Genomic DNA, 57,671 nt, shown 5'->3' with positions numbered 1-57,671 from the left:
GATTATCTCAAAGTGATCCGCAAGGCGAGGGAAGATAAAAATGTAAAGGCGATCGTTTTCCGCGTGAACTCCGGCGGTGGCAGTGCGCTGGCTTCCGAAGTGATCTGGCGGGAGTTGTCGCTTGCTAAAAAAGTGAAGCCGGTGGTAGTATCGATGGGCGATTATGCCGCTTCCGGCGGTTATTACATCTCCTGCATGGCTGATAGCATCTTCGCAGAACCCAATACCCTCACGGGTTCTATCGGGGTATTCGGGGTGATGTTCAATATGCAGGACTTCTTCAAAAATAAGCTGGGCGTTACGTTCGATGGCGTGAAGACTGCGCAGTATGCCGACCTTGGCAGTATGGGCCGCCCGCTCACCGATATGGAAAAGAAACTGATCCAGAACGGGGTGGACAGCACCTACGCTTCTTTCAAATCCCGCGTGGTGGCCGGCCGTAAGCTGTCGCCCGAAGTGGTGGACAGCATCGCACAAGGCCACGTGTGGAGCGGTGTACAGGCCCGCAAACTCGGACTGGTAGACCGTATCGGCGGTGTCAACGAAGCACTGGCCAGCGCTGCGGCCCTCGCCAAACTGGACAAATACCGCCTCTCCGAATACCCGGGAGTGAAAGATCCGCTATCGCGCTTCATGAAAAATGTGGGCAACAACATCAGCATACGCCTGGTGAAAAAGGAACTGGGCGCCAACTACGATATCTATCGCCAGGTGAAAGAAATACAGGAAATACGCGGCATACAGGCGAGATTACCGTTTGATTACCGCTTCTGAGCGCGAAGCTTGTCTTACTCAGGATTATACTGATTGAAAGGATTAACAGGATTTTTCTAAAAGGATTAAAAAAGGATTCGCGAAGATCAAATCGAGATGATCTTCGCGAATCCTTTTTTAATCCTTTTAGAAAAATCCTGTTAATCCTTTCAATCAGTATAATCCTGAGTAAGACAAGCTCCGCGAAAATCCGCATAAAATCTTCCAAATCTTATGTAGTTTTACGCGATTTTTTAAAAAGCAGGTCAGATGAATGGAACTAAGTACAGTCAATGGAGGGCGATGTTTGCCATTACCAAAGGGAGCCTGAGAGCTATTTTCCGTAGCCCTTCCGCAGTGGTATTCAGCCTGGGATTTCCATTGGTGTTTATATTGGTGTTCGGTTTTATTGGCAATAGCAGTGTGTCTGTGAAGGTAGGGGTAGACCGTCATACCGATATTAACAGTCCCTATTACCAGGCGCTGTCGAAGGTACCTACCTTGCGGCTGGTGACCGACCAGGCGGCAGATGTGATGGAAGACGACCTGCGCAAAGGCAGACTGGTGGCTATTCTGAATATTGTGCCAACATCATCGGCGGCGGGTGCGCCTTCCTACGATGTGCATATACGTACTTCTACAGCGTCGGATGTCAGCAAGAAAGGTATCCTGATGTCGGTATTGAAAGAGGTGGCGGCGCGGATAGACAATCAACTGTACAAACGCCCTTCTGTGGCTACTTTCATACCGGAAGAAGTGCCGGGGCGTATGTTCCGTACCATTGATTTCATTCTTCCGGGCCAGCTGGGCTTTGCTTTGATGAGTGCGGCCGTTTTCGGTACGGCGTTCCTGTTTTATAGTCTGCGGCAAACATTGGTGCTCAAACGTTTCTTTGCAACGCCTATCAAACGTACGTATATCGTGCTGGCAGAGGCATTGAGCCGTATGATCTTCCAGTTGATCAGCTCTGTGGTCATTATCGCGCTGGGGCACTTTGCCTTCGGATTCACGCTGGTACACGGTTTTGCTACTTTCGCAGAGATGCTGGTGTTGTCGGTGTTCGGGCTGCTGGTATTCATGGGCTTCGGTTTTGTGGTGAGCAGCATTGCGAAGAATGAGAGCACGATCCCTCCTTTGGCCAATATTGTTACGCTGCCGCAGTTTTTGCTGGCGGGTACTTTTTTCCCGATAGAGTCTTTCCCGAATTGGTTGCAGCCTGTTTGCCGGGTGATGCCGCTGACCTACCTGATCGATGCCTTGCGCAAGGTGGCCTTTGAAGGCCTGCACCTGTGGCATGTAGGCTGGGATATTGCGATCCTCACCCTGTGGGGCGTAGTGGTGTATGCTGTGGCAGTAAAAGTATTCCGCTGGGAGTAAGCGGTTTTAGTTAGATTTGTCGGACATAAATACTGCCAGATGCAAGCCTTTTTTATTATCCTGGGGGCCTTGATCGTCCTTATACTGGGGCTTTTCATTTTCAGTTTCCTTGTTTCTTCCCGTGTGAAGGTAGAGCGTTCCCTGCTGATACCCGCGCCTGTAACAACTGTTTTTCCTTTTGTAAATGTATTGCGTAACTGGGAGCTGTGGTCGCCCTGGAAGGAGCTGGATCCTGCGTTGAAGATCACTTATGGAGAGAAAGAAAGCGGCGCCGGCGCCGGCTACAGCTGGGAAAGCCGCAACCGCAATGTGGGCCGTGGCAGCCTGGTGATCACCGAATCCAGGGAGAACCAGTACATCGCTACCGATACCGACTTCATGAGCATGGGCATCGCCCGCGGCTATTTCCGTTTTGAGCCCGCAAAAGGGGGCACCCTGCTCACCTGGGGCATGGTGGCTGAAATGGGCCACCACCCGCTGCGTAAGCTCATGGGCCTGATGATGGACAAATGGGTAGGCCGCGATTTTGAAAAAGGATTAAGTAATATTGCGCGTTTAGCAGCTAAATAAATATCTATGCGTTTTGTAAAGTTGGCAGTGATCAGTGTGGTGGTGTTTGGTTCCCTGATTTTCCTTGGTTCTCTGCTGTTGCCCTCAACCGCTGTGGTAGAGCGTTCCGGCGTTATCAATGCCCCGATCGATACAGTGTATGCACATATCAGCGACCTCAAAGACTGGGAAAGCTGGAACCCCTGGACCCGCCCGGACCCTACGGCCAAGCTGACTTTCTCTGAACCCGCCAGCGGCGCCGGCGCCTGGTACACCTGGACCGGCGAGAAAAGCAGTGGCAAGGTGAGGGTGCAAGACAGCGATCCCCGCAAAGGCGTTCATTATACCATGGATGTAAAAAACATGCGCAGCGTAAAAGCGGGCATCGAGCTGAAACTCGCTGCCGACGGCAAAAGCACGGCCATCTTCTGGCACCTGCAAACAGACCTGGGCCTGCTGCCCTGGTGGAAACTGCGCGGCTTCATGGCCGACAAGATCTTCGGACCCGCCATGGATGCCGGTCTTACAAAGCTTAGTAATATTTGCGAACACAAATGATCCTTTCCTGTGTAGCTATTTTGCCATTGGTCCTATTCATCATTTGTTGATTTATTTTAATTGGATAACTTGACACCTTACTCATCTTATCACCAATAAATCCATCATCAACATGAAACAAATCATCATGGCCGCTCTCTTTGTAGCCGCAGCCACCACTGTGTCTTTCGCACAGGAGAAACAAAGAAAAAGCGAACACGTTACCGCAGAAGGAAATGGTATTAAAGTAGTGTATGGCCAACCACAGAAAAAAGGCCGCGAAATCTTTGGCAAACTGGAACCCTGGGATAAAGTATGGCGTACTGGCGCCGACGAAGCTACTGAAATCACCTTCAGCAAAGACGTGACCTTTGGTGGTAAACCCGTGAAAGCTGGTACCTACACGCTTTTCTCCATTCCGGGTAAAAAAGAATGGACCGTGATCCTCAACTCCAAACTGGGACAATGGGGCGCATACGATTATGAAAAAGTAAAAGACCAGGATGTTGCACAGGTGAAAGTACCACGCCAGATACTGAAAACACCAGTGGAAAAACTGACCTTCACACTGCCCGCCAACGCAGTGGTTTTTGAATGGGATGATACCAAAGTATCTGTGCCGGTAAAGTAATTGTTTTGTATCTATAAATAGCAAAGGCACGCCCCGCGTGCCTTTGCTATTTTATTTTATGGAAGGGAGGCCACCATCTCCCGGATACATTCGTATACCCTGTCCAGTTGTTCATCGGTGATACAATACGGTGGCAGCACATAAAGCGTGTTGCCAAGCGGCCGCAACATCACGCGACGGTCCCTGAAAAATTGATGCAAGTGATCCGCCAGCTTATTCGTATACCCGTCGGCGTTAGGGGTCGCTACTTCAAAGGCGAGCACGGTGCCCAGCAGTCTCGGGTTTTTAATTGCCTTCATCTCTTGCAGCTCCTGCAAAAATACCCGGTGTTTTTCGTTGATGCGTTGCCGTTGTTCCGCGCAATCCTTTGCGGTGAACAGTTCCAGGCTGGCCAGCGCTACGGCGCATGCCAGCGGATTGGCCGTAAAAGAGTGGCCATGGAACAATGTTTTCAATTTATCATTGGAGAGGAAAGCCTCATAGATCGCTGCCGTGCAGGTAGTGATACCCAGTGCCATGCTGCCGCCGGTAAGACCTTTGGAGAGGCAGATCATATCGGGTTTCGTTTGTACATGCTCCATAGCGAAGTTCTTACCGGTTCTGCCGAAGCCGGTCATCACTTCATCGGCGATGAGGAGGATATCTTTTGAAACGCAGTGCTGTAGCAGCTCTTCAAAGGGCGCCGCTTCGTACATGAGCATGCCGCCGGCGCCTTGCAGGAGCGGTTCAAAGATAAAAGCCGCCACGCCTGATGCGAGCAGGGCATTAACTTCTTCTTTTAAACGGGAGATATTTTCCGGTGTAGGGAGATCGATGAACTGCACCTCAAAAAGCAGTTCATCGAAAACGCGGGTGAAGGCGCTTCTGCCGCTCACGCTCATAGCGCCGAAAGTATCGCCGTGGTAGGCGTTTTTGAAGGCGAGGAAAGTATGTTTGCGGCTACCTTTATTATCCCAGTACTGGATGGCCATTTTGAGCGCTACTTCCACGGCGGTGGAGCCATTGTCGGAGTAGAATACACGGCGTTGGTTGTCTGGCAATATTTCCAGCAGCTGTTCTGCAAGATGAACGGCGGGGGGATGGGTGTAGCCGGAGAAGATCACATGTTGCAGTTGCAGCGCCTGTGCGGCGAGCCGCTGCGCGATATGCGGGTGCGCATGCCCGTGGATATTGACCCACCAGCTGGAGGTGGCGTCGATGTAGCTGTTGTCCTCTTCATCAAACAGCAGTGCGCCTGCTCCGCGTACAATGGCTACCGGCGCAGGTGCGGTGTGCATCTGCGTGTAGGGATGCCAGATGACTTGCTGGTCGCGGGCCGACAAAGACCTTGTTTGCATGTTCGTTCCTTTTGAAGGGCCGAAGGTACGACATCATCTATTTACGCTACTCATAATACTGGATAAGCGTTTTGTAAAGATCTTCCGCCGCATATGGTTTGGGGAGCAGGTCTTTTACGTGGAGCAGTGTAAGACGCTCTGCCACTTCAGGCATGATGTCGGCGGTAAGCACGATGATAAAGGCTTCCGGCTGTATCATACGGATGTGCGGGATGGTTTCGTAGCCATTCATTTCCGGCATGTGGAGGTCGAGGATTACGCCGTCGAAGGTTTGCTCCTGCAGCTTTTGCAGTGCTTGCCGGCCATTGGAGGCGGTGGTGAGCAGTGCGCCCGACTTTTTCAGTTGCAGTTCTATTACGCGGATGTTGATGGCATTGTCTTCCACCACGAGGAGGCGCATGCCTTCCAGGAATCCGGGCGGGCGGCTGCCTTTGTGTTTATGTTTGCCACTATTGTTTTCCGGCAGATCGAAGCAGAGGGTGAAGCGGAAGGTGGCGCCTTGTCCGGGCGTGCTTTCCAGCTGGATATGGCCTTTCTGTAATTCTACCAGTTTGCGCGTGATGGCGAGGCCCAGCCCGGTGCCGCCATGGCGGCGGGTGGTGGCGGCATCGGCCTGAACAAAAGTATCGAAGATGCGATCGTGCATATCGGCGGGAATGCCTATGCCGGTATCTTTCACCACAAAGCTGATCTTGCATCTGCCCCCATGATGTTCTTCCTGGTGGGCTTCTATGCTCACTGATCCGCGGTAGGTGAATTTGATCGCATTGTTCACGAGGTTATTGAGTATCTGTCCGAGCCGTACAGGATCGCCGGTGATATTTTTAGGGAGATCATGATCGATGGCGGTGAACAGTTTAACGCCTCTGGCTTTGGCGAGTGGCTGATAATTGTTGGCGATGCTGTGCAGCAGATCGGGGAGATCGAATGGGATGTGTTCCAGTTCTATCTTTCCAGCTTCTATCTTGCTGAAGTCGAGGATATCATTGATGAGGCCCAGCAGGTGGTTGGCCGAAAACTGAAGGCTGTGCAGTACTTCCGCATTTTCCGGCAGGTGATTTTCTTCCAGCAGTCCGGCGATGCCGATGATGGCATTGAGCGGCGTGCGTATTTCATGGCTCATGACGGAGAGAAATTCACTGCGTGCCTGTGCGGCTTTTTCGGCGCAGTCTTTCGCTTTCATGAGTTCCAGTTCTGTTACTTTCTGATGGGTGATATCCATGATGATGCCGCGGAAGTGGCTTACCTGGCCGTTGATGAAAACGGGGATGCCTACTGTTTTTACCCAGGAGGGCGTGCCTTTGGCGGAGATCTGGCGGATCTCGAGGCAATAGGGTTTGTGTTGTTCTACCAGCAGGCGGCGCGCCTCTTCAAACAGGGGCCTGTCTTCCGGATGGTAGAATGCCGCGGAGGATTCAAAGTTAACGGGATAGTCGAAAGGTACTTCGCGCAGTTCATATACTTGCCTGGTCCAGAACAATTCGCCGGTAACCGTATTAAATTCCCAGCCGCCGATGCGGCCCATTTCCTGGCTGATGTTGAGCAGCTGGTTACTTCTGAGGAGGTCGGCTTCTGTTTGCAGGAGTGCGAGCTCGTCTTTTTTGCGGCGGGTGATATTTTTGATGAGCAGCAATAGCCGTTTTTGTTTCGTGCTGGCTGATCCGATCAAACTTATTTTGATACTGTACCACTCTTGCAGGTGACTGCGGATATCGGGGTATTCGTATTCTACGGGTTCGCCGGTGAGCAGCACGGATTCTACGAGGGGAGTGAAGATGGAAGCATGTTCGCCGAGCACTTCCTCGAAAGATTTTCCGATCACTTCGTCTTTAGGCCGGAACAGGAGGCTTTCCTGGCGGCACCATATTTTGGTGAATATTTTTTCTTCGTTCATTTCGAACACGATGTCGTCGAGTGCGGCTACGAGTGCGTCGAGGTCGGCGGCGAGTTGCTGGTTGTTCTTTTCGATCCTGCATCTTTCCTTTTCTTTGTTGTTGGCATAGAGCAGGGTGCCGTAGGCTTGCACCAGTGGTTGCAGCAGTTCTATGATGGCGGTTTTGTAGCCGCCGGATTTGTTAGCGATGCCGATGATGCCGATCAGTTGCTGGTCGTGGATCACTGGCAGGCCAAGGAAGGACCTGACGGGCGGATGCACTGGCGGGATGTCCTGGCGGCGTTCGTCTGCTGCGGGGCTGTTGCTGATATAAGGTAATGCGGTGCGCATCACCTGTGTGGCGAACTGCGCTACAAGCGGCAGCTGCAGCGCAGCCTGCATGTTGGCGGCGTAACAGGCTTTTGTTTCTTCGCTCCAGCCGGTGGCGGTGATGGCGTGTGCGAGCAGGTGTGGCGGCTCATGATCTTCATAAATGATCTCCCCGATAAATCCATATTCGCTGCCGGTAATAGAAAGGATGCCGTCGAGGAAGTTCTCGAATGTTTGCCGTGGATGACGGTGGAGGGCCACCGTATTGTTGATACGGCCGAGCATCTCCATGATCTTGTTGAGATAAAGTAATCTGTCCTGCATTTGCAGGGAATCGGGTACATCTTCCGCTGTAGCAGTTGTTGCCTGAGGAGAGGGTAAAGTTGATGCGAGCATAAGCGGTCAGTTTAAGTGTACTTGCCTGGTTATTTATCAGTTAAAACAAAGTCTGTTCCGACAGCCTTTTCAGGCGGCCGCACAACAATCTTTCAGCAACTAACAACGTCGGAAATGCTTGATCCAAGCGGGCACGGGTTATGATTTTGGAGTTCCTTGTAATAATTTTACCCGGGGAGATAAATTTACTAAAATTAAGCACATAGCCAAGTTTATTTTCTGCACATGCGATGTGAATTTCGGGTGAAAAAATATTTTCGGATTTATTGATTTACGGATTTACGGATTTGTGGCAGGCTTCAGACATACCTCAAATCCGTAAATCCGTAAATCAATAAATCCGAAAATAATCAGGATTCCTGACAATATTTAGAGGTCAAACTTCACAGAAAAGTTAATCGTGCGGCCATCGATCGGGCCCCATAGCGGTGCGAAGCTGGGGTTGCTCACGGGGCCGGTGAACAGTGGTTCGTGCTTGCCCTGGCGTGCATCGAAGATATTTTCTCCGTTCAATACCAGCGTTACGTGTTCGCCGATCTTACGGGAAACCATCAGGGCCCAGAACCAATAGCTGGGCGCCTTTTCGTTATTGTAAAGGTATTGATTGCCCATCCAGCTGTTTTCGATACCGAAGCGCCATTTCTCTTCTATCTCGTATGCCAGCGTGCTGGCAAACTTATCCTGCGGCGCAAAGGCGATGTTGGTATGTGCGTCGTCTGTATAGCGGGAAGTAGTATGGTTGTAGCCGAGATACAGTTCCAGGTGGTTGTACGCTAAACGTATATACGTGTCCGTGCCAAAGCTGTTCACGCCGTATGAGGCGTTCTGCAACAGCACTTTGCTGCTGTCTTTGGCAGAAGGTACCGGCAGGATAGGATCCTTGATATGCGTATAGTAGAAAGCCTGGTTAAGGGTAACGTCCACCTTGCCCCAGCTGGTGTGATAGTTGGCGTCAAAGTTAAGCCCCTGGCTTCTTTCCGACTTCACATTGGCGGCCAGTGGCAACAGGTTGCGGTAGCCGATCGTTTGTGTTTGCGAGGTGAAGATAGCCGGTGTTTTGTAACCGGTACCGCCGCTCAGCCGGATGGAGAGGCCTTCTACCGGTTTGTATACAAATGCGAGGCGCGGCAGTACGTACCAGCCGAATACATTGTGATAATCTGCCCGTACGCCGGCTTCAGCCATCAGTTCATCGGTGATATGAAAGCCGTCCTGTGCAAAAGCGCCCATCGTGTTATATGTGTAATTGCCGAGCAGGGAGCTGTCGCCAGTGGCGCGGCGATAGATTTCGCCGGTATTGTTCAATCCTACTACCCAGTCGTGGCGGCCGCTCTTCTTGTTATAGTTTACTTCTGCATAGGTGCTGGTTTGGTTGCCCACCAGTGCGAAGCTGCCTTCTGTATTTTCCAGGTGATAGAAGCTACCTGCGCCTTTAGCGCTGAGGGTGCCGCCGCCGGGGTTTTTGAGGGTGTATTGCAGGTCTACGCTGTTACGGGTGGAGTTGTTCGCCTCCGTATAGGTGTGCACGTTATCCGGGTGTTTGTCGAGCGCCTGCATATCGCCGCCTTCACGTTTTTCGAAGGTGCCGGTATAGCCTACCACCAGTGTGCTCTTTTCGTTGGGATACCAGAAGAAGCGCGGGTGAACGGTGTATTGGCGAACGCGCGGCACGTCGGAGAAGCCGTCGTTGTTCACATCCACAGGGTTTTGCGTGGTAGCGCCGGCGAAGAGGGTAAGCCCTGTTTTGCCATAGCGTTGTGAATAGAAGGCATTGAAATTATTTTCCTTGAGCGTGGTGCGGTTGGCCAGTATGGTGAGTTCCGGTTTGTTGGAAGGCGTTTTGGCGATGAAGTTGATCATGCCGGCGATAGCGCCGCCGCCGTAGAGGGTGGATACGGAGCCTTTGATGATCTCGATCTGTTTGAGGTCCAGCGGCGGAATGGCCAGTACGCCAAAGTTGCCGCTGAGGCCTTCGTAAACGGGAAGCCCGTCGCGCAGCAACTGGGTATATTTACCATCGAGGCCCTGCATGCGGATCGCGTTGTTGCCGCTTACGGCGGAGGTGTTCTGGATATGGATAACGGAAAGATCGCCGAGGATGCCGGCTACGTTGCCGGGTTTGATACCGCTTTCTTCTATCATCTCTTCCTTACCCAGCACTTCCACTTTCATGGGAAGGTCTTCGATGCGGCTATTGGTGCGGGTGGAGGAGATCACGACTTCTCCGATATCGGTGCCGCCGCTGCGCATGATCACGGGGATGGTATCGGGACCGTTGTAGGGAAAACGTATCAGGAGGTCGGTGGCCTGGTAGCCCACGAAGGTGAAGTGCAGCTCGGCCTCGCCTTTGTCTTGCCTGGCGATGCTGATGGTACCGTCGTTGCCGGTGGCTTGTCCTTTCTTGGTGGTTTCGTTGAGTACAGAAACGCCGGGGAGCGGTTGCCCGGTGGTATTATCTTTCACGAGAACAGTGATGCGCTGTGCATGGGCCATGAGGCCGAAACATAGCAGGATACCGCTTAACAGGATGATTCGCATAGTCAATGATAGATTAAATCCGATGCAAAGGAACGGAGGGAATCTGGAGTAAATCTGTTTTATTTAAATTGTTTTACAACAAAGCTGTGGGTGTTATCCTGGTGTTGATACTGGATATCCAGCCCATTGCTTTCCACGATCTTTTTCACGATGGCAAGGCCGAGGCCATTGGCATGACTATGTTCCGGCGCATGTTTTTTGAAGCGCTGAAACAGGCTGGCAGCGGGTATTTCCGGCAGTGTGCTGGTATTGGATATAGTAAGCGTACTTTCTGTGAGATGGATGGTGATGGCGCCATCGGTATGATTGTATTTGATCGCGTTGCCGAGCAGGTTGCTCACCAGTATGTCTGCCAGGGCCGGGTGCAGCGGCCATAGCGATGGGCTGGTGATGGCGGTGCTGACGCTGATCTGTTTCTCTTTTATCAGCTCTTCAAACAATTGCAGGTATTTTTCTGCGACGGCGGAGAGGTCGGTTAATTCTTTGACGGGATATTGCTGGTTCTCGATCTTGGCCAGCAGCAGCAGGCTGTGATTGAGGCGCGACAAGCGTTGCAGCTCATCGCTGCTTTGTGCGATGGCTTTGAGTTGTTCTTCCGACAGGTTATCATCCTGCAATAATAATTCGAGCTTGCTCTGTGCGATGGCCAGTGGCGTCTGCATCTCATGGGCGGCATCTTCCGTCAGCTCTTTCATGCTCACATAGTCGGTATGGATGCGGGCGGCCATATTGTTAAGGGCGGCATTCAGCTCATTGAATTCGTGTGTGCGTGTACGTGGGAACTGCTGCGCTTCCATGCGATTGAGTTGCAGGTGACGTATCCTGTCGAGCGATTGGTAAAACGGTTTCCACACTCTTCTGCTGATCAGCCAGTTGGATACCAGCACAAATATGAGCAGGCCACAAACGGCCAGCAGCATCACTTTGATGATATTGTCCAGCAGGTCGTCTTTCTCGATCGTTGATTTACGCAAGATCAATTTATAGTTGCGGTTATGCACTGTGATCACCTGTGTGAGCTGGCGGAAGGGCGCGTAGGCATCTTCCGGCTCCTGGTAAATGGTGACGCCTTTGAGTTTATGTTTGGGTTGCGCAGGCTCGATGGTGGGGATGAGGTTGAACTCCGGTGTGGAGATGCCATATACCGGGCTGTTGACGCTGGCGGTATCGAGGTAGCGCATCCATTGCAGTTTATCGTTGACCAGCTCTTCATCTATCTCATGCCTGATCTCTTTATTAAATTTATGGAAGAGATAGAATGCGCCTGCCGTGAAGAAGGGCAGCATGATCAGAAGGAAATAGACGGTAGTTTTTGTGAGCAGTTTCATGAGCGGTCATTTATCCGAAGCGGTAGCCGGTGCCATAAACGGTTTTGATATAATCTTCGCCGCCGGCTTCCAGTAGTTTCTTGCGCAGGTTTTTGATGTGGGTGTAGATAAAATCGTAGGAGCCGGCCTGGTCGTAGGCATCGCCCCAGAGATGGCCTGCCAGTGCGGATTTGGTGACCACGCGGTGTTGGTTGGCGATGAAGTAGAGCAGGAGTTGGTATTCCTTGCCGGTAAGGGTGATGGATTTATCGTGCACCAGTACTGTTTTGGAGGCGGGCTTCACTGTGATCTCATAAAAGGAGATGGTGGTGTTGCCTTCGAACTTTTTCCTGCGGAGGATGGCGTTGATGCGGGCATTGAGTTCCGAGAGATGGAAAGGCTTGGTGAGATAATCGTCGGCGCCGAGTTCGAGGCCGCTGAGTTTATCTTCCAGCGAGTCTTTCGCGGAGATGATGATGATGCCGGCTTTGGACTCCATATGTTTCAGTTCTTTGACGATATCAAGGCCATTGCCCATGGGCAGCCCGATATCCGCCACGATGCAGTCGTAGTCAAATTCATTCACTTTGTCCATAGCCTGATGGAAGTCTGCGGCGATTTCGCAGATGAAGCCCTGATGTTCCAGGTATTGCTGGATAGTGGCTCTGAGCGCGGGCTCGTCTTCAATGATCAGCACTTTCATGGGGTAAAAGTACAGATAATTCCTAAAGGAAATCTGTAGCTGGGGGCAGCTGCCTTACTTCCGCACATTCAGCATCTTCCTGAAAGTGGCAGCTAAAAGAAGCTTAACCACGGAAAAATCTTATGAAAAGCGGCATTTGTAACATTTCCTGCCATAATCTGCAACATTTGAGAACCATGCTTCAAAGAACATCGGGTAGTTTTATAGCAGAAACGATAAGAAAGAGCACTGTTATGAAAATACGTCTGCTGCCACTTTTCGTTTACCGGATTTCTGCGCATTAATGGAAAGTTTTTCATAAATAATTTTATGTATTTAAATTCACGTTTTAAAGCGAGAATGCGTCACTCACTTTTAATTGTCCTTTGGAAAGCGTTACGCGAAAAAAAATGATTGGTGGCTCGTGTCAAAAAAACAATGACAATAAACGGGAACCTCGATCGTTAAAGGGAATAAAAAAATAAATTATGCGCTTAAAAGTAGCAATTGTTGCTAGTAAAATCCTGTTGTTGTTATTAATCATTTCGCTTCAGCCTTCCTGTAAAAAAAGCGTTGATAGTGGCGGTGGCGCCCCTGCTGATTCAACTATCTCCGTAGTTACGCCATCAGATCCTGAAATTGCCAAAACAATCGGCTTCTTTTTAAACGATTGGAAGCCTAAAACCTTTACTGCGCCTGCTTCGGTTGATGGCTCGGTTCCTGCAACAGGTGCTGCAATAATTACTGTGGATGCTTCAACGGTTGTCACTAAAATTCCCCCCACCTTGTTTGGCAATAATTCCAATACATGGACGGGCAATTTCACAGACGCCACCTTACTAACTCATATTACCAATCAACACCCTGATTTTATTCGTTGTCCTGGTGGCAGTATCAGTGATGCATTTTTCTGGAACACACCAAGAGATGTAAAGCCTGCAGATGTTCCGGATAGTTTAGTAAATGCAGATGGAGGAAGATACGCAGAAAATTACTGGCATGGAATGAATACAGATAGTTGGACATGTTCAGTAGATAACTATTACAACATGCTTCAGCAAACAGGCAATAAAGGAATCATAACAGTGAACTATGCCTATGCACGTTATGGTACAAGTGCAGACCCTGTAGCAGCCGCTGCGCATCTTGCAGCAGACTGGGTTCGGTATGATAAAGGCAGAACGAAATACTGGGAAATTGGTAATGAAAATTCAGGAAGCTGGGAGCCAGGTTATAGAATAGACAAAAGCAAAAATAAGGACAATCAGCCGGAATTCATTACCGGCGATTTATACGGCAGGCATGTAAAAGTTTTTGTTGACTCCATGCAAAAAGCTGCAAAGGAAACAGGAGTCAGCATTTATATCGGAGCACAGCTTGTAGAGCATTCGCCTGCATCGTGGGAACCAACGACTACAAAAACATGGAATGCAGGCGTGCTTCCCCAGGTAAATAATGTCGCTGATTTTTTTATTGTACATAATTACTATACAAATTTCAACGCCAATGACCCGGCAGGTGTAATACTTGCAACAGCTGCTACGGTTACTTCAGATATGACCAATATTATTTCACAATCGGTAACGGCAGCGGGTGCAACTGCAAAGCCAATAGCGCTGACAGAATATAATATTTCTTCCATTGGTTCCATGCAAATGGTGTCGCAGGTATCAGGTATGCATGCAGTGCTTGTGATAAATGAGCTGATGAAAAATAAGTTTGGCTTTGCCTCCCGCTGGGATCTTGCCAATGGATGGAGCAATGGTAACGATATGGGATTATACAACGTTGGTGATGAACCTGGTGCCTCTAAATGGAATCCAAGACCTGCATTTTATTACCTGTATTTCTTTCAAAAAATGTTGGGAGACAGACTTATCAATACTTCCGTAACGGGCGGGAATAACCTTTCTACCTATGCATATTCCTTTAGCTCCGGACAGGTTGGGCTTACAATAGTTAATCAGTCTACAACGGCACAAACCGCACAATTGAAATTTAAAAATTTTAATGCCGGTGCAAAGTTCTATTGGTATTCGTTGGTGGGCGGAACAGACGGCGGTGAGTTTTCTAGAAAAGTGTATGTAAACGGCAATGGACCTTCCGGCATTTCCGGTGGACCGGCAGATTATACAACATTAAAAGCTTATGCTGCTTCAACCTCGGGTGGAATTAAAGTAGATATTCCTGCGCGTGCTGTAATATTCATGGTAGTTGATAAAAAATAAAAGATATAATTTTTGAATGCCGGATATGTTTTCTTCAATACACAGCGCCAGGTATCGATCCAATATTATACTTTAATCTTTTGATTGCTTTGTTTCCACCACGAACATAAACTTGATTAATGTATCCCTGAAGTATTTCTTTATCTGGTCCGGCTCTTTAATAAGCGTCATCCGGCTGATCTTATTTTCTGGTATTTGCTTCAGCTGATCAAGTCCATCAGTTTCATATTTCTTTCCGTTGATCACTACACCAGTTATTTTTTTCAACTGCTCTGAAGCAAGATAATTATTCCATATCTGCTTTGATTGTTGCATACTGGGGTTGGAATAATCATAGATCAAGGTGTCAGATTTCATCGTGGTCGGGTCTATTTTCTTCTGAGCAAATGACTGCATGGCAGCGGTGACAAAAAGAGTTATAAAGAAGATCGTTTTCATGGGTCTACAATATTAGATAACGTAGGCTGTACAGTATTGTGCAGCCTACTAAATATAATGTTTTATTCAGAGAAATAAAGTGTCACGTCCTTTTGTCTTCTGGTGTACATCGGGCTTTATTGCCCATGTCTATATTGTATTTTTAATCTTCTGATTGTTTTGTCTTAGGCTTGTCCATGATTTTAAGATTACCTGGTGGTAGTGGCGATCAATACGAACCGGATAGATTTACGTGTGAAATATCTACGCACCAATGCAAGACTGTTGGGCGTGATCAGCGTTTTAATTCTTCCACTGGGAATATCCTCTAACTTAGAGAGACCGCCCTGCTCATATCTGACCCCATCGATAATTACCCCGGTCATGCTCCTGATTTCGCCTGGGACATCTTTATTCCACCATGCTGAGAGGGGGCCACCTGCGCAGTTCCATATAATCGTGTCATAGGGGGCAGTATGGTAACGATGTTGTGCGTAAAGAAAGATTGGAACAAAAGGCAGCAAAAAAGTACAGACTGTTTTCATGGGTTGACGGGTTTTTGACAGCTACGAAAATAACGGCATCGCACAAATGAAGTTGTTAAGCATTTATTAATTCAAAAAATAAAGAGGCGCTGTAATGATTGCCTGTCGCTCATTCTGGAGGTTTTACTTACAGGTATAGATCATAAGGCTGTAGGCTGCAAGGTCTGATATATAGAAGGTCGGCATTGCCCATGGGCAACCCGATATCCGCCACGATGCAGTCGTAGTCAAATTCATTCACTTTGTCCATAGCCTGATGGAAGTCTGCGGCGATTTCGCAGATGAAGCTCTGATGTGCCAGGTATTGCTGGATAGTGGCTCTGAGGGCGGGCTCGTCTTCAATGATCAGCACTTTCATGGGGTAAGAGTACAGATAATTCCTAAAGGAAATCTGTAGCTGGGGGCATCCGCCTTCCTCCGTACTTGTGATCTGCCGGAGTGTATGCTTGCCCGTAGTTTTCCCTCCGGCGATACCGGCAGGCACATGGCTGAAGGAAAGAAAAAAATTTGGCAATAATTCAAAAAGGTTGTTAAATTTGCCCTCTCCCGATCGGGATGTAGCGCAGCCCGGTAGCGCGCTTCGTTCGGGACGAAGAGGCCGCTGGTTCGAATCCAGTCATCCCGACAAAAAAGGACAGGATGGTTTTAAAACCATCCTGTCCTTTTTATAGGATACCCCCTTCAGGAAACACCAGTTTTTGCAAAGATTCTTTTTTAGAGATATTGCCACAATCCCATGCTGTAGCCAGTTCCCGCGAAATCATGACCTTTTCATACAGGTAGACGAACAGGAAGCTCGCGATCAGCGAGAGCAGGAGCAAGAGACGTATGTAAACCTGGTAGGTTAATCATCGGGCAGATTTTCCATATCCTCTATATAGAAAACCTTGCACGAGGTCTGTTAATATCATGCCGCCCCGCGTGTTCAGGTGCACCCCGTCTATATGAAATTTCCATCCGTTTATGCGAGCGATCTTATCAAAGCTGTATCCAAGTATAAATTCGCGGAAAAGATAATCGCGGTAGAAGGGCAGGAATCTGAATTTTGTAAAAGCTTGTCCAGGCGAAGCAATAATCTGTTCGTGAAACCTTTCGTAAAATGGAATGTAGGCGACGTTTTCGGCCTGCGCCGTTTTCTTGATGATCTCTGAGAAGCGCCTGAAAAGGTCATTTAGCTGTTTCTGCACAGGGTGAATGGGATATGGGTCTTCACCAACCTGAGCGAGCGATGCTATGGCAATGCGAGCAGGTGTCTCCTGTTTTAATCGTTGAATGATGATCTGAAGGTTGTGCTGAAACCATTCGGGAGATGGCTCCTGCGGCAGATGTTTCCAGCGCTTGTATAAACGCCGGACATTATCAAAGACAATCGACAGTATGTCGTTGCTGCCGATAATGATAATGACGTAGTCCGGATTGCTATTAACTACTTGCCTTAACCTCTGGCATGTATTATAAGCAAGGTCGCCGCCGACGCCAAAATTGATGAAATGAAACGGTTTATTCCGCGGTCTGCTTTCCAGCGCGGCTATCCAGTTAAATGTCCCTTTGGCCGCCGTCGTACTGGAACCGAGGCAGGCTACGGTTATTTTGTCTATGCCCGGCTGCTTTGTATCCGGCCTTTTCATACAGGCTATTTGTTCAAAAATAATATTTAGATTCTGAACGGAAATCCTTGATTTTTTCCAGTTTTTCATCCGACTAAACAGCACCTACGATCATTTCGCAGGTGCTGTTTTATTTTACGGACTTTTCAGGACAATAACTTTGGACTTTTCAGGAAAGCCGGTTTACGATTTCACGCTGACCTTTGTGCTATAAAGTTTATAGCAATGAAAACAGCAAAAGCGTATGTAATCACAGGCCCCACATCCGGGATAGGCTATGCCACTACATTAGAGCTAGCCAAATATGGCGCGGTAATTCTTGTAGGCAGAAACCGCGATAAGCTTGGTCAGGTACAAAAAACAATCGAAGGACTTGGACAAAAGGCAGTAAGCATAATATGTGACATATCAGACATTACAAAAGCCAGAAGCGCAGCAGAACAAATAGATGCCCTAAAGCTTCCTGTGGCTGGCGTAGTTAACAACGCAGGTATCATGCCATCAAAAGCCAGCAAAAATGCACAAGGCTGGGACATGACTTTTGCCACCAATTATCTTGGCGCTTTCGCTTTTACAGAAGCATTATCACCCTGCCTGCCTGATGGGGCGAACGTGGTGTCTATAGCTTCTGCCATTGAAGATCCGGAACGCAAGCCCGCAAAAATCATGGGCATGCGTGGCGGACGTTACATTTCAGTTGAGGCAAGCGCCCGTGGCGAGTGGAAAGAAGGCGGATCAAAAATAGCGGGCATAGATGCTTATGCCACATCGAAGCAATGTATACTCGCCGCTACCATGGCCCTTGCGCGTGAAAATAAAAGACTACATTTTAATGCCGTAGAACCAGGAATAACCCGTGGCACAGGTCTGGGTAGTGAAAGCACAAATTCAATTGTGCGCGCTGTATTTGGCCACCTTATGGCTATCATACCACCTTTCTCGCACTACAGCAGCACACCTGAAAAATCAGCAAAAGTTATCGCAAAGGTACTAATGAATGAAACGGGACAGACGGGCATTTACTTTGATGAAAAAGGTGAGCCCATGCAAGGTTCAGCATTATCGTGCGACCCCCAATTTCAGGATCGCGTTGTTACAGAAACAAGAGCGTTCTTGCAGAAAATAGAGTAATTTCATTTACTATGAGGAACGCTATGAGTGTAAATTCAACATATGTGATGGATGAAATTTCATCTCAGCATTTTATTGACGAACACTATTTCGTGTATGTGGTGAAGGGAGTTGTGGTGCTTTATGACGGAAGTAAATACCTGGAGCTCCGTTCCGGGCAAAGCTGCATCGCCCATAAGAACAGGTTGGGACGCTATTATAAGATGAGAGAGGATGGTGAACTGGATAAGGTAATTCTTACTCTTGATGAGTCATTCCTTAAAACGTTTTATAACAAACACAAACCAACGATAATAAAATTCGATTCTACTGAAACCTGCATTCCGGTAACCGGCAGCGAGTTATTGAATAATTATATTGTATCGTTACGTCAAATATATAGCCAGGGAAAAATAAGCGAACCTTTTGGGGACCTGAAACGTGAAGAATTAATATTGATCCTGTTGCAGCAACAACCCGAACTTGCAGGCCTGTTTTTTGATTTTGGTATCCCCGCAAAAATCAACCTGGAGGAGTTTATGGTTCGTAATTATGCGTTTAATGTCAGCATAGCACGTTTTGCTTTTCTTACAGGAAGAAGCTTATCCGCATTTAAACGGGATTTCGGACAAATATTCCATGAAACGCCAAGCCGATGGCTGATATCGAGGCGCTTGCAGGAAGCATATTTCCTCATTGACAAGAAAAGTATGAAACCATCAGATATTTATCTGGATCTCGGCTTTGAAACGTTATCTCATTTTTCATTTTCATTCAAAAAGCGGTTCGGGCTGACGCCAACAGATTTATCTGGCAAAAGACAAAAAATCAGGCTGAAATAGATTTTCTTTAATAAATACTGTATAATTGTAAAATACATGATTGTTGATGTAGCTCATTCCTATGGAGAAAATTTTTTTTGTACTGATTGCCCTTGTGTTTAATATGAACCCGTATGCCCCAAATTAAATATCCTCCACAGCGCCTGGCGCCTATATCTGGAACCTTTAAAAATTCACCGCGTTAAAATAAATCTTTAAGCAATATCCAACTACTGACATACTGTTGTCACTCACCATTTCGAGCTTTGTATTCAATCAGAAAAAAATAAATAACTATGCAAAAGATGACACCTTTCCAGATTAATGTGGCACAAAACGTATTGGATGATCTTAAAGCACGGCTGGCTCAGACACGCTGGACGGATGAACCGGATAATGCCGGCTGGAATTACGGCACGAATCCCGATTATTTACGGCAACTGGTGGACTATTGGCAGCATAGCTACGACTGGCGGCAGCAAGAGGAATTGCTGAACAGATTTCCTAACTATAGAACGGAGATCGATGGAACCGGTATTCATTTTATCTATGTAAAAGGAAAGGGAACAGGAGCCCGGCCCTTGCTCCTCACACATGAATGGCCGGATAGTTTTCAACGGTTTTATAAAATCATTCCCTTGTTGACTGAGGACGGCGCCTTCGACCTGATCATACCGTCGATGCCCGGGCACGGATTTTCAGACCCCGTAACCTTACCATCCATAGAGACCGCCAGGCTATGGGGAAAACTGATGACTGATGTATTAGGTTATTCGGATTTCTATGCAGGTGGCGACTACGCCGTGACGACATCCCTGGCCAACCAGTACCCTGATCAGGTCAAAGGTATCTACCTCACTGATACCGGTTACCCTAATGGAACGGAAGACTGGTCGAAGCTTAGCCCGGCAGAGCAGGAGTTCGGACAGAAGATACAGCGTTGGTTCTTTGCAGAAGGCGCTTTCAATATGGTTCAGTCCACAAAACCACAGACACTGGGTTATGGGCTAAATGATAGTCCGGTAGGCCTTGCGTCCTGGATACTGGAAAAATTTTATAGCTGGAGTGATACCGGAGGAGATATAGAGAACAGCTTTTCCAAAGATGAGCTCCTGACCAACATCATGATCTATTGGGTTACAGGCACGATAAATACCTCTATTCGCAGATACGCGGCCGATATGCACGCCATGTATGCACAGGGATTTCCCGCCCCGATACAGCCAGTGAAAGCTCCCACCGCTGTGGCTATTTTCCCTGCTGACAGTGATACGCCGCGGGAATGGGCTGAAAGAAGGGTGAATCTCCAATTCTATACTAAGATGCCTAAAGGCGGACGCTTTGCTGCATTGGAAGTACCAGCGTCTTATGCCAGTTATTTACGGGAGGCCATGGCAGTTTTAACAGATAAAATTGGTTAATTCCTTATGCTTTCGCCTGATACATAAGAAGTTTAAATCCTTCCAAGCGCCCACAAATATTGAATTTGTGGGCGCTTTTATCTTCATGCGTATTTTTTATATAGTGGATTTTATACGTCTTGTTCTCCAAACATCCTTTTAATATCATCCTGGATATCAAAGATGTCACAAACAGCATATAGCCCAATTGATTCTTGCAGGTCTTTGTTGGAAGGCGGCGTCTCAACACAGGCGCTCACCAACTTGATCTGATTGGCCAGGTCAGGTAAAAACTTCATCCCTGCAATTGAATATTTGGAAATACGCTTTATGCCATCATTATATACCCGCCCTTTTGCCTGGATGTTTTCTAAGGCCGGGAGCGTAGGTACTTTGTCAAATACGCTGTCATAGAACTCAACAACCGGGCTTTCATTCGGGCTCGAAAGTTCATGAATGTAAGCACAGTAATATTTCTTGCCTAACTGAATGGAGACAACATCTTTAGGTCTGTAAAAAGTAATGCTGTCGGGTGTTGCCGGTTTTCGTTTTAGTTCCACCGGCGGGCTACTGATAAGGGCTTTTATCTTGTCTGTCTTTCTGAAAAAATCATCACTTAAAGCAACGGATTGATTTAAATTGTCAATGGCTTTTATCGCATTGTCCGTTATGGATTTGTCGGCAAACCCGTATTTGTGCAGGCTTACAGCTATGGCAAGTATGGCCTTTTGTTTGTAATTATCGGAGACTTCGGCATGGTCGGCTTTCAGGATACAATCCCACCGTAACAGCATTTTCGGAAGAAAGAAGGCGAGTGGATCGCCCGCTATCTTTTTGTCGTGTTTCGCATAAGACATTGTCCTGGCGATAAGCCTGGCAAGGTCTTCGTCAACGGATTGTACCAGATGTCTGGCCGCTAGATTATCCAGGATCTGCTGATGTGTCATTATTATATATTTGATGCCTGTCTTTTTCAGACTTTCAGAGCAATTAACGAAAAATATTGCACATTCAACAAATCAGCAACAGCCTGTGCTCTCCAGGTTTTTCCTCCGGCGCACGGTGAAGACAAGGAGGAACCTGGCTTCCAGGATGATCAACCGCCAACCGCCACAGGTGACCAAGCCCCAGGCTGATGGGACGTGCATCAGCTTTGGCCTGATAGTGCAGATCAAAAAAATGTTCTTTTAAGAAAGACTCAAAACCCTCATCTGCTCCATGATACAGTTTTCTGAGTTCATCACGTATGGCTGGAATAAGTACTTTCTTTTCGCCCTGTGAATTGGGTAATATCTCGCTGGACTCGCCATAGTAGGTGCATAAAAAGGTATCGGTTGGTATGGGAGAGCGGTCTACATGAAAGGAATAAACATCAGTTGGAAAAAACGGGTAGGTATTGTCCCGCTCATAGTGCTTGATCAGATTAAGGACGGGCGATGCGCCATGAGCTTTCAATAGCTTCAGGTCATTCAAAAGTATTGCACGGGCAAGCTGTCCCTGTTCGCTCAACTGCAGTTCATAAAGCTCTTCTGGTTCGATTTCCGTTATATTTCCGCTTGGCGTTACCTTTTTAACAATCTCGGAAAAATCGCCTGTTAGTTGGCGTGTCCAGCAGATTGCATTCGTGTCTCCTTTAAAGGGCGTAGCAACAAGGTCCTGAAAATTCGTGACGGTGTGAATGTGTTTCCAGGCATGAGATGAATCTATCATAGCAGACAATATAAAATCATTTGGCAACGAAGTACGGTTATTTTCGTCTATATTGTCCCATCTTCGCAATAAGAGAAAAATTATGAAGCTTCTTCTTACTTCCGCCGGCATCAGCAACAAAAGCATCCATCAGGCGCTGGTTGATCTCCTGGGTAAACCGGTCACAGAGGCGAGCGCGCTTTTCATACCCACAGCGATATATGCGTTGCAAGGTGGCGCCGACATTGCACGAAACGTGATGAAAGGATCGCTGGGCGATCCCTTCTGCGAAATGGGTTGGAAGTCGTTGGGAATACTGGAGCTTACTGCATTGCCCAGCATCAAACAAGAACTTTGGGTTCCCATGTTGCAGGAGACGGACGCCTTATTGGTAGGCGGAGGCGACTGCCAATATCTGACCTACTGGATGCTGCAATCCGGGCTGGCAGCGCTTTTGCCGTCGCTGCTGCGCAAGACGGTATACGTAGGCTTGAGCGCAGGGAGTATGGTAATGACCCGCTATGGCACAACCTATGGTGGCCATACGCTGCCAACCGAAAGCGATAAATCACTGGGACTGCTTGATTTTGCCCTGCATCCGCACCTGGACCATGAGTGGTTTCCGGAAAATTCTCTTGCCAACCTGGAAAAGCTGGCCGCTACGATACCCGTGCCATCGTATATGATAGATGATCAGACCGCGATCAAAGTGGTCGATGGTGTTGTTGATGTTGTATCGGAGGGGCATTGGAAGTTGTTTGCACCAGTTACAACTTCCAGTATTTAAAAAGACTTTCGATTAACGTGTCCACTTATCCCGGGAATAGTTTTGCCGTTTCCAGCATTTGCCTGATAGCGTCCAGTTTCTCCGAAGGCGGATCATATTGTGGTATCGTTGCAAAAAGCAGCCTGGATTTATCTACCAGGCGATCCAGTTTTTCCGCGAGCAACCTGCCTTCGCCTTCGTGAGCATACCGGAGTTTGTTTTTGTTGATGAATCCGGAATTGACAGACCTGTTAATTGCCTGATGGCAGGAACATTTGGCCTGACTGCTCACCAGGCCACAATACTGACCAGTAAACCCGGTTATTTTTTTTCTGGCCTTGGATAGTTTCTGCCGGAAATTATCGCCGGAAATCCCGAGGATGGCTGCTCCCTGCACACTGTTGATACCGATGATCTCTCCCAATATATACACCAATCTGCTTTCTTTATGCAGACATTGCAGCATTCCCAAACTGCATCCCACCTTGATTTCAGCTGCCAGCTTTTCCCGTTCTCCGGCATCCATGGAAGCAGGAGGCTCTGAGAGCCCGGACTCCAGCATTGGCCCGAGGGATTCGAGAGAGACAACAGGTATATGGCGGCTTTTTTTAGCAAGATCGCTCAACAGGTAATTGGTGGCTACCCGATAAACCCATGTTTCAAAGGAGCTGCCACCCCGGAAAGTGCCGATACTCTTGAGTATCCGAAGCAGGATTTCCTGGGTGGCATCGCTCGCATTTTCAGGATCGCCGGTCATGCGAAAGGAGAGATTATAAATATCTTTTCTGATGGCCTCCAGCAAATGGTTCAAAGCTGTTGTATCACCCTGGATGGCCCGGGAAACCAATAGCGCTATGGCTTCGTTGTTTTTCATCATACAAAAATATTCAAAATCTGATGACCGGATCAATTGGATTCCAGTATGTGCTTCAGCCTTTGCAGATCTGCTACCAACCTTGGAATGCCTTGCTGGCGGAAGGTTTCCACTGGCGCGGCTTCAGGTTTCAATAACGCGAACAGATATACGCAGCTCGTTTCTCCGTTCCTGACCAACAGGGACGGATTTGTTCTTACCCCGTTCATAGACGTATGGATGTATCCTGTAGCCTCGTCTGCATCTATATGCATCACCATCTTACCAAACCGCGTATCTGCAATATACTGCCCGTTCTCCTCCGTGATGTCTTTGAAAAAACCGACTCCCCATTCCTTTTGAAACAAAGGGTCTTTCAGGTTACTGAAGGCTTTTTCATATGAACAGTTCAGTTCGATCACTTGTACGCTGATGTTGTCAAAAGAATTTTCCATTTTTCTTCTTTTAGTTTAATGAATATTGTTTATTCATTAGACATGACTTTGCGTATAGTGTGATCGTTTTTTGAATATTTTTTTATTTTTCATCCGTATGCAGCCAAACCACCACCTGTTTTGCCTCATGCGCTTGCCCAATAATATCTTTGTATAATTCTGGCCGTCTCGCATTGATATACCTGTGGCCGCCGGCCTTGGTAATTTTTTCGGGTGTAATGGTGGCCGTAACAAAACTATCGTCAAAAGATCGGCATTCAGCGAGGATGTCGCCAAAGGGATCAATGATCATGGAGCATCCATTTTTTAACTGGTCGTCATCCATACCAATGGGATTGGAAAAAACAACGTATATGCCATTGTCATAAGCTCTTGCAGGTAGCCATTTCATCAACCATGCCCTTCCTTTCATGCCGTCAAATTCCAGGCGTAGAGAGGTGGGATCAGCTTCGCGGTTTTTCCAGAGCTCGGGATTGACAAAGCCCGCTCCTGGCCTGGGCGAGGGCGTGCACATGGTAGCATGGGGCATAAAAATGATATTTGCTCCCAAAAGCGTAGTGGCCCTTACGTTTTCTATGATGTTATTGTCGTAACAAATAAGGATACCACATTTCCAACCATGAATTTCAAAAATGCAATACTCGTGTCCGGCAGTTAAGTGTGGATGAATGAATGGATGCAGTTTTCTGAATTTTGCAACCAGGCCATGTTTATCAACACAGATGTATGCTTTAAATAAGTTATCATCTTTATCTTTTTCAAAAAGACCAGCCAATATAACAATATTATATTTACCAGCTATCTCTTTAAGTTTGAGAACGCTGTCTCCTTCAGGAATGTATTCTGCCAGGTCGAGCATTTGTTCTTTGGAAAGATTTCTTGCAAACGTATAGCCTGTTACAGCACATTCATGAAAGGCAATTACATCAGCGCCTTCTTTTGAGGCTTGTGCAGCAAGTTTTTCAATGACGCCCAGGTTGTAAACCTTGTCGGCGTTTCTATGCTCAAATTGAGCAGTTGCTATTTTTAAATTGTCCATGATTAAGATTTGGACAAAAATAGTTTACGGCATTTCCGGGAAATTGTACAAATCCGACATTGGAGAAGCAGGAGCGCACACGACCAGGTTGACGGCCATCTTTTCGGATTTGTCGCTATACAGGCCAGGGGTGATGCCCGTATGTTTCTTAAATTCTTTTATCAGGTGCGATTGGTCTGCATACCCTGCCTCATAAGCGCTTTGCGTAAGCGACTCGCTAGGTTTTTCATTTAATTTTTTCAGGAAGTTATGGAGCTTTACAATGTTGATAAACTTTTTGGGAGTGATGCCGATAGATGTCAGAAATTTTCTTTCAAGGTGTCTTTCTGTGTAGCCGGTAAATTTAACCAGTTGACTCATCGTCATCATGCCTTTATTCCTGAAGATAAAAGTTAGCACGGGAGATATTAGAGCTTCTGTTTTCAGTGTTTGTTTTACCGCCAGGTCAATAAAAAAAGTATTTAAGATCCTTACTTTCTCTTGTGTTGTATTTTTTTCAAATAGCCGCATGGCAAGTTGTGATCCATCTTTTCCGAAAACATCTTCTGTCCTGATAAAGAGGTCCTGTAGCTCATTGGCGGGCAATCCAAGCAATTTGTTGATTCCGTCGGGTTGAAACACCACGATGATCAACCTGGTTTCATTTAAGAGAAAAATATCTTTGAATGCTGTAATTTGTCCGTATAAAAATGAATGGGGCAGACGTTCCAGTGGGGTATTGTCTTTCTGTCCAAGGGCAAGATCATTTTCCGGAGAGAAGACAATACCCGTATTTCCATCAGAGAACAGGCGCAGCTTTTTGATATCTATCCCGCTGCTTTCGAGGAATAGATAATGTTTGATAAAAGGAAATAATTCTTTGGAAGGCAATATTTGCATGTTCTTTTAGCATTTCCGCTGGCGCTCAAATGTAAGATTATTTTTTATTACCGCTTGCCCCATGCTTCGCCTTCCGGCGTACGCCGCCATTTGAAATAGGCATCCAGTACTTTCAGCGATTTTTCAGCAGGCACAGGGCCTGTATGGGGAGTTTGATGGAAGTGCATCACAACAGGATTTTTATAGCTGTATGGAGGCCAGCGGGGAAGACCGCTACCATTTGGATCATTATACTTTGCAAAGTTGGTCCAGTAAGTTGCCATGGCATCAGATATTTCCAGATCGCTTTTGCTTGTCTGTGGATTTGATGCATCGAGATGTTGAAAGACATAAGCAATATCTTGCGCGTGCGGTGATCCGTCGCCATAGTGTGGAGAGCCGGCGGGATAATCGGGATGTTGATCGAAGTAGTAGTAGAACACTTTTGATTTTCCGGTCTTTGATTGCAGCGTTGCCCAGGTCCAGGTTTGCCATCCAAATGCCGCATCACGGCTTAAATCCCTGGCTGTTTTGGGAACAATGGTGGAATCCACCGGATAAGATTTAAGCAGATCATCAGCAAATTTACCATAACGCGTTTTTACCGCGGCGATGTAGGCTGCGGGCGTTTTGGGTGGTGAAAAGCTCGCGCCTTCATCAGAGTTGTAGCCGATCAGGATCGCCACATCATTGTATTTACCTGCTTCATATAATTTGTATTGATCATCTGGTATTACCCATCCGTCAATAACAGGCCATGCCAATCCGTGTATGGGAGGAAGTTTATCCGCATCGAGTTTTCTCAGCGCTGCGATCGAAGAAAACCCTGCCTGTCTTACATGCGCTTCTCCTGCGTTCTCGGCATCATGTAATTTTTTTAAATTCTCACCTGGAAAGGTGGTGATCCTTGGTGGTCCAAATGAGCCGCCACTTTGTGAGATGGCGCCCCGGAACAAGCCTTTTGCAAGTGGCGATGCACATAGCATACTCACCGCGACGCCGCCGGCTGATTCACCGAAAATGCTTACTTTACCGGGATCACCTCCAAATGCGGCAATATTTTTTTGGACCCATTTAAGCCCTGCTATCATATCCAGCAAACCATAATTTCCTGAAACATGGTTTGAATTTTCAGCACTTAATTCAGGGTGTGCCAGAAAGCCAAGCTGACCAACACGGTAGGCGATGCTTACCAATATCACACCTTTGTTCGCTAATTTTTCACCACTGAAATTTACATCAGAAGTAGCGTCTCCATTAAAACCGCCACCATGGATCCATACTAGAACAGGGAGCTGTTCATTTGAAGATTTTGCAGGCGACCATATATTCAGGTATAAGCAGTCCTCGCTTTTCCCTGAAGGCGGCGTCCAGCCTTGTATGGGGCCAGGTGCGAATTTCTTTGCCTGTAGCACGGTGTCCCATTTTTTCACAGCCTGTGGCGCACGCCAGCGAAGATCGCCAATGGGAGGAGAGGCGAAAGGAATACCTCTGTAAACAGTTAATCCATCTTCAGATGTTCCTTGCACTAAGCCATCCTCAATTTTAACAGGGGCCGGTTGTTGGGCAACAACAGCGCTTGTGGAAAATAGCGCGAATAAGGCAAGCAGTGATAATTTTTTCATATCGTTTGGCTTAATTATCGGTTTGAAATGTATTTATCGCCCCCCGGGTGAAACCCGGGTTCAATACCCCGGGTTTTGCACAATCCTTGGATTCCGGTCTATTACATCCTGTGGTACCGGGTTCAGGTACATTTTTGAAGTGAATACATGCGGATGATTCAGCGGCACGATCTCATATTTCCATACGCCGCTATTATCGTTGGGTATGGTGTTCGATATCTTCATACCATGTTTATCCACGTTCATGACGGTATTGGCAGTTTTCCAGCGGATGATATCATAGAAGCGTTTATTTTCAAAACAGAGTTCTACTCTTCTTTCCTGGTAGATAGCGGCCCGCATATCCGCCTGTGATAGTCCGGGTGCGAGGTCAGGAAGGGCTGCTCTTTTGCGGATCTGGTTGATGACGTTGTATACAGTGGCGTCGGGCCCTACGGCTTCGTTTTGTGCTTCTGCATAACCCAGCAATACTTCGGCGTAGCGGTAGTAGATGAAGTTGGCGCCGCTCACTGCGCCGCCACCAGGCCGTACGAGCGGGTTGAGCTTCTTTTTAAAATAGTAGGCGGTGTTGCTTACATCGTCGGTCCCGAAATCAATCTGGTTTTTGGAAGGATGTACTTTATCAATGCGGGTGTATATCGTATCGCCTTTGTCCATCCAATCCATCTTATAAGGTGCGCCGTCGTATACGATCCAGTCGTAGAAGCGTTTCTCACGGCCTATGTAGGGATGTTGCGGATCATAGCCGGAAGCGGGATCGGTGATGGGCTTTCCATTTGCCATGAAAAACTGGTCTACCAGTTCCTGCGTAGGACAGTAGTTGCCCCAGGTGTAGTAGACGCCATTGATCCACACCGGGCCGCCATATTGTTCAAATGATGATCCCATGATATTGGCCACCACCTGGCGGTCCCAGACTACTTCCGAATGGTATTTATTGGCTTCGTACCAGATGGCGGAAGGGTCGGGAAACAGGTCATATACTTTGCCGTTGCCATAGAGGTCTATGAATTGTTTGAAGGTGGCGGCGGCTTTGGCCCAGCGTTGGGCGTCATAGTTATTGTAACCGGCCACCTGGTGCGGATCGTTGCCTGCGGCGGGCTGCGCATTGTTGAAGGCAGGACTGGCGGCGTATAATTCCACCCAGCCTTTTAAGGCCAGTGCAGCGCCCAGTGTGGCCCTGCCGGCATTTACATCGCCGTGGTTGTATTTCGGCGCGAGGTAGCCGTCTTTAACGATGGAGTCCAGTTGTGTGGTGATAAAATCTACCGTTTCTGCGAAGGTGCTCCTGGGAATATATATGGCGGCACTGTCCATCGTGCGCCTTTCTTCAGGGATGGTAATAATGGGAAGACCTCCGATGTGCATCCAGAGCTCACTGTAAAAAAATGCGCGGATAAAGCGGGCTTCATCGAGCCGTTTGTGCAGCCACTCCGGTGAGAAGTTAGCGGCGTTTTTGCGTACGGCTGTGATGAAAGTATTGCATTTGCGGATGTTGGTGAAGGTGCTTGTCCAGTTGGTGAGATCCGCGGAGCCGGTGATGCCGCCCCATACCGTATAGTCGTTGGAGGAGGCGGCTACAATGCCTTGTTTCCAGTTGTAGGAAGTATAATAAAAACCGGCATCATTGTCATCAGTGAAATTGTCCAGGTTCTCCGGCTGATTCCAGTAGTTGGGTAAAGCACTGTAAATATCGTTGAGGAAAAGATCGGCATTTCCTTCACTGCTCCATTGGATGGCGTCAGTGAGTTTTGTCTTATCGGTATTTTCCAGGAAATCTTTCCGGCACGACAGGATACTGAATAACAGTATGGTAACAGGCAACAGAGAGATGTATCGCTTCATAGTAACTTAATTAAGAGGATGAATCTAAAAAGTAACATTTAGCCCAAACACAAATACCTTCTGGTTAGGATAGGCTGTTTCCAGGTCTGTATAACCTACTTCCGGGTCCATGAATTTCATTTTGCTGAAGGTGAGGAGGTTCTGTCCGGAGAAGTAACAACGGAGGCGCTGCATCTTCAATGCTTTGGAAACGGATGCAGGCAGCGTGTAGCCCAGTACGGCCGTTTTTAAACGGAGATAACCTGTTTTCATCATCCAGAAATCAGAGTTCTGGGTATTGTTGGCATAGGGCGATTGATTCGCACGCGGATACTTTGCATCAGGCGTATTGGGTGTCCAGTGGTTATCAAAATATTCGTAGGCAGAATTGCTGTTATTGTTATTAAAGGGCACTGTCTGGAAACCGCGGATGTTGATGCTGGCCAATGCAGATCCCTGGAAGAACAAGCTGAGATCGAAACCTTTCCAGGATACGCTGGGCGTGAAGCCATAGGTGATGGCAGGGTACACCGGGTTACCGATCACTGTTTCATCATAGGAATCTATTTTTCCATCCGGCACGCCATTAGGCCCGCTGATGTCTGCATATTTGATATCGCCCGGATGCAGCACGCCAAACTGGGTAACGTTATATCCATCCTGGGCATCGATAACGCCATCATGGTTGATATCGTCTGCTTCGGTAAACAATCCCAGTGCATGATAGCCGAACTGCGTGCCAATAGGCCTGCCGGTTCTGCTGCGATTGGGATTATCACGTGTGGCAGCGGTTTCAAATACCTGGACCATTTTATTTTTGGCATAGCTGAAATTGCCGCTCAGATTCAGTTGCAAGCCATTCGAGAATCGATAGTGGGTGCCGGCAGAAACTTCAATACCACGGTTTACCATGATACCCTGGTTTTCATCGGAAAGATTCAGGCCATATTCCACGGGCACGGTAACTGCCGGCGGCAGCAGCATGCCGGTCCTTCTTTCATGAAAATAATCCGCTTCCAATGTGAGCAATCCATCCCATAAGGAGATATCCAACCCTATATCTGTTTTAGTGGATATTTCCCAGGTGATGTTCGGATTAGGCTCACGGGTGGTGTTGGAGCCTTGCACCATATTGCCGTTGCCAAAGGCGTAGGCATTGCCGTATAAATTATAACCGTTCAGATATTGGAAGGCCGTTCCGGCCAGATTGCCTGATTTGCCCCAGGACCCCCGTAGTTTAAGATAGTTGATCACTGAGTGATGATCAGCCATAAAGTTTTCTTCGGAGATGACCCATCCCGCAGAGAAGGCAGGGAAGTAACCCCAGCGTTTGCCGGGAGCGAAGTAGTAATGGCCATCGTAGCGGCCTGCGGCCTCAAAAAGATATTTGTGATCGTAGATGTAACCCAGGCGGTATACAAATCCAAGTTGACTGCCGGTAATGGTTGAACCGTTGTTGTCAAAATCATTTTTATTGGAGCTGCCCATGCCCAGTTCATCAATGCTGACAGCAAAATTGTTGCGCCGGGCGGAAAAGCCGGTGGAGTCATTCTTGCGGGCTTCTGCTACCAGCAAACCGGTGAAGTCGTGTTTACCAAAGGTATTGTGGTAGTTGAGGTATCCCTGGTAGGTAAAGTACTGGTTTTTTGAATACTCCTGGTTGAGCCAGGTATACGGCGCAGCGCTGCCTTCCGAAGTAGATATCTGTTTCGTATAGGTGTAAGGGTTAGTGGCTGTATTTTGTGAGTAAAAATAAAACGGCGTATGCCATCCTTTCACCATATAGTCGTTGGGATCATAGCTGAACGTTCCCTTGATGCTCAGCCCTTTAACGAAAGGCAGTTGTTGCTCCACGGAAAGTGTGGTGAGCAGGGAAGTGGCATTACGACGGGAGTAACCTGCATTCAGGATGCCTACCGGAGAATTGCCTGCAAACTCGCCCCAGAGGCCATTGCTGTAATAAAGGTTGGTGATGGGGATTAATTTATAGGCACTGCGGAACAGCTGCCCCGGCGTGGTAGCGGCATCTACGCTATTGGTATTTTCGAAAGCGCCGAGGGCAGACATAGTTACCAGGGTGGTAGCTGTTGCGTTCACTTCCATGTTAAGATTAAAATCGTAACGTTTATAGTTCACCGGCTTGAACATACCATCCTGTTGAAGAAAACCGAGGCTGGCATAGTATCGTGCTACTTTGGTGCCGCCGCTTAATTGCAGGTTATAATTCTGAGTGGGGGCATGCATGCGTACCAGGTCTTTCGTATTGCTGATGGGGTATTTGTCGGGATCTTTGGCATGCAGCGCTGCATAATTCTTGATGAGATCTTCTGAGAAAGGTTGTTGCGTACCGCCAGGATTTTCATTCATATATGCTTCATTGCGCAGGCGCATATAATCCTGTGCGTTCAGCATTTTGGGGTAATAAGTAGGCGTTTGCCATCCGCTATACATATTGAGCGAAAGCGAAGGTATGCCTGTTTGTCCGCGTTTGGTGGTGATGAGAATTACGCCGTTGGCGCCTCCTAATCCATAAGGAGCAACGGCAGCGGCATCTTTCAATATAGTGACGGAGGCAATGGCATTGGGCGATATCTCGTTGATGTTATTACGAATGATACCATCTACTACAATGAGCGGCGCATTGTTGCCGGTAGTGGCGATTCCCCTGATGTGGATATCGGGATTATCTCTTCCTGGTTGTCCGCCATTAGGTCGCATGCTGATACCGGCAACATTTCCTGCCAGCGAGTTGGATATGTTGGTCACCGGCGACTTTGCCAGTTCTTTTCCCTGCACCGCCGCCACAGCTGCCGTGGAAGAGGTTTTCTTCTGCGTGCCATAACCTACCACCACCACTTCGTTTAAACCGCTGGCACTTTCTTTCAGTATAACGTTGAGGGGATCGGTGGCGCTTACGATTTCGATCTGTTCATAACCTACATAACTGAATACCAGGGTAGCGCCAGTGGCGGCCTGGATTTCAAAATGGCCATTTTGATCGGTGACGGCGCCAATATTACTGCCTTTTATTTTTACGGATACGCCTATAAGCGGTTCGCCGCGCTCATTTTTCACTGTGCCGCTTATTTTGGCGGCGCTTACATTTCCGGCTGCGATCACAATGGCGTTGTTATCCATTACAGTGTAATGCAGCGTTGTGCCGGCAAGGGTTTGCGAGAGCAGTTGTTCTACCGTGGCATTTTCTGCATGAAGCGATACCGGCGGTTTTTCCGGCAATATATCATCGTTATAGATGAGCCGGTAACGGGTTTTTTGCTGGATAGTTTTCAGGGCTGTTTTAATGCTGACATTCTCCAGGGCGATGCTGATCTTTTCCTGGTTAACAGCAACGGCGGATGCCGGCATGATGCCGGCGAATAGGCAGGCCAGCGCGAGAAGGCCGCGCAGCCTGCCTGACAGGCCTTTACTCAAAGCCCGTAGGAACGTTGTTTTCATAACATGGAATAATAAAAGGGTGAAAGAAAGTAGTATGCGAGTGTGTAATGTTGCTAGGTCATAATGTTGATTTTAAAAAGATAAAGAATGCGATATCAGTTGCTGATGTATACATCTTTCCCTTCGATCCGGTAAGTGAACGGACGTGAAAGCTGTAACATTTTCAGCGCTTCGTCCAGTGATTCTGTATTGATAATCCCGGAAAACCGCAGCTGCTGCAGGGGGGCGGACCCGAAATGAAAAGTAACGCCGTACCATTGGCTCATTTTGTTTGCCAGGCCGGAAAAACTATCATTGTCAAATACCAGTTTGTTATCCAGCCAGGATATTTCCGGCAGCTGTCCGCTGCTGTTTTTTTCCAGGCGCTCCTGCTGAAATACAGGCTCCTGGCTGGCTACGGGCACGGTTATTTTTTCTTCGGGATGCAGCACCACTGTTTTTCCCAGGAATGATACGGTCACTTTTCCACGGACCAGGGTAGTGGATACGATGCTGTCGCCGGCATAGGCTTTTACATTAAAAGTGGTGCCCAGCACATGAATACTTACTTTGCCGGTATGGATAATAAAGGGAGCGCCATCGCTTTTAGCAATGTCGAAATACGCTTCGCCGCTAAGCGTTATTTCGCGGTGTTGTTTGCCAAAGCCTTCGGGTTTGTAATAGATCTGCGTATTGGAATTGAGCCATATTGTTGAGCCGTCGGCCAGCACCACCCTTGACTTTCCGCCGGAGGAGGAGCTGAGTTGCCGTAATGCAGGGGCAGCCGGATGCAGATATTGCCATCCTGCCCATGCGGCTGCTAATATAACTGCTGCCACTGCGGCGGCTGCGAGCCTGCGTATGATCGGGCGATGTGAATGCAGTTGTATACTCACGAGGTCCCATATACGTTCTTTACTGCTGTCCGTTGCGCTTTCCTGTATGGGCGTGTGCCAGATGGCGGCCGCTGTCTCCTGCGCAGCCGCGGCCTCCGGATCATCTTTCAGCAATGCTTCCAGCTCAGCCAGTTCAGTGGTTGATATATCGCCGGCGAGCTGTTTGCCGAGTAATATCCAGATTCGATCGTTGCTCATAGAAATATTGAAAATAATTGAACAAAGGCGCCCGGGGATATAAGACAACAAGAAAGAGCAGATACCCCCAAAAGGAGGTATTTTTTTGTTCAGGATTGTGGATGGCCGGGAAGTGGCGTGATGAGGAATGCTTTCACTTTGGTGAGTTTTTTCAGGGCGATGCCTACCTGGTTTTCGACGGTTTTAATAGATATATTCAGCAGGTCGGCTACTTCCCGGTACTTCATCCCGTCTTCTTTTACGAGCTTGAAGATGAGGCGGCATTGCGCCGGCAGTTCATTGATGGCCATGTTAATGTGACTCATCGTTTCATTACTGATCAGTTGGATTTCCGGGTTTATTTCATATTCCAGCAAAGAGGCTTCATCGAGATGCAAGGTTTTCTTGTGTGCATATTTACGGAGGTAGTTCAGCGCAATATTGCGGGTAGCGGCATAGAGGTACCATTTCAGATTACTTACCTGATGGATGTTTTTTTGCTGTCGCCATACGGCAATAAACACATCGGCTACTATTTCTTCCGCCATTTCCCTGTTATGAACGATCGCCAGGGCCAACTGCAGCAATGATGCGCAGCAGCCGTCGTATAGTTCTTTAAATGCCTGTGTATCACCGCGACATATTCTGTTTTGCAGTTCAGGGATATCTTCGCGCATGAAAATAAAATATCAGATTATGCAAAAGTTCAAATGCATAAATATAATTGTCTTATTAACAAATATACTATTTAAATCAACCGACTGCGCGACTTACAGAGAGAAATCAGAAGTGACTGCGGATTTCCGTAAATAATTTATCTCCCGAAAATCCATCTTGCTGTTCAATATAAATCATTCATTATGACCAGACATCAAGTTACCTGCGTTAGGAAGCGTAGTAGCCTCTATAACGCTCATGAGAGAATTTCCCATATCGGTGGAATAGACAACAGGATCCGTTGGGAATTGACAGAAGAAGATGCCATCAAAACAATAGAAGATGGTAAATATCAATTTTACGTTGAGGTTGATAAAAAAGAAGTGGACGTTATCATTGCGGTGCATCATCAACGAAAATACCTCAAAACAGTTCCTGACGGGTACAGTCCGAATAACCTGTTGAACCTCCCGGAATGCCCATGATTTGAAGCGAAGCCCTGGAATGCCTGACCAGCAGGTATTCCAGGGTTTTTCAACCAAATTGCCATAATTCACCCCTAAGTTGGCATTTTTGCACATCACCAGGTATTAAAACTAATTTCATCTTTGTATTGTCAATAGCACTCAAACTAAAATCTCAAACTGGTTATGAAAAATTTATTCAAAGCATGTAATCCCCTTAAATCAATGCTGCTGTTTGCCATCATGGTGTTGGCAGTATCCCGGTCAAACGGACAACAGGCGAAGCCTTCCAGCAGCGGCTACGTACCTGTTAATGGTATCAAAGTGTATTATGAAGTATATGGCGAGGGCAGCCCCATCGTTTTATTGCATGGCGCTTTTATGACCATCCAGTCGAACTGGGGCCAATTGATCCCGGAGTTGTCAAAATCCAGGAAGGTGATTGCTATTGAAATGCAAAGCCATGGGCATACGCCGTTTTCAGACAGGAAATTATCGCACGCTATTTTAGCCAGCGATGTGGAAAAAGTAATGGACTACCTGAAAATTGACAGCGCCGATGTGGCAGGATATAGTTTCGGCGGCGCAGTGGCCTACCAGTTTGCAATACAAAACCCTAAACGTTTGAAGAAATTAGTGATCATCTCTGCCACTTATAAGAGTGATGGCTGGTTGCCCCAGATAAACAATGCGTTTAAAGGAATGAAGCCTGAACTTTTTGCGAATAGCCCTATGGAAACCGCATACAATGCCGTGGCGCCCGATAAAACAAAATGGACCCAATTCCTGGAGCAGATGATCGCCTTCGCAGGAACGCCATTCAACCTGGGCGATGCCAATATTTCAAAAATCAAGGCGCCTGTATTGATCATCTCCGGCGACAATGACGGATTGGATAAAATTGAGTTGATAAAAACATATCAATTGCTAGGTGGCGCTGTGGTAGCTGATTTCGGGTCAATGCCCCCGTCACAGCTGGCCATCGTTCCTGCACAAGGACATGTTAGCCTGATGATGCAGACAACGACAATACTGACCTACCTGAACAATTTCTTGAAATAGTCTTTGACCTAAAATAATAAAATGAGAAAAATAATTGTTCTGTCAATGATCACGCTGGATGGCGTAATGCAGGCGCCCGGCGGCTCCCGGGAAGACACATCTGGCGGCTTCAAATATGGCGGCTGGACTTCATCATATGGCGACGAGGTATCTGGTAAATTACTGAGAGAGGAATTGAAACAGACAGATTATCTTTTTGGCAGAAAGACCTTTGACATCTTTGCAGGCTACTGGCCCCATCACGCGGATTTTTGGCCGGGTATCAATGAGGGTACCAAATACGTCCTGTCGGAGACCCTGGAAAAATCAGACTGGAAAAATACTGTTTTCTTCAAAAGCGTGGCAGATATTGAGCAGCTCAAAAAAACGGAAGGCGCCAACCTTCAGGTTTGGGGCAGTAGCGAGCTCGTTCAACTGCTGTTGAAGCATGACCTCGTAGATGAGCTGCGGCTAAAAATCTACCCGCTGATGCTTGGTGAAGGAAAAAAGCTGTTCAAAGATGGCGCGATCCCGGCAGCATTTACATTAACAGAAAGTCACGTAACATCAAAAGGCGTCATCATCGCCAATTATACACGGGCCGGAGAAGTCAGGACGGGCGAAGTTACGATCTAGAGGAAGAGCGCTTTATCTGCCGGGAATGTATAAGTCCAGGAAAGAAGGCGCGGAAAGATTGAGGAAGTCTACCAGGAAATGCGCGCATATCACCCATCTCAAACTTCCTGTTTTTTTATAAGTGACCGCCCATACAATACCCAGGATAAATGTAGAAACCAAAACGGCGGGGTTACGCATTAATGTGGAGTTGATGCCGAATGTGAGGTGATTAAGCGCAAACAAAGCGGCTGTTGCGAACACCGACAGCCATTTGTTCCGGCTGGCAGTATGGTCGCACAGCAAGCCTCGCCAGTAAAATTCTTCCAGCCACGGATTGATCAGCGCCAGCAATATCCAGGGTAGGAAGATCTGCCAATCTGTAAGCAGCTCCTTATGTTGCAAAAAGATTGGAAGTGGCGTTAGTCCTATCAGGACTGCCACCACATTCCATCCCCGGTTTTTGCTTGATGCCTGCAACCAGGTTTTTATAGCGCCTGCCGCACTGTATTTTAGAATAAAGAACAGGAAGAGCGCCCATTCGATCAATATAACCGGAACAAAAGCCCATTTTGCCAGCAGGCTTCCGAAAAGATACCCCGTTATGATATTGACGGCGATGATGATCAGGGGCGACAGCAACACAATTTTGTTTTTATTCATTGCCAGGGTGTTTGACTAAAATACCAATAACTTCGCCTGTTCTGGAATGATCAACTTCACATGCAGCGGGTTATTCGCCTGCAATTGCGCAGGGATCGTCTGTTCACGATTGCCGCCAGGTTTGATGTGTGTGATCACCACCGGGAAATTATGCAACGCTTCCTTGCCGGAAAGTGCAGCGAGCTCCTGTAGTTCCGCCATCAGCCAGTGTGGAGTAAGGTGTCCGAATAATTGTTTATCCGCTTGTTCATTCGCAAAAGAAACTTCAATAAAGAGCGCTTTCAACTTTTTTGCTTTCAGCAAAGGCGCCACCTGTTGCCATAGTTGGTGCATGCGGTCGGAATGCTCCACTGCATCCGGGCCGGTATCGCCCAGGTACAGCACATATGCGTCCTGATGGCGTACGAGGAAGGCGGTGCTTTGATAAGGACTGGCATGGCTTAATGGAAAAGCAGTTACCTGCATGTCTGTATTTTGCAGCGGCGTTTCAACGCCGGGCGTCAGTACGGCGTAATGGTATTTGCCCAGCGCTGGTTGCTCGCCTTCGTTGGCGAAGTTGGCCCAGCTTTTCCAGGAAAAATATTTATCCTTCAGCACATCCAGGCAATAGTCCAGCCCATAGATGTTTTTGGAACTATCGTCGGGTGAGTTGATGACCATGCCTGCCAGGTGATCCAGGTGTGCATGCGATATGAGGTAGCCTTTGATATTTTTTTTCAGCACCTCGGCGGCAGCGCCGTGCAAAAGCTTTGCCTGCACGGCTTTTTCAATGCCATAGTGCAAGGTGCCTGCATCCAGGCATACATAGGCCTCGCTGCCCTGCGGGGCGATCATATAAGCGGAGAGGTTACTTTCATCTATGCCGCCTTTCACGCCAAGCGGAATGATACGGAAAGAAGTTTGCGCAATTGCTGTCGTACAAAACAGCAGGCAGGCGGATATAAGGAACGTTAAAACGGATTTCATGCCCTAAAACTACACTAATATGGCATCATCCGGGAATTTACTTTTGCCAATATCTGAACAGCCCGTCCATGCCTTTGTGATGACGCTGGAATGCACCGGTTTAAATTATCTTCATATTAGTAGCTTTTAATATCCTGTGACCGGCGCCATATAATCTGTTTACCCTCAAATGGAATAACCATGAATACAAAGATGCTATCCTTATTCAGTTACCCTTTCCCAACACTCAAAAACCCTTTTGCAGAGGCTTTACAGGAGATCACCGACAATCAATGGATCGACGGTGATTATCTCTGGCTATATAAGGACGACTTTGCGACCCGACAGAAGTATAAGAAAACGAAAACGGCCCATATAGCTTCGCAGTGGTTTCCGACAGCCAGCCAGGAACGTCTGAAGCCCGTTTGCCGCTTTATGCTTTGGACACTATTTAATGATGACAAGTATGAAGAAGGCACTCCCGAACAGGTCCGCTTCATTCGCCAGCAATCTGTTTCGATATTGAAAGGTGAAGTGAGTGCAGCGCAATCAGGTATTCCGTTGGGAAGTTTGTTAGGTTCTTTACGCGAAGAACTCTTGCCACTTATTTCCGAAGAATCGATGCAACGCTTTACTACGGCTGTTGACCGGTATTTCATGGGGCTGGAGCATGAGCTGGAGTATAAGCTGAAAAGAGTATTTCCAAGTGTGGAAGAATGTATGGCGATCCGCGAGAATTCACTGTGCCTGTATCCTTTCCTGGAGTTGACAGACCTGGAAACAGGTATCCCGTTGCCGGCCGGGATCAATGAACATCCGGTATTGCAACGCCTGCGGACATTGGCCGTACGGATGATGGTCTATTTTAACGAAGTACAATCCATCATCAAAGATGAGGCAACAGGCAGCATCTATTACAATGTGGTAAAGGCAATTCAGCATAGCAGGAACCTCTCTCTCGAAGAAGCCTGCCTGGAAGACCTGCGCATTCACAATGAAGCGCTGCAGGAATTTATCCGCCTGCAACAATCCCTGCCTGATTTCGGCGAATGGCAGGATGCAGTGGTAAACCGGGTGCATTATATCAGCATGACATTGAGTGGATGGAAATCAGTGTCCTCGCGGTTGGAGCGGTATACCTCACTGCAAGGCTTTCCTTCTGTACATTAATTTCAAAAAAGATAACTATGTTACGAAAATTAAGAATGCCACCGTTAAAGTATCCATGGGCGCATGTTCCACCGGCATATCCTGACTATTTTGCTGAAGAAGAACGGCAATGGCTGGATGAAGATTATGCCACGTTTATGTCAAAGGAAGCTGTAGAGAAAATAAAAGGACACAATCTGGCTAACGGTGCATCCTGGATGGCGCCTACCACTACCAATATCGACCATCTTAGACCCATTGCCCGTTTCTTTTTGTGGCTTACCCTGTATGACGATTATTATGAACGCTGGCCTATAGATAAGATAAGCATAGAAAGAGACCGTATCATTAACGTGTTACTGGGAGAAACACCCAAGCCCACCGATACCGGCCTATATCGCCAGATCGCTAAATGCAGGGATGAATGGCTGACTTACATGCCTTATGAATGGATAGAACGGCTGGCCAGGCACATGTACCGGTATACTACCTACGGCATCATGGAGGAAGCGCCCTATCGCCGTGAAGGCCGCTATCCCAGCCTGCTGCGATTGTCGTTTCTCAGGGAATACACCATCGCCATGTATCCTTATGGAGACATGACGGAAGCCGGTATGAACTACATGGTGCCCAGGCACATCATGGAACATCCTGTAATCATGCGTTTGAGGGCATTGCTGTGCAGGATCATGGCCATCCAGAATGACTGGTACACGCTCGAAAAAGAGATGGCTGACGACAAATTTGAAGTGTGTAATCACATCCTTGTATTGAAGCATGAACATAAGATATCTCTGGAAGAAGCTATACAGGAAGCAGAACGTATCCACAACGCCTATGTGGATGAAATGGATGCTATTAAATCTGATTTGCCAGACTTTGGTATTCATCAGGAAAATATAGAGAATTATGTATACCACTTAACGCTCAGCATAACAGGACTGGATGATTGGTACAATGGCGACACTGTACGATATATACCCTCTGAGTTTCCGAAGCATATCTATCAACCAGCGAGTACTGACAGCGGGCAATGAGCAGCGCTGTTTCAACAGCCAGCGGGCTGTATTCGGGCACAATAGGCGCGGTATATAAACCGTTCCTAATGTGCCCGCTGCCGTGCATTTTCGCTGTTTAACGCCACTAATTTTATAAAACCTCTAAAAATCTTCCTGCCAATATTTTAATACTTCCCCTGTTCCTATCTTGCTGCCGGCACTAATACCCTGTTTGTATTCCCTGATTTTTTAACCCAAACTATATCAAATGAAAAAAGTTCACCTCACTGTACTCGGCAGCGCGCTATGCTGCCTGTTTGCCTGTAATAAAGCGGAAAAGCCGCTGACGCCCATCCCTGGCGAAAGCGCCACAGATACGGCGCTTGTAAGCAAACAAGCGATCAACCATTTTGTAGCAGAAGAACTGAAAAGCAAAGGACGTTTCAACTGGGCTGCCGCCACGCCCGGCATGCTGCGCAGCGCGCTGTTATACAGCGATTCTATTCTCACGATCGGCTACCAGCCTGCGGGCTTCCGGGATCTCGACAGCAAGCTACACCTGATCGATATCAACAGCGCTGAATGGAAAGATGCAAAGGCCGCCATCATCAGGCTGGTGGAGGCATACGAGCAGGTCTCAACTGTCAGGATCGCGTATAACGAAAACAGGTTGCCCGTGATAGATGTGAAAGTTACCAAAGCGGCTACCATCAAGGCATTGCGGGCATCGGCGCTGGTACGCTATGCAGAACCAGGCGGGTACGGCGACGTGATGAACCCTGATGCCTCTCCCAGAACAGAGAACATCGATATCAATACTGCCTCCGGCTGCGGCAATAACAATGGCGAAACAGGCATCCTGAACACCAATATGTACAAAGGCATCTTCCCCGGCGCCCGGCAGTCCTGGAATTATGCCTATCACAAGATCGATGAGGCGTGGGCTAAAACCACCGGCAGCGGCGTGAAAGTGATGATCATCGATACCGGCGTGAGCGATCAGCAGGATAACCTCGGCAGCGCCTTCAACCAGGGCGCTTCCGGTAACAGGACCATCGAGAAAAAAGTAACCCGTCCCAATGCCACACCTAATGACGCTTGCGGACATGGCACCGAAATGGCCAGCGTTTGCGCCGCTCCCAGGGGAACAGACAGCGCCAGCACCGGCGTGGCCTACAACGCAAGCCTCATGACCGTACACGCCACCGATGATGTGTTCATCAGCGGTAATGATGAAATACAAGGCGTATCAGATGCCTTTACCATGGCCGGCGACGACTCGACGGTAAAGATCGTTAGCATGAGCATGGGCACGCCCTTCGAAAGTGGAAAGATCAAGGATGCAGTTATCTATGCCCGCAATAAAGGCAAGCTGATCTTCTGCGCTGCAGGCACTTCTACCTATCTCGTCGCGGAAATCGCCAACGCATTGGGCATCGGCGTGGTATTCCCGGCATATATGAATGAAGTGGTAGCAGTAACCGGTATCAAAGATAATTTGCAGGACCGCTGCGATGCCTGTCATACCGGCACACAGGTGCGCTTTGTAGTAGTGATGGAAAGAAGCAGCGATGGCAAACATCCTTTATCGCTGGCGATGAGCGGCGATGTGCCTTCCACGGTAGGCGGCTCTTCTGTGGCTACTTCCACCTGTGCAGGCATCGCGGCCCTGGTATGGAGCAGGTACCCTGCGGACACCAGGGATCAGATATTGGCCAGGATGGATAAGGCCGGAAGCCTCTACCTGAACAAGAGCGATAAATACGGCTATGGAGTAGTGGATGCGAAGGCCGCTACTTTGGCGGACCAATGATAACAGGATAGATCAAGCGCCGGGAAGACGCATTATTGCATCTTCCCGGCGCCTGATCATCTATCAGTTAAAAGATTGTCTGAACTGTAGCGGAGAAACTTTTGCTTTGGTCTTGAAAAATTTGCTGAATGATTGGGAATGCTCAAACCCAAGCAGGAAGGCTACTTCAGACACAGATAGACTGGTGGTAGATAAGAGCGCCTTGGCCTTTTCAATGAGTTTGCCATGAATAAATTGCTGCGCATTTTGTCCGATCAGTGATCTCAGCATATCGCTTAGATAACCTGCTGAGATATTTAATTGTGCGGCGAGATATTGAACAGTTGGCAAACCTTGTGTAAGTGAATTTTCTTTGTTGAAATAATCTTCCAACAGGTCTTCTATCTGTTGTAACAGGCCGCTGTGCACCACTTTGCGGGTAAGGAACTGCCGTTTGTAAAAACGGCTGGCATAGTTCAGCAGCAGTTCGATATGTGAGATCATTACGTCCTGACTGAAATCATCTATCCTGTGGTTCAACTCTGTTTCAATCATTTTGAAGATAGCAACGATCGTTGCTTTTTCATCTTCCGAGAGATGCAATGCCTCATTGGCGGAATAAGAGAAAAAGCCATACTGCCTGATCTTTTTAGCGATGGGATAGCCCCACAGAAAATCCGGATGTATCAGCAGGGTATATTCAGAACAGGAGCCGGTATCGCCGTCGTCGTTGCTACTGCCTATGATCTGCCCTGGCGAAGCGAATAGCAGCCCTCCTTCATCAAAATCATAGTAGCCTTGCCCGTATTTCAATTTACTGCTGAACTTTGGCCGGTATGATATTTTATAAAAGTTCAGCACATGAGGGGCGGCTGGCGCTGCTGCCGTTGCCACTGCCTGCGTGTTGATATTGATAAGGCTTATCAGCGGATGCTTCGGATTAGGCAGGCCCATGGCCTGGTGAGCATCTGATAAGGACTCAAATCGATGAGGTTTATTTTCTTCCTTTTTCATCTGCTATGCAATATAATGATTACTTATTTTGCTTCGCCTTGCGCGGAAGCAGCAAGGGGCTGCCAGGTTTCCCAGGTGGCCAGTCGCTCTGCATATACGGCGCGCACTTCGGAGAGGTTGCGGCTGCCCAGGAAGCAGCGCAGTGGCGGCTGTTCCGCATCTACAATTTTGAAGAGCGCCTCCGGGGTGGCCCGTGGATCGCCTCTCTCCATCTTCCTCAATGCCGTCGTAAATTGTGTTTTAAAATCTGTGTAGATGTCGAGTGCTTTGGAAAACTTCAAAGACTCCTGACTGCCGAATTCAGTGGCATAGGCCCCGGGCTCTACAATGGTTACCTTGATGCCCCAGGGTTTGACTTCGGCGGCCAGACTTTCATGGATCGCCTCGAACGTCCATTTGGAAGAACAATAGTAGCCGATTACGGGCATGGCCACATGGCCGAGGGTGCTCGACACGCCGATGATGTGCCCGCCGCCTTGTTCCCGTAACAGTGGGAGGGCAGACTGGATCACCGCAAGCGGACCGAATACATTCGTGTCATAGAGCTGCCTCACTTCCGCTGCGCTGGCTTCTTCAATAGTGCCTATCAGTGAATAGCCGGCGTTGTTGAGAATGATGTCAAGTCTGCCGAAATGGCTATGGGCTTGTGTTACGGCGGTCTTTACCTGCACGGGATCAGTAACGTCGAGCGCCAGTGTCAGCACCTGGTCTCCATATTTCTCTTTCAGATCAGCGATGCTGGCTAATTGACGCGCAGTAGCCGCAACCCTGTCGCCCCGCTGTAATGCAGCCTCCGCCCATATGCGTCCGAAGCCTCTTGAAGTACCGGTGATGAACCATGTTTTTTGATTTGTGATCATGGATGTTTTAATTTTAGTGTACAGCAAAGGTCAGCCTGCATTTTTATTTGCCGGTAGTCTGATCAGGCTACTTTGTAGCCAAATCGAGGTATTTCATCTGCCGGATTTTCGTCGAACGGCTTTGTTATCCTATCATTTGCAGCAGCACCGCCACATCGCGAAGATGGTGAACGATTTGCCGCCTCTAAAATTGGCGATGCGCGTGGAGCTCTACAAGTGGCTTTCCCGCTCGATGGATGTGATCCGCGCCAGCTTTTGCGGAGCGCTGAGCCTCGACCATCCGGCAATGGATGCTGTCGGGAAAAATGAACTTCGTATAGCTGTTCACGTTAGTAGGGCATCATCTTCCGTTATACTGTTTCTCGGGCCGCATGCGGTAGTGTTCTATCTCGTCGATCGTTTGCTGCGTTTTGCCCTTAATGGATGCTTCCCAGGCAGGTATGGATTTGAAAGCGGTGACCATATCATAGTCGAGCGCCACTTGTCCTTTCAATTTATCGAAAGGCGTAGTGCCGGCATTGTCCTGAAACCATCTTCTCCATTCAGTTCCACCGGGTGTGAATACTTTGAAAGTATCTCCTTTATTCCCTTTGATGGGCCCGGGCAGAAGATTGCTCAGCATCAGGTATTGTGCTGAACTATGGCAGCTCATACACGAAGAGGCAGCGAGGTTTTTGTAATATACCCCTTTGACGGTAACGGCGCTGGGGATTACGGCAGCATCGTTAGGGCCGCTGATGCGGCCACCCCAGCCTAATGTGGCGGTACTGTATTTAGGCGCTGCCGGGTTGATCACAGTTTCCTGTAGAGGCGCGCCCGGATTGGCAGTACTGTTGACGTCGGGATCATTGCCCCACTGTGCGCCAAGAGGCACCATCTTGTCCCAGGCAGTTTTGCCAGGCGCATTTTTATCATACACCAGGGTAGAGAACACCCATCCTGTTTTAGGCGAGGTGGCGCTATCTTTCACAATGATATCCATCTGGAAAAAGCTGAGTTGCCGCAGCTGGTAATGCGGATCCTTGAATGCAACGGCGGTATCGTACACCGATATGGTGAGCGCATTTTGCATGTCGTCCCAATCCTTGGCATTGGCAGTGGAAAAGGCGAACTTCACGATCACGCTGCCTTCTGTAAACTGGCTATTGCTTTTATCTTCCAGCAATGGTCTTTCAGCAGTTTGGCCCCATATCTTGCCCAGGGTGGCCGCCGCTGTTTTATCGTACATGGTTAGTACATAGGTTCTCATGAATTTCTTCAAGCCGGCAAAAGTGCCGGAATCGAAGCGGGTGCCGAGATAGCTGCCCCAGATGGCTTCGCGGCGGCTGCCGGTCCAGGGTTCCTGGTACCAGCCTTCAGCGGCCGCATTCCAGTTATTGTGCTGATACAGGAACTTGACAATAGCCGGCGCTACGTATGCTTTCAATGCCTCCACATATTTGAGGGCATTGGCAGCGGAGATGGGCTTGCCGCCCAACGCTTGCTGCCAGGGCGTATTGGTGAACGGCGTTGCTGAAGCAGGATAATGATGGTTCAATGTGAAGAGCGGACCATTATACACCGACTTCGGCGGGATGCTGTCGCGGTGATCCTGGAAAGGGTCCATTTGTATGTCTGTAAATTCGAAGCGCGCCTGCTTTGGCTGGCTGGTATTGCATCTGCTCAGGATGATGATGCAAGAGGCGACTGCGAGGGTAGCAGTCAATAGTGTTTTGTTTTTCATGGGATAATAGTTATTGATGAGGGTACAATGAATGTACGATATTTTTTTAAAGGCAGGACTACTAATTATTTCAAAAATATCCATTACCTTGTAAGAGCAAAATCTCAAAATAACCATTTATACTATGATAAACCCTTGAATGCGGCGCCGCCAGGCGCTTTCAGCTCCCTCTCATTTATTCACCTCCGTATAAATCTAACCATTATCGTATGAGTTATTTACAATTCCCTCGTTTAGAATTCTCTGGTCAGTTCCAGGCAGATCCTTCTACGGTCAATAACGACCCTTATCATTTTAACACCAACACTTTCCAGACGAGCTTCCAGCTTTATGGCGAAGGGCCTTCCAATGGCTGGTGGAACCCCGGCGGCAGCGGCGCCTGGCGACTGTACGGATGCACGGTGCAAAGAGTGTATTACCGTGATGGCACCTGGTGTGACGATCCCGCCATCGATCCTATCATCGGTATGCCGGTAACCGGCGCTGACGGCCGCGCAGAAGGCAAGATCGTAGACCTCGATCCGGAAAACCAGATGGTATCGGAGATATGGGGCTTCCAGGTAGTAGTGGGCGACGCCACGCAGATCGGCTTCAGAAGCGATTTCCTGGCCGCTCCTTTTGGTGATATCTGGCCACGTTATCCCAAAACCTTTCCGAGCGATACATGCTGGGGCGCGTTCTACCAGAGCATCCTCACTACGTCTGCATGGAATAACAGCATCACACAAGGGAAGAACACGATCAGTTCCCGCTTCCTTACTGAGCTGGCGTCTACAACGATGATGGATACCAAGACAGACAGCCAGACTTTCAGCATCAAATTCAACCTGGACGGTTTTGAAGTAGATCATTCGCAGGCCAATTTCACACTGGGGCGTATCTGCGGTACGATAGGCAAACAAATAGCGGGAGATCCTGATTTCTTTGTAGCTGGCCGTCAGCTGAATCCCGCACCCGGTGCGCCTTACACGCTCAATACAGCCTATTGTGTAGTGGATACGGACAGTAATAATAATAAAGTATTACAGATAGATATGGGCAATAGTCTTGGCACCACCGCTGTTGGCGGCCCATTGAAAGATATCGGCGATATCCAGCTGTGGGTAACGCCCGCCGGAAAAGATAAAGTGATATTGGGAGAACTAAGATACCAGGATTGCGATTGGTATAAAACTACCGCAGGCGTGATCTCCATACCTCTCTCTGCTGATAATGCCGCGCTGGTAGCCGCCAATCCGCTGGCGGTATATGGCACCGATCCCAATTCCGGCATGCTCCTGCCTTTGCTGAGTGAAAGCCCCGATGGCACTTACCTCCGGGCCGATCATTTTGTGTTCCGCATCGATCCTGGTGCGGCGGCGCAAACAACAAAGTTCTATGCTACAAAATTTGGTCAGCCACTGGCAAATAAAGCGATCACTTGTGCCTATGATCCCACGCTGCTGGTAGGACAGATCAAACAAGGGCCCCTGGCCGGTCCGCACCCGGTAGGCACGCCCGATGTGTTGCTGTATAATAAAGTAACGATCGATAAACTCCAGCTAAAGACCGATCAGAATGGTACGGCTACATTGAGCATCACTGCTACCGACCCCGGCAACCCGAGAGGATATATCGATGGCCAATTGTATTGCGTATCCTATCAACTGGGCGATACTCCGCCGCCACCGGGCGTTACCAACGGCAACCAGTTGCTGAATATGCACGTGTTCACGCAATCGCCCATACCTGATGCGCCTACCTGGGTGGATGATATACAACCCATCTTCCAGCAATATGCCGACCTCTATCCCGTGATGAAACCGATCGTCGATCTCTCCGATTATGGCAGCGTGATGGAACGCCTCAATATCCTGCGGAACGTATTCAATACGCCCATCACCAGTCCGAACTATATGCCGGTAACGCGCGACCTTTCCGGCAGCAAACTGGCGATGATACAAAAATGGCTCAAGGCAGATGAACCCGCCTACCTGAATTTCAATTCGGTGGAGGGGTTGAAGAAAGCCCTGCAACTGGCCGTAGAGCTGGAGCATTCCACTATTCCGCCTTATCTCTGCGCCTTATACAGTATTATGCCGGGCTGCAATGCAGAAGTGGCCGGCCTCATACGCAGCGTGGTAGTGGAAGAGATGCTGCACATGGCACTGGCCTCCAATATCCTGATCTCCATCGGCGGCGCTCCCGACCTGCGGCATCCCAATTTCATCCCGAGGTATCCCGGCGGCTTGCCCGGTGGTTTACGTACAGGCCTCACCGTTAGACTGCGCCGCTGCTCTATCGATCAGATACGCGATTGCTTCATGTCTATCGAAGAGCCGGAAGGTACTACCATCCAGCGTTTGAAGGCCATGCGACCGTCTTTCGCCGCACAGCAAACCACTACTTATACCATCGGCTGGTTTTACAGCCAGGTGTTGCAAGCCTTGCAGGACCTCTCCGGCGCCGGCAGGATCTCGTTCGGAAATGCCGACAAGCAGGTATCCAACTGGAGCGGCATGACAGGACAACTGTATGTGATCAAGTCTTTGGCAGATGCGCAGAATGCCATCAGCGAAATTGTAGACCAGGGTGAAGGGATGGCGAACATGGACCCGCAAACGGGTCAGGGCGAGCTGGCGCATTATTATAAATTTGCGGAGATCGTGGCTGGCCGCAAACTGGTGCCTGCCGGCAACACCTACACTTATACCGGCGACCCGATACCTTTTGATCCCAATGGCGTATACCCGATGGTGGATGATCCGCAACCGGTAGGCTATCCCGATGGCTCCCGTGCACAGATATTATCCAACGAGTTTGCCCGCAGTTATCAGAAGATGCTCAACGCGCTGCACGATACCTTCAATGGTAATCCCGATAATCTCAATGAAGCCATCGGCGCTATGTACTCCCTGAGCGTACAGGCGCGCGTGCTGATGCAAACGCCATCAGGCAGGAATGACGGCACCACGGCAGGGCCGGCGTTTCAACTGCCCTATGTACATTAATGACCGCGGGTGTTTTTCTCGCAAAGGCGCAAAGCAGCAAAGGCGCTTCGATCTTTGCTGCTTTGCGCCTTTGCGCCTTTGCGAGCCGATAACACAAACTTAATATACTCCCGAGGGATAATCCGATAGCTTTGCGGTTGCGCTGTGCCAAATCTGCATATATGAATAAAACGGCCGTAGAACAGGAAGATGAATCCCGGCTCTGGGAGCGATTTTGCAAAGGAAACAAGGAAGCATTTGATAGCTTGTACTACACCTACTTTCCTTTACTGTTCCAGTATTGCAGCAAGTTTACGGCCGACAGAGACCTGATTAAAGATGTATTGCAGGATTTTTTTATCGAGCTATTTACCCAAAGTTCCCGCCGTGGAAATATCCGGCAGCTGAAGAGTTATCTCTTTGTATCCGCCAGAAGAAAATTATTGAAAACCCTCCGGCAGCAAAAGGTTCGTTCTACGCTGAACCTGGAAGAAGAAGATGCCTATGATTTCCATTTGGAGCTCTCCGCCGATCATCCCCTGATCCATAAACAACAGGATAGTCACCTGCAACTGGTAGTACAACAAGTGATCAATCAGCTCAGCAACCGGCAAAGAGAGGCCGTATACCTGTATTTTTTTGAGAACATCGGCTATGATGGCATCGCTGATATCATGTCGATGAAAGAAGTGAAATACGCCCGCACGCTGATATACCGGGCGCTCGCGGAGATGCGTGAGGCCTTTGCCGGCAACCAGCAACTCTCCGGATTACTGGAAAGCTGAATTTTTTTTAAAAAAACTTTCATTTTCCTGAGGGTATTTTTCATCATCCTTTCCTCTTATAGATGACGATGGACAATCAAACACAAAAGATAACAAACATACTGGCTGGCCTACGTGCACAGGAAACCGCATTATCAGCCGATGAGATCGAGGCGGTGAAACGTCAGATAGACGGCAGGCTGAGAGGGAAGCTGATACAGCTTTGGGTGCGCAGGGCCGCTATAGCCGCTTCGGTACTGCTGGTGCTGGCCGCCACTTTTTACTTGCTGGCAACCCGCAGCACCACCATTGTTAACGGTTACGCCAGTACGAAAATAGTCAGGCTGCCAGATGGTTCTATCGTTACGCTCAATGCTAATTCCACCCTGCGTTACAGCAGCTGGTGGCTCTCCTGGAAAGAACGGGCTGTATGGCTGGATGGGGAAGCATTTTTTAAGGTCACGAAAAAGCCTGCCGGCTTCCACCCGAAATTTGTAGTGCATACCGGCGGTCTTGATGTAAAGGTGATGGGCACCGCTTTTAATGTTTACAATCGCAGGAAGCATATAGAGGTAAGGCTGGAAGAAGGGAAGGTGACCGCCGCCGCCACCGGATGGGCTGATGGCGGAGGAAGCTACCGGCTATTGCCCGGAGAAGCAGTACAGCTGGATGTTACAGACAAACGACTGAAAGCATTGCACCTCGCAGGCGTTATCACGCCTAAGAATGGTCGCCTCGTATTCAACAACATTCCATTGCAACAGGTGGCGCAGGTGATTGCAGATAATTATGGTTACCAGGTCAGGTGGAAAAACACCGCGCTGCAACAGGAACGCTTCACCGGTTCCGTGCCGGCGGATAAGCTGCCCATGCTGCTGGCTGCCATCCGTGCCGTATTCGATAAAGGAACCGTAGTGCAGGAAGGCCAAACGATTACTTTCCAATAGTATCATATCACTTTAAATTTTTTATGAAACAACAACTGAACAGGTACTTCGTCCTGATCATGCTCCTATTGTCTATACCTTGGCGCGGACAGGCACATCCCGGTGAAGATCCGATCAAACTGATCACCGCTTTGCAGCAACTGCAAAACACTTTTCATGTCAACTTTAATTACAGCAGTGCAGCCATTGCAGATAAATATATACTGCAAGAGCAGTTGCCTGTTTCCGGCAGTTTCGACGCCGCGCGCGTCAATCACCTGTTACGGCCTTTGGGCCTGATGCTGGAGCAACTCAGCAGCACCGACTATGCCGTACGTCGCATACCTGCCGCCGCAAAGCAGGCGAACACTCCGGACCGCCACACCATCAGCGGTACTATTCGCAACGAAAAAGGAGAACCGGTGCCTGGCGCGACGATCTCCGATCCTGCATCTGGCAAGAGTGTCATATCTGATGAACAAGGACGCTATGTGATAGAAACCGATGCGCATACCAGCACACTTGTATTCCGCTCTATCGGCTATTTCAGTAAAGAAGTAAAAGTAGATGACAAGGACTTGCTCAATGTGCAAATGGTGACCAATACCAAAGAGCTATCGGCCGTAGTGGTAACAGCTTTGGGCATCAAGCGGGAAGAAAAAGCATTGGGCTATTCCATCGCCACCATGGATGGCTCGAAAGTCAATACCGTGAAGGATGTGAACGTGCTCAATTCACTTTCCGGCAAAGTAGCGGGCGTGGATATCAGGGCGGCCAGCTCTGATCCTGGCGCTTCTGTGTTGGTAACGATCCGTGGTTCATCTTCCATCGCTAATAATAACCGCCCGCTGTTTGTAGTAGATGGTGTGCCGGTAGCATCGGCCAACAGATCGCCTTCGCAGCCGGTAGGGCAGGTGACCGTTGATTACGGCAGTCCTGTTTCAGATATCAACCCGGATGATATCGCCAGCATCACCGTGCTGAAAGGCGCCAGCGCTGCGGCCCTCTACGGCAGCCGCGCCGCCAACGGCGTGATATTGATCGTTACCAAAACCGGCGCGGGTAAGGCACGGAAAGGCCTCAACGTAAATGTCAACTTCTCCGCGATATTCGATAAAGCCTGGCAGTTCCCCGATTTTCAAAATGAATTTGGCGCAGGAGATGCCACTGGTTCTACTGATCCTACCAATACTTTATCTACCTCTTCCTGGGGCCCGCGCCTGGATCAGGGCGCCAAACATATTCAGTGGAACAGCCCGCGGGACGCCAGCGGCAACCTTATCGCCACCGATTGGGTAGCCTATCCCAATCGTGTGAAAGATTTTTTCCAGACAGGTTCCACTTATACCAGCAACGTAGCGGTTACCGGCAGCAATTTCCGGCTATCGTATACCAACCTGCGGAATACCGGTATCACGCCTAATACCGACCTGCAACGCAATACCATCAACCTTTCTGCCGGTTATGAACTGAGCAGGAAAATAAAAGTAACTACCAATGTCGGCTATACGAATAATAAAAGTGATAACCGGCCAACGTTCAACCGTGGCAGCTCTGCGTATATCCTGTATACCATGCCGGCCAACATCAATTCACAGTTGCTGAAAAATTACTGGATGGCCGGGAAAGACGGACTACAGCAGTTTTCACAGGATCAGGGCAGTACGGATAATCCTTATTTCGTTGCCTATCAGCTCACCAACGGATATAATCGCAACCACCTCACCGGCAATGTTCAGTTAACGATGGAACTGGCGAAAGGCCTCACCCTGATGGGCCGCAGCGGCCTGGATATGTTCTCTGAAACAGATGAAAGCAAACGCGCTTTCAGCGCCGTGAAAAATCCCTATGGCGGCTATTATATCGGTGACCTCTTCAACAGTGAACAGAACACAGATTTCCTGTTGACCTACAAACGCGAGATCAATAAAGACTGGTCTTTCTTTATCTCTGGCGGCGGCAACCGCATGGACCAGCGCTATAACAGCGAGTCGCAATCAGCCGGGCAATTGGTGATGCCGGGTGTGTATAACATCTCCAATGCCGCCGCAGGCACGGTGGCCAACAATTCTTTCCGTTCCCGCAAAAGGATCAACAGCTTGTACAGCATGGGCGAGATCGCTTTCCGCAGTTATGCTTTCCTCGATCTCACTGCCAGGAATGACTGGTCCAGCACCTTGCCGGCAGGTAACAATGCTTATTTCTATCCTTCGGCTTCTCTCAGCCTGATACTGTCGGATATGCTGCATCTCAACAATGCGGCGCTGTCGTACGCCAAGCTGCGCCTCAACTGGTCGAAAGTGGGCAAGGATACAGACCCTTACAGCCTGTATAACAATTTTTATTTCAGCTCGCCGGATTGGGGTAATGTGAAGATGGCCGACTTCAGCAAGATGCTTAAAAATAACAACCTGAAACCGGAGATCGCTACCTCTTATGAAGTGGGAACAGAACTGAAGTTCTTCCATGGCCGCCTCGGACTGGATGCTACCTGGTATACTACCAACAGCCGTAACCAGATCATACAAACGCCTACCACCATGGCTTCCGGCTATAATGGCAAGATCATCAACGCCGGCGAAATCCGCAACAGGGGATGGGAGATCAGCCTGAACGGCACACCGGTAGCCGGGAAATTTATCTGGGAAACCGGCATCAATTTCACCCGCAACCGCAACAAAGTGATCAAATTATCTGAAGGTATCACACAATACCTGCAAGGCAATGCCGAAGGGATCGACTACCAGATACGCGAAGGACAACAACTCGGAGATATGTGGGGCGTTACCTGGAAAACCGTGCCCGACGGGCCTTTTAAAGGAAAAGAATTACTCGACAACACAGGGCATTCGCAATACGCCACCGACAAAGTGAAGATCGGCAATTACAATCCCGATTTCATGCTGGGATTCAGCAACACTTTCACGTATCAGCACTGGACACTCAACATGCTCATCGACTGGCGCATGGGCGGGCAGTTCTTCTCTTACATGTATATGAACCTCTTGTCGGACGGCCGCACCACCAATACGCTTCAGGGCCGCGATCCACAACACGGGGGCCTGAGCTGGAACGATGGCAGCAGCAACCGTACCGATGGCATGATCGAAGATGGTTATGTGTCTGACGGCAACGGCGGCTATGTGAAAAATACCAACATCACCGATCCGGAAAGTTATTACGGCGACTACTACTGGAAAATGCATTCCCGCAATACTTTCAGCGCCACTTATGTAAAGCTGCGCGAGCTAAGTCTTAGCTACCTGTTCAGCAAGGCGCAAACCGGCCGCCTGCCCGTTTCCAATCTGTCTATCGCCTTCATTGCCCGCAACCTTTTCAGCTGGACCGCGGCGGGGCAAGGCTATGATCCTGAAACCGCCATGACCATCAGCAGTGGCGGCATTACGCCGGGTACTTCCAGCTGGTCATTGCCCTATACACGATCATATGGAGTTAAACTGGGTCTTAATTTTTAATCATCATCTGCGATCATTATGAGAAAGATATATTCATCGCTGCTGCTGGGATCAATGTTCCTCTTCGGCGCCTGTACCAAACAGTTCGGCGACATCAATACCAATCCCAATAACGCTACTACGGTGAGCCCGCAGTACCTTTTGTCTACCACTTTAGTGCAAACCGCTTATCCCTACCAGGACGACGCCTTTCTGGACAAGCCCGCAGAAGCGGCACGCTATATTACCAAGGTGCGCAATGAAGGCGTGGACTTGTTTGGCTGGTCCGCCGATAGCTGGGATACTTATTATAATACCCTTAGCATCAATAAAACATTTCACGACCTCGCCGCTCTTAACAACATGCATCAGTATACCGCTATCTCCGATATACTGAAGGTGTTCAACTTTGCCTATATCACAGATCTCTACGGCGATATTCCTTACTCCGCGGCGTTGTTATCGAAAGACAGCAATATCGTGCACCCGGTATACGATAAACAAGAAACTATCTATCCCTCCCTGTTGCAAACGCTGGCAGCCGCCAATGATACACTGGCCTCCAATACCCAGGCGATCGATCCTGGCTACGACATCCTTTATGGTGGCAGTGCTATCAAGTGGCGGCGCTTCGCGAATGCGCTGCGTTTGCGTTTGCTGCTGCGTGCAGCAAAACATTACGGTAACGCCTATACGGAGATGCAAAATATACTGGATCATCCAGACAAGTATCCGCTGCTGGCAGGTAATGCAGATAATGCTGAATTGAAATACCTGGGTATTAGTAAAAACAATGCCTGGCCAGGCGGTAACCTGAACAATTCCGCAACGGAGATCAATAAATATAAACCGAGCAAGGAGATCGTTGATACGCTGCTGCGCCTCAACGACCCGCGCCTGGCCGTGTGGGTGGCGCCAGTGGCCAAACCTGCAGGTTATACGGTAGATCCGCATCCTTATGTAGGTGTGCCCAATGCCATCCGTTCTCCTTATGATTATAATGGCGGAGAAGAACATATTTCTTTGCTCGCAGATATTTTTTACCAGAATAGCAATGATCTGTTGAAAGCTGCTTTGATCACTTATGCGGAACAGTGCTTCATTTTAGCAGAAGCAGCGCAGGCAGGGAAAGTGACCGTGCCCGGCGAAACCGCTGCCACCCTGTATAACAAAGGTATCAGCGCTTCGCTTGCTTATTATGGCATCACCGGGAAGGCAGCCAGCGATTACCAGTTGCAGGCAGCTGTGCAATACAATGGTACGTTGTCGCAGCTGATCACGCAGAAATGGATCGCTGGTTTCCTGAAAGGGGCGGAGGGTTGGTTTGATCATCGCCGTACAGGTTACCCGGTGTTTGTGACCGGGCCGCTGGCCGCGGTGAGCAGCATTCCCAGCAGGTATATCTATCCATCTGCGGAGCAGTCTTATAACCTGGATCAGTACACCGCCGCCGTGGCGCGGCAGGGAGCCGATGCCATTACAACGCTCATGTGGTATTTAAAATAAGCGCTATGCTATCATTCCTGATTTTTTTGTTAGGCCTGCAGATGCCCGTACGACCACCCTTGCCGCCGGCTGCGCATCATCCGGTGGTGATTGCGCACCGGGGCGATCATGTTACATTGCCGGAAAATACTTTAGCTGCTTATGCCAGCGCCATCAGGCTGGGCGCGGATTACATAGAAACAGACCTGCGCATGACGGCCGACAGCCAGCTGGTGATCTCTCATGGCGAACAATGGCATGGGATGGACATCCGCAGCAGCTCATGGGCGCAGCTTTGCCAAAAGGGCCAGATACCTGGCTTCCGTGATGTGCTACGTTTATGCCGGCAGAAAGTGAATATCTATCTTGATTTTAAAGAGGCCGATGTTGTGGCAGCGTACAAGTTGATAAAGGAATTTAAAATGGAAAAACGGGTAGTGGTATATGCTAATGCAGAAGCGCAATTGTGGCAATGGCGGGAAGTAGCGCCCACTATGCCGCTGATGTGCAGCGTGCCGGATACTGTGCGGGATGCCGCATCGCTGGCGGGTTTCCTCGATCAGTTCCCGGTATCGGCGATAGACGGCTCGCGTGGACAATATACAAAGGAGATGCTGGCCTTGTGCAAACAGCGCGGCGTAGCGGTATGGCTGGATGTGCAGTCGAAAGATGAAGGCCCGCCGCAATGGCGGCAAGCCCTGGCGGAAGGCGTAGCAGGGATGCAGACAGATCATCCGGCAGCATTGATCCGCTTTTTAAGGAACTAAAAAAAGAAAAAGGGCGCCTCAAATTTACTTTTGAGGCGCTCTTTAATAACGAAGATGCAGCAATGCGATTACATTTTTCCAAAGAATCCGGCAAGCTCCCTGGAATAGACTTCAGGCTGTTCCATCGCTGCAAAATGACCTCCTTTGCCCAGTACATTGAAGCTCACAACATTGGCCATCCTTTCCGCCCATTCTTTAGGGAATTGGGCTTCCTTGGGAAACAGCGATACGCCTGTTTGTACGCCTACCCGTTGTGAGGATTGTAGTCCTCCCATATAACTGGCGCGGGCATTCTCGGCATATGTTCTGATGGAGGAATTAATAGATTGGCTTACCCAGTAGATCATAATGTTTGTGATCAGTTTGTCCATCCTAATGCTATTGCCGAGGTTTCCGTCGTGGTCGCTCCAGGCATGGAATTTTTCGATGATCCAGGAGGCCAGTCCTACGGGGCTGTCGTTGAGCCCATAACCCAGGGTTTGTGGTTTGGTTGACTGGATCATATTAAACGCGCCTTCTGTAAAGAACCAATGTTGTATTTGTTGCCCAAACGCCTGTTCGGCGGGTGTCATCGTTGCCCAGTCCTCGCTGCCGTTGGGATAGCCTACATCCGTTAAATGAATAGCCTTTACATTGCCTGGGAACTGCACTGCCAGCGACTTCGTGATCAAAGTGCCCATATCGCCGCCTGCGGCAAAGTAGGAGGAATATCCCAGTACTTCTGTCATGAGTTTATTGAACAGGGCTGCCGTTTTATCGCTGTTCACAGCTGTTTGCTGGGAGAATCCGAATCCGGGTATGGAAGGGATTACGAGGTCATAGGAACGCCCGCCTTCAGTTGGATTGGTCAGCATCGGAATGATCTGGAGAAAGCGATAGAATGAATCCGGCCATCCATGGCTCAGGATCAGCGGCGAAGTATTTTCTCCCTGGCCTTTTACATAAATGAAATGAATGGTAATGCCGTCTATTTCAGTTTTGTATTGGGGAAACTGGTTGATCTCCGCTTCGTGGGTTCTCCAATCGTACTCAGTTTGCCAGTAGCGCACCAATTCCCGCAAATATCCTGGATTGGTGCCATAATTCCATCCGGCATTTTCAGGTTCATCTGTCCATCTTGTTTGTTTAAGTCTTGCTGATAAATCGTTCAGAGTTTCTTGCGGTACATTAATGCTAAAAGGTTTCATAAATCGTTGTTTTTATTTTGTTCGATACAAAGGTACTTGGCAGGCTTTTCCTGTCATTGTAAAAAATTTACCAGGGACATTTGTCGGTAAGTCAGGGTTTACTTTGCATCCGGGTTATCATTAGGAAATTGCAGGATCATTT

At 48.5% G+C, this 57,671-nt stretch carries 49 protein-coding genes and 1 tRNA gene (2 of these 50 only partly in view); 23 read left to right on the top strand and 27 right to left on the bottom strand.

The window, feature by feature from the left end; translation table 11 throughout:
- From sppA to FPG75_RS20115, 5 genes are all read left to right on the top strand, one after another.
- Positions 1-774: the 3' end of a signal peptide peptidase SppA gene (gene sppA / locus FPG75_RS20135; RefSeq protein WP_143309256.1), read on the top strand. The gene continues 969 nt to the left of window position 1, outside the view; the window shows 774 of its 1,743 coding nt (coding positions 970-1,743); its start codon lies off the left edge, out of view; the stop codon is at positions 772-774.
- Between the two features lie 249 nt (positions 775-1,023).
- Positions 1,024-2,130, top strand: a complete 1,107-nt coding sequence (locus FPG75_RS20130; RefSeq protein ID WP_143309254.1) for an ABC transporter permease — start codon at positions 1,024-1,026, stop codon at positions 2,128-2,130.
- A gap of 39 nt (positions 2,131-2,169) precedes the next feature.
- Positions 2,170-2,700: an SRPBCC family protein gene (locus FPG75_RS20125; protein WP_143309252.1), complete on the top strand. Its 531-nt coding sequence runs from the start codon at positions 2,170-2,172 to the stop codon at positions 2,698-2,700.
- A gap of 6 nt (positions 2,701-2,706) precedes the next feature.
- The gene (locus FPG75_RS20120) at positions 2,707-3,237 is read left to right on the top strand and encodes an SRPBCC family protein (protein WP_143309250.1); all 531 of its coding nucleotides are present in this window, start codon (positions 2,707-2,709) and stop codon (positions 3,235-3,237) included.
- 112 nt (positions 3,238-3,349) lie between these two features.
- Positions 3,350-3,847, top strand: coding sequence for a DUF2911 domain-containing protein (locus FPG75_RS20115; RefSeq protein ID WP_143309248.1), 498 nt, complete (start codon positions 3,350-3,352; stop codon positions 3,845-3,847).
- Positions 3,848-3,903: 56 nt separating this feature from the next.
- Here FPG75_RS20115 and bioA read toward each other — a convergent pair whose 3' ends face one another.
- The 5 genes from bioA to FPG75_RS20090 form a co-directional block, all read right to left on the bottom strand.
- Positions 3,904-5,184 carry an adenosylmethionine--8-amino-7-oxononanoate transaminase gene (bioA, locus tag FPG75_RS20110; RefSeq protein WP_143309246.1) on the bottom strand — a complete coding sequence of 427 codons (1,281 nt, stop codon included), beginning with the start codon at positions 5,182-5,184 and terminating at the stop codon, positions 3,904-3,906.
- A gap of 46 nt (positions 5,185-5,230) precedes the next feature.
- Positions 5,231-7,783, bottom strand: a complete 2,553-nt coding sequence (locus tag FPG75_RS20105) for an ATP-binding protein (RefSeq protein WP_143309244.1) — start codon at positions 7,781-7,783, stop codon at positions 5,231-5,233.
- Positions 7,784-8,152: 369 nt separating this feature from the next.
- On the bottom strand, positions 8,153-10,321 hold the full coding sequence (locus FPG75_RS20100; protein ID WP_143309242.1) for a TonB-dependent receptor: 2,169 nt from the start codon (positions 10,319-10,321) through the stop codon (positions 8,153-8,155).
- A 59-nt stretch (positions 10,322-10,380) separates the two neighbouring features.
- Positions 10,381-11,649, bottom strand: coding sequence for a sensor histidine kinase (locus FPG75_RS20095; RefSeq protein WP_143309240.1), 1,269 nt, complete (start codon positions 11,647-11,649; stop codon positions 10,381-10,383).
- Positions 11,650-11,659: 10 nt separating this feature from the next.
- A complete protein-coding gene (locus FPG75_RS20090; RefSeq protein ID WP_143309238.1) occupies positions 11,660-12,331 on the bottom strand; it encodes a response regulator transcription factor in 672 nt (223 codons plus the stop codon).
- A gap of 467 nt (positions 12,332-12,798) precedes the next feature.
- Between FPG75_RS20090 and FPG75_RS20085 the strand changes: the two genes are divergently transcribed.
- Positions 12,799-14,538 carry an alpha-L-arabinofuranosidase gene (locus FPG75_RS20085; RefSeq protein WP_143309236.1) on the top strand — a complete coding sequence of 580 codons (1,740 nt, stop codon included), beginning with the start codon at positions 12,799-12,801 and terminating at the stop codon, positions 14,536-14,538.
- A gap of 72 nt (positions 14,539-14,610) precedes the next feature.
- Here the strand turns inward: FPG75_RS20085 and FPG75_RS20080 are convergent, their stop codons facing one another.
- From FPG75_RS20080 to FPG75_RS20070, 3 genes are all read right to left on the bottom strand, one after another.
- The gene (locus tag FPG75_RS20080; protein WP_143309234.1) at positions 14,611-14,976 is read right to left on the bottom strand and encodes a hypothetical protein; all 366 of its coding nucleotides are present in this window, start codon (positions 14,974-14,976) and stop codon (positions 14,611-14,613) included.
- A 188-nt stretch (positions 14,977-15,164) separates the two neighbouring features.
- Positions 15,165-15,500: a hypothetical protein gene (locus FPG75_RS26260; protein WP_143309232.1), complete on the bottom strand. Its 336-nt coding sequence runs from the start codon at positions 15,498-15,500 to the stop codon at positions 15,165-15,167.
- 127 nt (positions 15,501-15,627) lie between these two features.
- Positions 15,628-16,014, bottom strand: coding sequence for a response regulator (locus tag FPG75_RS20070; protein ID WP_143309230.1), 387 nt, complete (start codon positions 16,012-16,014; stop codon positions 15,628-15,630).
- A 37-nt stretch (positions 16,015-16,051) separates the two neighbouring features.
- Here FPG75_RS20070 and FPG75_RS20065 point away from each other — a divergent pair.
- Positions 16,052-16,125: transfer RNA gene (locus FPG75_RS20065), tRNA-Pro, on the top strand.
- Positions 16,126-16,348: 223 nt separating this feature from the next.
- Here FPG75_RS20065 and FPG75_RS20060 read toward each other — a convergent pair.
- Positions 16,349-17,128 (bottom strand): SGNH/GDSL hydrolase family protein, encoded by a 780-nt coding sequence (locus FPG75_RS20060; RefSeq protein ID WP_161596862.1) that lies wholly within the window; start codon positions 17,126-17,128, stop codon positions 16,349-16,351.
- Positions 17,129-17,332: 204 nt separating this feature from the next.
- Here FPG75_RS20060 and FPG75_RS20055 point away from each other — a divergent pair, with 204 nt between their 5' ends.
- The 3 genes from FPG75_RS20055 to FPG75_RS20045 all read left to right on the top strand — a co-directional run bounded on the left by FPG75_RS20055 (position 17,333) and on the right by FPG75_RS20045 (position 20,459).
- Positions 17,333-18,238, top strand: a complete 906-nt coding sequence (locus tag FPG75_RS20055) for an SDR family NAD(P)-dependent oxidoreductase (RefSeq protein ID WP_143309226.1) — start codon at positions 17,333-17,335, stop codon at positions 18,236-18,238.
- Between the two features lie 11 nt (positions 18,239-18,249).
- Positions 18,250-19,059: a helix-turn-helix domain-containing protein gene (locus FPG75_RS20050; protein ID WP_236652847.1), complete on the top strand. Its 810-nt coding sequence runs from the start codon at positions 18,250-18,252 to the stop codon at positions 19,057-19,059.
- Between the two features lie 275 nt (positions 19,060-19,334).
- Complete coding sequence (locus FPG75_RS20045; RefSeq protein WP_143309224.1) at positions 19,335-20,459, top strand: epoxide hydrolase family protein; 1,125 nt, start codon at positions 19,335-19,337, stop codon at positions 20,457-20,459.
- 110 nt (positions 20,460-20,569) lie between these two features.
- Here the strand turns inward: FPG75_RS20045 and FPG75_RS20040 are convergent, their stop codons facing one another.
- Entirely contained in the window at positions 20,570-21,385 is an 816-nt protein-coding gene (locus FPG75_RS20040; protein WP_143309222.1) for a hypothetical protein, read from the bottom strand.
- A gap of 64 nt (positions 21,386-21,449) precedes the next feature.
- Complete coding sequence (locus FPG75_RS20035) at positions 21,450-22,148, bottom strand: hypothetical protein (protein ID WP_143309220.1); 699 nt, start codon at positions 22,146-22,148, stop codon at positions 21,450-21,452.
- A gap of 82 nt (positions 22,149-22,230) precedes the next feature.
- Between FPG75_RS20035 and FPG75_RS20030 the strand changes: the two genes are divergently transcribed.
- Positions 22,231-22,914: a Type 1 glutamine amidotransferase-like domain-containing protein gene (locus tag FPG75_RS20030; RefSeq protein WP_143309218.1), complete on the top strand. Its 684-nt coding sequence runs from the start codon at positions 22,231-22,233 to the stop codon at positions 22,912-22,914.
- A 25-nt stretch (positions 22,915-22,939) separates the two neighbouring features.
- On the opposite strand, the gene FPG75_RS20025 is transcribed toward FPG75_RS20030, so the two are convergent.
- From FPG75_RS20025 to FPG75_RS19985, 9 genes are all read right to left on the bottom strand, one after another.
- Positions 22,940-23,770 carry an RNA polymerase sigma factor gene (locus tag FPG75_RS20025; RefSeq protein ID WP_143309216.1) on the bottom strand — a complete coding sequence of 277 codons (831 nt, stop codon included), beginning with the start codon at positions 23,768-23,770 and terminating at the stop codon, positions 22,940-22,942.
- A gap of 29 nt (positions 23,771-23,799) precedes the next feature.
- On the bottom strand, positions 23,800-24,201 hold the full coding sequence (locus tag FPG75_RS20020) for a hypothetical protein (RefSeq protein WP_143309214.1): 402 nt from the start codon (positions 24,199-24,201) through the stop codon (positions 23,800-23,802).
- Positions 24,202-24,283: 82 nt separating this feature from the next.
- Positions 24,284-25,240, bottom strand: a complete 957-nt coding sequence (locus tag FPG75_RS20015) for a nitrilase family protein (RefSeq protein WP_143309212.1) — start codon at positions 25,238-25,240, stop codon at positions 24,284-24,286.
- A 24-nt stretch (positions 25,241-25,264) separates the two neighbouring features.
- Positions 25,265-26,110, bottom strand: coding sequence for an AraC family transcriptional regulator (locus FPG75_RS20010; RefSeq protein WP_201747992.1), 846 nt, complete (start codon positions 26,108-26,110; stop codon positions 25,265-25,267).
- A 56-nt stretch (positions 26,111-26,166) separates the two neighbouring features.
- Positions 26,167-27,723 carry a carboxylesterase/lipase family protein gene (locus FPG75_RS20005; RefSeq protein WP_143309208.1) on the bottom strand — a complete coding sequence of 519 codons (1,557 nt, stop codon included), beginning with the start codon at positions 27,721-27,723 and terminating at the stop codon, positions 26,167-26,169.
- A 60-nt stretch (positions 27,724-27,783) separates the two neighbouring features.
- Positions 27,784-29,568, bottom strand: coding sequence for a RagB/SusD family nutrient uptake outer membrane protein (locus FPG75_RS20000; RefSeq protein WP_143309206.1), 1,785 nt, complete (start codon positions 29,566-29,568; stop codon positions 27,784-27,786).
- A gap of 24 nt (positions 29,569-29,592) precedes the next feature.
- A complete protein-coding gene (locus tag FPG75_RS19995) occupies positions 29,593-33,003 on the bottom strand; it encodes a SusC/RagA family TonB-linked outer membrane protein (RefSeq protein WP_236652846.1) in 3,411 nt (1,136 codons plus the stop codon).
- A gap of 95 nt (positions 33,004-33,098) precedes the next feature.
- Positions 33,099-34,076 carry a FecR family protein gene (locus tag FPG75_RS19990; protein WP_143309204.1) on the bottom strand — a complete coding sequence of 326 codons (978 nt, stop codon included), beginning with the start codon at positions 34,074-34,076 and terminating at the stop codon, positions 33,099-33,101.
- Positions 34,077-34,165: 89 nt separating this feature from the next.
- Complete coding sequence (locus FPG75_RS19985) at positions 34,166-34,732, bottom strand: RNA polymerase sigma-70 factor (RefSeq protein ID WP_143309202.1); 567 nt, start codon at positions 34,730-34,732, stop codon at positions 34,166-34,168.
- A 183-nt stretch (positions 34,733-34,915) separates the two neighbouring features.
- On the opposite strand from FPG75_RS19985, the gene FPG75_RS19980 reads away from it, so the two are divergent.
- From FPG75_RS19980 to FPG75_RS19970, 3 genes are all read left to right on the top strand, one after another.
- Entirely contained in the window at positions 34,916-35,197 is a 282-nt protein-coding gene (locus tag FPG75_RS19980; RefSeq protein ID WP_143309199.1) for a DUF3892 domain-containing protein, read from the top strand.
- A gap of 165 nt (positions 35,198-35,362) precedes the next feature.
- Positions 35,363-36,238 carry an alpha/beta fold hydrolase gene (locus FPG75_RS19975; protein WP_143309197.1) on the top strand — a complete coding sequence of 292 codons (876 nt, stop codon included), beginning with the start codon at positions 35,363-35,365 and terminating at the stop codon, positions 36,236-36,238.
- Between the two features lie 21 nt (positions 36,239-36,259).
- Complete coding sequence (locus tag FPG75_RS19970) at positions 36,260-36,853, top strand: dihydrofolate reductase family protein (protein WP_143309195.1); 594 nt, start codon at positions 36,260-36,262, stop codon at positions 36,851-36,853.
- 12 nt (positions 36,854-36,865) lie between these two features.
- Here FPG75_RS19970 and FPG75_RS19965 read toward each other — a convergent pair whose 3' ends face one another.
- A complete protein-coding gene (locus FPG75_RS19965; protein WP_143309193.1) occupies positions 36,866-37,495 on the bottom strand; it encodes a CPBP family intramembrane glutamic endopeptidase in 630 nt (209 codons plus the stop codon).
- Between the two features lie 15 nt (positions 37,496-37,510).
- Positions 37,511-38,461, bottom strand: coding sequence for an MBL fold metallo-hydrolase (locus tag FPG75_RS19960; protein WP_143309191.1), 951 nt, complete (start codon positions 38,459-38,461; stop codon positions 37,511-37,513).
- Positions 38,462-38,641: 180 nt separating this feature from the next.
- Between FPG75_RS19960 and FPG75_RS19955 the strand changes: the two genes are divergently transcribed.
- From FPG75_RS19955 to FPG75_RS19945, 3 genes are all read left to right on the top strand, one after another.
- Positions 38,642-39,610: a terpene synthase family protein gene (locus tag FPG75_RS19955; RefSeq protein ID WP_143309189.1), complete on the top strand. Its 969-nt coding sequence runs from the start codon at positions 38,642-38,644 to the stop codon at positions 39,608-39,610.
- Between the two features lie 17 nt (positions 39,611-39,627).
- The gene (locus tag FPG75_RS19950) at positions 39,628-40,626 is read left to right on the top strand and encodes a terpene synthase family protein (RefSeq protein ID WP_143309187.1); all 999 of its coding nucleotides are present in this window, start codon (positions 39,628-39,630) and stop codon (positions 40,624-40,626) included.
- 229 nt (positions 40,627-40,855) lie between these two features.
- On the top strand, positions 40,856-42,400 hold the full coding sequence (locus FPG75_RS19945; protein WP_143309184.1) for a S8 family peptidase: 1,545 nt from the start codon (positions 40,856-40,858) through the stop codon (positions 42,398-42,400).
- Between the two features lie 63 nt (positions 42,401-42,463).
- On the opposite strand, the gene FPG75_RS19940 is transcribed toward FPG75_RS19945, so the two are convergent.
- The 3 genes from FPG75_RS19940 to FPG75_RS19930 form a co-directional block, all read right to left on the bottom strand.
- Positions 42,464-43,393: a helix-turn-helix domain-containing protein gene (locus FPG75_RS19940; protein WP_143309182.1), complete on the bottom strand. Its 930-nt coding sequence runs from the start codon at positions 43,391-43,393 to the stop codon at positions 42,464-42,466.
- Positions 43,394-43,416: 23 nt separating this feature from the next.
- Entirely contained in the window at positions 43,417-44,253 is an 837-nt protein-coding gene (locus tag FPG75_RS19935) for an SDR family NAD(P)-dependent oxidoreductase (protein ID WP_143309180.1), read from the bottom strand.
- A 340-nt stretch (positions 44,254-44,593) separates the two neighbouring features.
- Positions 44,594-45,976, bottom strand: a complete 1,383-nt coding sequence (locus FPG75_RS19930) for a hypothetical protein (protein WP_143309178.1) — start codon at positions 45,974-45,976, stop codon at positions 44,594-44,596.
- Positions 45,977-46,185: 209 nt separating this feature from the next.
- On the opposite strand from FPG75_RS19930, the gene FPG75_RS19925 reads away from it, so the two are divergent.
- The 6 genes from FPG75_RS19925 (at position 46,186) to FPG75_RS19900 (ending at position 56,342) form a co-directional block, all read left to right on the top strand.
- Complete coding sequence (locus FPG75_RS19925; RefSeq protein ID WP_143309176.1) at positions 46,186-48,966, top strand: ferritin-like domain-containing protein; 2,781 nt, start codon at positions 46,186-46,188, stop codon at positions 48,964-48,966.
- 161 nt (positions 48,967-49,127) lie between these two features.
- Positions 49,128-49,730, top strand: coding sequence for an RNA polymerase sigma factor (locus FPG75_RS19920; RefSeq protein ID WP_143309174.1), 603 nt, complete (start codon positions 49,128-49,130; stop codon positions 49,728-49,730).
- A 68-nt stretch (positions 49,731-49,798) separates the two neighbouring features.
- The gene (locus FPG75_RS19915; RefSeq protein WP_161596861.1) at positions 49,799-50,656 is read left to right on the top strand and encodes a FecR family protein; all 858 of its coding nucleotides are present in this window, start codon (positions 49,799-49,801) and stop codon (positions 50,654-50,656) included.
- A gap of 23 nt (positions 50,657-50,679) precedes the next feature.
- The gene (locus tag FPG75_RS19910; protein ID WP_143309170.1) at positions 50,680-54,111 is read left to right on the top strand and encodes a SusC/RagA family TonB-linked outer membrane protein; all 3,432 of its coding nucleotides are present in this window, start codon (positions 50,680-50,682) and stop codon (positions 54,109-54,111) included.
- 18 nt (positions 54,112-54,129) lie between these two features.
- On the top strand, positions 54,130-55,596 hold the full coding sequence (locus tag FPG75_RS19905) for a SusD/RagB family nutrient-binding outer membrane lipoprotein (RefSeq protein ID WP_143309168.1): 1,467 nt from the start codon (positions 54,130-54,132) through the stop codon (positions 55,594-55,596).
- Positions 55,597-55,601: 5 nt separating this feature from the next.
- Complete coding sequence (locus tag FPG75_RS19900; protein WP_143309166.1) at positions 55,602-56,342, top strand: glycerophosphodiester phosphodiesterase; 741 nt, start codon at positions 55,602-55,604, stop codon at positions 56,340-56,342.
- Positions 56,343-56,410: 68 nt separating this feature from the next.
- Here the strand turns inward: FPG75_RS19900 and FPG75_RS19895 are convergent, their stop codons facing one another.
- Together FPG75_RS19895 and FPG75_RS19890 are read right to left on the bottom strand one after the other, a co-directional pair.
- Positions 56,411-57,529 carry an epoxide hydrolase family protein gene (locus FPG75_RS19895; protein WP_143309164.1) on the bottom strand — a complete coding sequence of 373 codons (1,119 nt, stop codon included), beginning with the start codon at positions 57,527-57,529 and terminating at the stop codon, positions 56,411-56,413.
- Between the two features lie 98 nt (positions 57,530-57,627).
- Positions 57,628-57,671 carry the 3' portion of a helix-turn-helix domain-containing protein gene (locus tag FPG75_RS19890; RefSeq protein WP_143309162.1) on the bottom strand. It continues 805 nt past the right edge of the window, so 44 of the gene's 849 nt are visible here — the last part of the coding sequence; the start codon falls outside the window, past its right edge; the stop codon is at positions 57,628-57,630.

Source organism: Chitinophaga vietnamensis, assembly GCF_902167635.1.
GTDB lineage: Bacteria > Bacteroidota > Bacteroidia > Chitinophagales > Chitinophagaceae > Chitinophaga > Chitinophaga vietnamensis.
Note: the sequence above shows the minus strand (reverse complement) of the source record. Positions and strands in the feature narration are given on the sequence as shown.

Bases quoted from the DNA above. Each gene is read 5' to 3' on its own strand.
- FPG75_RS20130 (WP_143309254.1), top strand. From the start codon at position 1,024: ATGAATGGAACTAAGTACAGTCAATGGAGGGCGATGTTTGCCATTACC.
- FPG75_RS20125 (WP_143309252.1), top strand. From the start codon at position 2,170: ATGCAAGCCTTTTTTATTATCCTGGGGGCCTTGATCGTCCTTATACTG.
- FPG75_RS20120 (WP_143309250.1), top strand. From the start codon at position 2,707: ATGCGTTTTGTAAAGTTGGCAGTGATCAGTGTGGTGGTGTTTGGTTCC.
- FPG75_RS20115 (WP_143309248.1), top strand. From the start codon at position 3,350: ATGAAACAAATCATCATGGCCGCTCTCTTTGTAGCCGCAGCCACCACT.
- bioA (WP_143309246.1), bottom strand. From the start codon at position 5,184: ATGCAAACAAGGTCTTTGTCGGCCCGCGACCAGCAAGTCATCTGGCAT.
- FPG75_RS20105 (WP_143309244.1), bottom strand. From the start codon at position 7,783: ATGCTCGCATCAACTTTACCCTCTCCTCAGGCAACAACTGCTACAGCG.
- FPG75_RS20100 (WP_143309242.1), bottom strand. From the start codon at position 10,321: ATGCGAATCATCCTGTTAAGCGGTATCCTGCTATGTTTCGGCCTCATG.
- FPG75_RS20095 (WP_143309240.1), bottom strand. From the start codon at position 11,649: ATGAAACTGCTCACAAAAACTACCGTCTATTTCCTTCTGATCATGCTG.
- FPG75_RS20090 (WP_143309238.1), bottom strand. From the start codon at position 12,331: ATGAAAGTGCTGATCATTGAAGACGAGCCCGCGCTCAGAGCCACTATC.
- FPG75_RS20085 (WP_143309236.1), top strand. From the start codon at position 12,799: ATGCGCTTAAAAGTAGCAATTGTTGCTAGTAAAATCCTGTTGTTGTTA.
- FPG75_RS20080 (WP_143309234.1), bottom strand. From the start codon at position 14,976: ATGAAAACGATCTTCTTTATAACTCTTTTTGTCACCGCTGCCATGCAG.
- FPG75_RS26260 (WP_143309232.1), bottom strand. From the start codon at position 15,500: ATGAAAACAGTCTGTACTTTTTTGCTGCCTTTTGTTCCAATCTTTCTT.
- FPG75_RS20060 (WP_161596862.1), bottom strand. From the start codon at position 17,128: ATGAAAAGGCCGGATACAAAGCAGCCGGGCATAGACAAAATAACCGTA.
- FPG75_RS20055 (WP_143309226.1), top strand. From the start codon at position 17,333: ATGAAAACAGCAAAAGCGTATGTAATCACAGGCCCCACATCCGGGATA.
- FPG75_RS20050 (WP_236652847.1), top strand. From the start codon at position 18,250: ATGAGGAACGCTATGAGTGTAAATTCAACATATGTGATGGATGAAATT.
- FPG75_RS20045 (WP_143309224.1), top strand. From the start codon at position 19,335: ATGCAAAAGATGACACCTTTCCAGATTAATGTGGCACAAAACGTATTG.
- FPG75_RS20040 (WP_143309222.1), bottom strand. From the start codon at position 21,385: ATGACACATCAGCAGATCCTGGATAATCTAGCGGCCAGACATCTGGTA.
- FPG75_RS20035 (WP_143309220.1), bottom strand. From the start codon at position 22,148: ATGATAGATTCATCTCATGCCTGGAAACACATTCACACCGTCACGAAT.
- FPG75_RS20030 (WP_143309218.1), top strand. From the start codon at position 22,231: ATGAAGCTTCTTCTTACTTCCGCCGGCATCAGCAACAAAAGCATCCAT.
- FPG75_RS20025 (WP_143309216.1), bottom strand. From the start codon at position 23,770: ATGATGAAAAACAACGAAGCCATAGCGCTATTGGTTTCCCGGGCCATC.
- FPG75_RS20020 (WP_143309214.1), bottom strand. From the start codon at position 24,201: ATGGAAAATTCTTTTGACAACATCAGCGTACAAGTGATCGAACTGAAC.
- FPG75_RS20015 (WP_143309212.1), bottom strand. From the start codon at position 25,240: ATGGACAATTTAAAAATAGCAACTGCTCAATTTGAGCATAGAAACGCC.
- FPG75_RS20005 (WP_143309208.1), bottom strand. From the start codon at position 27,723: ATGAAAAAATTATCACTGCTTGCCTTATTCGCGCTATTTTCCACAAGC.
- FPG75_RS20000 (WP_143309206.1), bottom strand. From the start codon at position 29,568: ATGAAGCGATACATCTCTCTGTTGCCTGTTACCATACTGTTATTCAGT.
- FPG75_RS19995 (WP_236652846.1), bottom strand. From the start codon at position 33,003: ATGAAAACAACGTTCCTACGGGCTTTGAGTAAAGGCCTGTCAGGCAGG.
- FPG75_RS19990 (WP_143309204.1), bottom strand. From the start codon at position 34,076: ATGAGCAACGATCGAATCTGGATATTACTCGGCAAACAGCTCGCCGGC.
- FPG75_RS19985 (WP_143309202.1), bottom strand. From the start codon at position 34,732: ATGCGCGAAGATATCCCTGAACTGCAAAACAGAATATGTCGCGGTGAT.
- FPG75_RS19980 (WP_143309199.1), top strand. From the start codon at position 34,916: ATGACCAGACATCAAGTTACCTGCGTTAGGAAGCGTAGTAGCCTCTAT.
- FPG75_RS19975 (WP_143309197.1), top strand. From the start codon at position 35,363: ATGAAAAATTTATTCAAAGCATGTAATCCCCTTAAATCAATGCTGCTG.
- FPG75_RS19970 (WP_143309195.1), top strand. From the start codon at position 36,260: ATGAGAAAAATAATTGTTCTGTCAATGATCACGCTGGATGGCGTAATG.
- FPG75_RS19965 (WP_143309193.1), bottom strand. From the start codon at position 37,495: ATGAATAAAAACAAAATTGTGTTGCTGTCGCCCCTGATCATCATCGCC.
- FPG75_RS19960 (WP_143309191.1), bottom strand. From the start codon at position 38,461: ATGAAATCCGTTTTAACGTTCCTTATATCCGCCTGCCTGCTGTTTTGT.
- FPG75_RS19955 (WP_143309189.1), top strand. From the start codon at position 38,642: ATGAATACAAAGATGCTATCCTTATTCAGTTACCCTTTCCCAACACTC.
- FPG75_RS19950 (WP_143309187.1), top strand. From the start codon at position 39,628: ATGTTACGAAAATTAAGAATGCCACCGTTAAAGTATCCATGGGCGCAT.
- FPG75_RS19945 (WP_143309184.1), top strand. From the start codon at position 40,856: ATGAAAAAAGTTCACCTCACTGTACTCGGCAGCGCGCTATGCTGCCTG.
- FPG75_RS19940 (WP_143309182.1), bottom strand. From the start codon at position 43,393: ATGAAAAAGGAAGAAAATAAACCTCATCGATTTGAGTCCTTATCAGAT.
- FPG75_RS19935 (WP_143309180.1), bottom strand. From the start codon at position 44,253: ATGATCACAAATCAAAAAACATGGTTCATCACCGGTACTTCAAGAGGC.
- FPG75_RS19930 (WP_143309178.1), bottom strand. From the start codon at position 45,976: ATGAAAAACAAAACACTATTGACTGCTACCCTCGCAGTCGCCTCTTGC.
- FPG75_RS19925 (WP_143309176.1), top strand. From the start codon at position 46,186: ATGAGTTATTTACAATTCCCTCGTTTAGAATTCTCTGGTCAGTTCCAG.
- FPG75_RS19920 (WP_143309174.1), top strand. From the start codon at position 49,128: ATGAATAAAACGGCCGTAGAACAGGAAGATGAATCCCGGCTCTGGGAG.
- FPG75_RS19915 (WP_161596861.1), top strand. From the start codon at position 49,799: ATGGACAATCAAACACAAAAGATAACAAACATACTGGCTGGCCTACGT.
- FPG75_RS19910 (WP_143309170.1), top strand. From the start codon at position 50,680: ATGAAACAACAACTGAACAGGTACTTCGTCCTGATCATGCTCCTATTG.
- FPG75_RS19905 (WP_143309168.1), top strand. From the start codon at position 54,130: ATGAGAAAGATATATTCATCGCTGCTGCTGGGATCAATGTTCCTCTTC.
- FPG75_RS19900 (WP_143309166.1), top strand. From the start codon at position 55,602: ATGCTATCATTCCTGATTTTTTTGTTAGGCCTGCAGATGCCCGTACGA.
- FPG75_RS19895 (WP_143309164.1), bottom strand. From the start codon at position 57,529: ATGAAACCTTTTAGCATTAATGTACCGCAAGAAACTCTGAACGATTTA.